This window comes from Candidatus Formimonas warabiya, from assembly GCF_002777255.1.
Classification (GTDB): Bacteria; Bacillota; Dehalobacteriia; order Dehalobacteriales; family Dehalobacteriaceae; genus Formimonas; species Formimonas warabiya.
Genome location: NZ_CP017634.1, coordinates 3,229,181 through 3,286,851 on the forward strand (window position 1 = coordinate 3,229,181; position 57,671 = coordinate 3,286,851).

52 protein-coding genes (2 of these 52 running past the window's edge) are annotated in these 57,671 nt (G+C 49.1%); 3 read left to right on the forward strand and 49 right to left on the reverse strand.

Annotation, left to right across the window (positions count from 1 at the left end):
- From DCMF_RS14835 to DCMF_RS15000, 35 genes are all read right to left on the reverse strand, one after another.
- Window positions 1-6: the start of a glycine cleavage system protein H gene (locus DCMF_RS14835; RefSeq protein ID WP_148135136.1), read on the reverse strand. It extends 414 nt beyond the left edge of the window; the window shows 6 of its 420 coding nt (coding positions 1-6); the start codon lies at window positions 4-6; the stop codon falls past the left edge of the window.
- Window positions 7-10: 4 nt separating this feature from the next.
- Window positions 11-1,189 (reverse strand): (Fe-S)-binding protein, encoded by a 1,179-nt coding sequence (locus tag DCMF_RS14840; protein WP_148135137.1) that lies wholly within the window; start codon window positions 1,187-1,189, stop codon window positions 11-13.
- Between the two features lie 2 nt (window positions 1,190-1,191).
- Window positions 1,192-2,631, reverse strand: coding sequence for an FAD-binding oxidoreductase (locus tag DCMF_RS14845; protein ID WP_148135138.1), 1,440 nt, complete (start codon window positions 2,629-2,631; stop codon window positions 1,192-1,194).
- Window positions 2,628-3,545: a dihydropteroate synthase gene (locus tag DCMF_RS14850; protein WP_148135139.1), complete on the reverse strand. Its 918-nt coding sequence runs from the start codon at window positions 3,543-3,545 to the stop codon at window positions 2,628-2,630. Before DCMF_RS14850 ends, DCMF_RS14845 begins: the two co-directional genes overlap by 4 nt.
- Window positions 3,546-3,564: 19 nt before the next feature.
- Entirely contained in the window at window positions 3,565-4,536 is a 972-nt protein-coding gene (locus DCMF_RS14855; protein WP_214658625.1) for an aldo/keto reductase, read from the reverse strand.
- On the reverse strand, window positions 4,518-5,432 hold the full coding sequence (locus DCMF_RS14860) for an energy-coupling factor ABC transporter ATP-binding protein (RefSeq protein WP_148135140.1): 915 nt from the start codon (window positions 5,430-5,432) through the stop codon (window positions 4,518-4,520). The genes DCMF_RS14855 and DCMF_RS14860 overlap by 19 nt, the downstream gene beginning before the upstream one ends.
- Before the next feature lie 19 nt (window positions 5,433-5,451).
- A complete protein-coding gene (locus DCMF_RS14865) occupies window positions 5,452-6,294 on the reverse strand; it encodes an energy-coupling factor ABC transporter ATP-binding protein (RefSeq protein WP_148135141.1) in 843 nt (280 codons plus the stop codon).
- A 35-nt stretch (window positions 6,295-6,329) separates the two neighbouring features.
- Complete coding sequence (locus tag DCMF_RS14870) at window positions 6,330-7,229, reverse strand: energy-coupling factor transporter transmembrane component T family protein (RefSeq protein ID WP_214658626.1); 900 nt, start codon at window positions 7,227-7,229, stop codon at window positions 6,330-6,332.
- A 219-nt stretch (window positions 7,230-7,448) separates the two neighbouring features.
- Window positions 7,449-7,577, reverse strand: a complete 129-nt coding sequence (locus tag DCMF_RS30110) for a hypothetical protein (protein WP_257790911.1) — start codon at window positions 7,575-7,577, stop codon at window positions 7,449-7,451.
- 136 nt (window positions 7,578-7,713) lie between these two features.
- Window positions 7,714-8,328 (reverse strand): hypothetical protein, encoded by a 615-nt coding sequence (locus DCMF_RS14875; protein ID WP_148135143.1) that lies wholly within the window; start codon window positions 8,326-8,328, stop codon window positions 7,714-7,716.
- Between the two features lie 176 nt (window positions 8,329-8,504).
- Entirely contained in the window at window positions 8,505-9,374 is an 870-nt protein-coding gene (locus tag DCMF_RS14880; RefSeq protein WP_148135144.1) for a hypothetical protein, read from the reverse strand.
- Window positions 9,375-9,409: 35 nt separating this feature from the next.
- A complete protein-coding gene (locus DCMF_RS14885) occupies window positions 9,410-10,432 on the reverse strand; it encodes a zinc-dependent alcohol dehydrogenase (RefSeq protein ID WP_148135145.1) in 1,023 nt (340 codons plus the stop codon).
- A 24-nt stretch (window positions 10,433-10,456) separates the two neighbouring features.
- Window positions 10,457-11,860, reverse strand: coding sequence for an amidohydrolase family protein (locus DCMF_RS14890; protein WP_148135146.1), 1,404 nt, complete (start codon window positions 11,858-11,860; stop codon window positions 10,457-10,459).
- Entirely contained in the window at window positions 11,853-12,992 is a 1,140-nt protein-coding gene (locus tag DCMF_RS14895; protein WP_148135147.1) for a (Fe-S)-binding protein, read from the reverse strand. Before DCMF_RS14895 ends, DCMF_RS14890 begins: the two co-directional genes overlap by 8 nt.
- A 13-nt stretch (window positions 12,993-13,005) precedes the next feature.
- On the reverse strand, window positions 13,006-14,349 hold the full coding sequence (locus DCMF_RS14900; protein WP_148135148.1) for an FAD-binding oxidoreductase: 1,344 nt from the start codon (window positions 14,347-14,349) through the stop codon (window positions 13,006-13,008).
- Between the two features lie 26 nt (window positions 14,350-14,375).
- On the reverse strand, window positions 14,376-15,134 hold the full coding sequence (locus tag DCMF_RS14905) for a class I fructose-bisphosphate aldolase (protein ID WP_148135149.1): 759 nt from the start codon (window positions 15,132-15,134) through the stop codon (window positions 14,376-14,378).
- Between the two features lie 33 nt (window positions 15,135-15,167).
- Entirely contained in the window at window positions 15,168-16,646 is a 1,479-nt protein-coding gene (locus tag DCMF_RS14910; RefSeq protein ID WP_148135150.1) for a xylulokinase, read from the reverse strand.
- Entirely contained in the window at window positions 16,643-17,677 is a 1,035-nt protein-coding gene (locus tag DCMF_RS14915) for a zinc-dependent alcohol dehydrogenase (protein ID WP_148135151.1), read from the reverse strand. Before DCMF_RS14915 ends, DCMF_RS14910 begins: the two co-directional genes overlap by 4 nt.
- A gap of 28 nt (window positions 17,678-17,705) precedes the next feature.
- Complete coding sequence (locus DCMF_RS14920; RefSeq protein ID WP_236860337.1) at window positions 17,706-18,455, reverse strand: GntR family transcriptional regulator; 750 nt, start codon at window positions 18,453-18,455, stop codon at window positions 17,706-17,708.
- Window positions 18,456-18,696: 241 nt separating this feature from the next.
- The gene (locus tag DCMF_RS14925) at window positions 18,697-20,322 is read right to left on the reverse strand and encodes a response regulator transcription factor (RefSeq protein ID WP_148135153.1); all 1,626 of its coding nucleotides are present in this window, start codon (window positions 20,320-20,322) and stop codon (window positions 18,697-18,699) included.
- Window positions 20,316-22,151, reverse strand: coding sequence for a cobalamin-dependent protein (locus tag DCMF_RS14930; RefSeq protein ID WP_148135154.1), 1,836 nt, complete (start codon window positions 22,149-22,151; stop codon window positions 20,316-20,318). The genes DCMF_RS14925 and DCMF_RS14930 overlap by 7 nt, the downstream gene beginning before the upstream one ends.
- Window positions 22,152-22,404: 253 nt before the next feature.
- On the reverse strand, window positions 22,405-23,778 hold the full coding sequence (gene rpoN, locus DCMF_RS14935) for an RNA polymerase factor sigma-54 (RefSeq protein WP_148135155.1): 1,374 nt from the start codon (window positions 23,776-23,778) through the stop codon (window positions 22,405-22,407).
- Between the two features lie 111 nt (window positions 23,779-23,889).
- Window positions 23,890-24,852, reverse strand: a complete 963-nt coding sequence (gene whiA / locus DCMF_RS14940) for a DNA-binding protein WhiA (protein WP_148135156.1) — start codon at window positions 24,850-24,852, stop codon at window positions 23,890-23,892.
- A gap of 132 nt (window positions 24,853-24,984) precedes the next feature.
- Window positions 24,985-26,277: a gluconeogenesis factor YvcK family protein gene (locus DCMF_RS14945; RefSeq protein WP_148135157.1), complete on the reverse strand. Its 1,293-nt coding sequence runs from the start codon at window positions 26,275-26,277 to the stop codon at window positions 24,985-24,987.
- On the reverse strand, window positions 26,274-27,167 hold the full coding sequence (gene rapZ / locus DCMF_RS14950; RefSeq protein ID WP_148135158.1) for an RNase adapter RapZ: 894 nt from the start codon (window positions 27,165-27,167) through the stop codon (window positions 26,274-26,276). Before rapZ ends, DCMF_RS14945 begins: the two co-directional genes overlap by 4 nt.
- A 295-nt stretch (window positions 27,168-27,462) precedes the next feature.
- A complete protein-coding gene (locus tag DCMF_RS14955) occupies window positions 27,463-28,197 on the reverse strand; it encodes a PHP domain-containing protein (RefSeq protein WP_148135159.1) in 735 nt (244 codons plus the stop codon).
- Between the two features lie 35 nt (window positions 28,198-28,232).
- Window positions 28,233-28,607, reverse strand: a complete 375-nt coding sequence (locus DCMF_RS14960; protein ID WP_148135160.1) for a NusG domain II-containing protein — start codon at window positions 28,605-28,607, stop codon at window positions 28,233-28,235.
- Window positions 28,591-29,667 (reverse strand): FAD:protein FMN transferase, encoded by a 1,077-nt coding sequence (locus tag DCMF_RS14965; protein WP_214658627.1) that lies wholly within the window; start codon window positions 29,665-29,667, stop codon window positions 28,591-28,593. The genes DCMF_RS14960 and DCMF_RS14965 overlap by 17 nt, the downstream gene beginning before the upstream one ends.
- A 106-nt stretch (window positions 29,668-29,773) precedes the next feature.
- Window positions 29,774-30,676, reverse strand: a complete 903-nt coding sequence (rnfB, locus tag DCMF_RS14970) for an RnfABCDGE type electron transport complex subunit B (RefSeq protein WP_148135161.1) — start codon at window positions 30,674-30,676, stop codon at window positions 29,774-29,776.
- A 25-nt stretch (window positions 30,677-30,701) separates the two neighbouring features.
- Window positions 30,702-31,283: an electron transport complex protein RnfA gene (locus tag DCMF_RS14975; RefSeq protein ID WP_148135162.1), complete on the reverse strand. Its 582-nt coding sequence runs from the start codon at window positions 31,281-31,283 to the stop codon at window positions 30,702-30,704.
- On the reverse strand, window positions 31,283-31,915 hold the full coding sequence (gene rsxE / locus DCMF_RS14980; protein ID WP_148135163.1) for an electron transport complex subunit RsxE: 633 nt from the start codon (window positions 31,913-31,915) through the stop codon (window positions 31,283-31,285). Before rsxE ends, DCMF_RS14975 begins: the two co-directional genes overlap by 1 nt.
- A gap of 3 nt (window positions 31,916-31,918) precedes the next feature.
- Window positions 31,919-32,494 (reverse strand): RnfABCDGE type electron transport complex subunit G, encoded by a 576-nt coding sequence (locus DCMF_RS14985; RefSeq protein WP_148135164.1) that lies wholly within the window; start codon window positions 32,492-32,494, stop codon window positions 31,919-31,921.
- 4 nt (window positions 32,495-32,498) lie between these two features.
- Window positions 32,499-33,491, reverse strand: coding sequence for an RnfABCDGE type electron transport complex subunit D (locus DCMF_RS14990; protein ID WP_148135165.1), 993 nt, complete (start codon window positions 33,489-33,491; stop codon window positions 32,499-32,501).
- Window positions 33,492-33,504: 13 nt separating this feature from the next.
- The gene (rsxC, locus tag DCMF_RS14995; protein ID WP_148135166.1) at window positions 33,505-34,821 is read right to left on the reverse strand and encodes an electron transport complex subunit RsxC; all 1,317 of its coding nucleotides are present in this window, start codon (window positions 34,819-34,821) and stop codon (window positions 33,505-33,507) included.
- Between the two features lie 62 nt (window positions 34,822-34,883).
- On the reverse strand, window positions 34,884-35,300 hold the full coding sequence (locus DCMF_RS15000) for a SoxR reducing system RseC family protein (RefSeq protein WP_148135167.1): 417 nt from the start codon (window positions 35,298-35,300) through the stop codon (window positions 34,884-34,886).
- 381 nt (window positions 35,301-35,681) lie between these two features.
- On the opposite strand from DCMF_RS15000, the gene DCMF_RS15005 reads away from it, so the two are divergent.
- Window positions 35,682-36,554: a glycine betaine ABC transporter substrate-binding protein gene (locus tag DCMF_RS15005; RefSeq protein WP_214658628.1), complete on the forward strand. Its 873-nt coding sequence runs from the start codon at window positions 35,682-35,684 to the stop codon at window positions 36,552-36,554.
- A gap of 17 nt (window positions 36,555-36,571) precedes the next feature.
- Window positions 36,572-38,041 (forward strand): sensor domain-containing diguanylate cyclase, encoded by a 1,470-nt coding sequence (locus DCMF_RS15010; protein ID WP_214658629.1) that lies wholly within the window; start codon window positions 36,572-36,574, stop codon window positions 38,039-38,041.
- Here the strand turns inward: DCMF_RS15010 and DCMF_RS15015 are convergent.
- The 10 genes from DCMF_RS15015 to DCMF_RS15060 form a co-directional block, all read right to left on the reverse strand.
- Window positions 38,038-38,919: a cell division protein FtsX gene (locus DCMF_RS15015; RefSeq protein ID WP_148135170.1), complete on the reverse strand. Its 882-nt coding sequence runs from the start codon at window positions 38,917-38,919 to the stop codon at window positions 38,038-38,040. The two genes, DCMF_RS15010 and DCMF_RS15015, sit on opposite strands and share 4 nt — an antisense overlap.
- 5 nt (window positions 38,920-38,924) lie before the next feature.
- Window positions 38,925-39,593, reverse strand: a complete 669-nt coding sequence (locus tag DCMF_RS15020; RefSeq protein WP_148135171.1) for a cell division ATP-binding protein FtsE — start codon at window positions 39,591-39,593, stop codon at window positions 38,925-38,927.
- 21 nt (window positions 39,594-39,614) lie between these two features.
- A complete protein-coding gene (locus DCMF_RS15025; protein WP_148135172.1) occupies window positions 39,615-40,742 on the reverse strand; it encodes a coiled-coil domain-containing protein in 1,128 nt (375 codons plus the stop codon).
- Between the two features lie 153 nt (window positions 40,743-40,895).
- Window positions 40,896-41,969, reverse strand: coding sequence for a bifunctional phosphoglucose/phosphomannose isomerase (locus tag DCMF_RS15030; protein WP_148135173.1), 1,074 nt, complete (start codon window positions 41,967-41,969; stop codon window positions 40,896-40,898).
- Between the two features lie 184 nt (window positions 41,970-42,153).
- Window positions 42,154-42,954 carry a Cof-type HAD-IIB family hydrolase gene (locus tag DCMF_RS15035; protein WP_148135174.1) on the reverse strand — a complete coding sequence of 267 codons (801 nt, stop codon included), beginning with the start codon at window positions 42,952-42,954 and terminating at the stop codon, window positions 42,154-42,156.
- 19 nt (window positions 42,955-42,973) lie between these two features.
- Window positions 42,974-43,783, reverse strand: coding sequence for a Cof-type HAD-IIB family hydrolase (locus tag DCMF_RS15040; protein WP_148135175.1), 810 nt, complete (start codon window positions 43,781-43,783; stop codon window positions 42,974-42,976).
- A gap of 12 nt (window positions 43,784-43,795) precedes the next feature.
- Entirely contained in the window at window positions 43,796-45,649 is a 1,854-nt protein-coding gene (gene uvrC, locus DCMF_RS15045) for an excinuclease ABC subunit UvrC (RefSeq protein WP_148137923.1), read from the reverse strand.
- Window positions 45,612-48,476, reverse strand: coding sequence for an excinuclease ABC subunit UvrA (uvrA, locus tag DCMF_RS15050; RefSeq protein ID WP_148135176.1), 2,865 nt, complete (start codon window positions 48,474-48,476; stop codon window positions 45,612-45,614). The genes uvrC and uvrA overlap by 38 nt, the downstream gene beginning before the upstream one ends.
- Before the next feature lie 105 nt (window positions 48,477-48,581).
- Window positions 48,582-50,561: an excinuclease ABC subunit UvrB gene (gene uvrB / locus DCMF_RS15055; protein WP_148135177.1), complete on the reverse strand. Its 1,980-nt coding sequence runs from the start codon at window positions 50,559-50,561 to the stop codon at window positions 48,582-48,584.
- Between the two features lie 356 nt (window positions 50,562-50,917).
- Window positions 50,918-51,925, reverse strand: a complete 1,008-nt coding sequence (locus DCMF_RS15060; RefSeq protein ID WP_236860030.1) for a PRK06851 family protein — start codon at window positions 51,923-51,925, stop codon at window positions 50,918-50,920.
- 249 nt (window positions 51,926-52,174) lie between these two features.
- Between DCMF_RS15060 and DCMF_RS15065 the strand changes: the two genes are divergently transcribed.
- On the forward strand, window positions 52,175-53,257 hold the full coding sequence (locus DCMF_RS15065; RefSeq protein ID WP_148135179.1) for a DUF362 domain-containing protein: 1,083 nt from the start codon (window positions 52,175-52,177) through the stop codon (window positions 53,255-53,257).
- A gap of 10 nt (window positions 53,258-53,267) precedes the next feature.
- Here DCMF_RS15065 and DCMF_RS15070 read toward each other — a convergent pair whose 3' ends face one another.
- From DCMF_RS15070 to ftsX, 4 genes are all read right to left on the reverse strand, one after another.
- The gene (locus DCMF_RS15070) at window positions 53,268-54,518 is read right to left on the reverse strand and encodes a PDZ domain-containing protein (protein ID WP_148135180.1); all 1,251 of its coding nucleotides are present in this window, start codon (window positions 54,516-54,518) and stop codon (window positions 53,268-53,270) included.
- Window positions 54,519-54,567: 49 nt separating this feature from the next.
- Window positions 54,568-55,743, reverse strand: coding sequence for a S41 family peptidase (locus DCMF_RS15075; RefSeq protein ID WP_148135181.1), 1,176 nt, complete (start codon window positions 55,741-55,743; stop codon window positions 54,568-54,570).
- Between the two features lie 219 nt (window positions 55,744-55,962).
- The gene (locus tag DCMF_RS15080; RefSeq protein WP_148135182.1) at window positions 55,963-57,117 is read right to left on the reverse strand and encodes a murein hydrolase activator EnvC family protein; all 1,155 of its coding nucleotides are present in this window, start codon (window positions 57,115-57,117) and stop codon (window positions 55,963-55,965) included.
- Between the two features lie 41 nt (window positions 57,118-57,158).
- Window positions 57,159-57,671, reverse strand: the 3' portion of a protein-coding gene (gene ftsX / locus DCMF_RS15085) for a permease-like cell division protein FtsX (RefSeq protein ID WP_236860031.1). The gene runs 378 nt beyond the window's last position; the window shows 513 of its 891 coding nt (coding positions 379-891); its start codon lies beyond the right edge, outside the window; the stop codon is at window positions 57,159-57,161.

Consider the following 57,671-nt stretch of genomic DNA (forward strand, 5'->3'; position numbering starts at 1 on the left):
GTGCATGGCCCTACACCTCTTTTCCCTTCTTTTTCAACGCTTTCCGTACTAATTCTGTAAGATCCCAGATCCGGATCTTCATTTTGTTTTTTCTGGCGGCATTGGATAAGGTGCGCTTGCATTGCTGACAGCAGGAAACCAGGGTCTTTACCCCAAGGGCATTGACCTCTTCCAACCGGTTGAGGGCGATCTGTTCCGCTAAGCCCGGATTGGTTGCTTCTAAATTCCCCCCACCCCCGCAGCAGTTTGCCTCTTCCCGGTTCTTTTTCAACTCTTTCAATTGAATCCCCGGAATGGCTTTGATCACCTTTCTCGGGGCTTCAAAAACCCCTCCGTTTCGGCCTAAATCGCAGGGGTCGTGATAAGCAACCTCTTCCACCAGTTCATTGCATTCAATTTTGCGCTCTTCAATCAACTCCGCTAATAACTGGCTGGCATGCATCACCCGGAAGGGCAGGGCGGCACCTTCCAGCACCTGGGGCCAGAATTCGGTCATGGTCCGGTAACAAGAAGGACAGGTCGTTACTACTGTTTTTATGCCCAGGCTGCCTATATTTTTCACATTGGTTAAAATCATTTCTTTCCCTTTGTGATACTCGCCGCACCCCATCAAAGGAAAGCCGCAGCATTGTTCTTGCTCTCCCAGGAGGGAAAAATCGATTCCGCATGTTCTGAGAATTTCTACAAAGGACTGGGGAATGGTGGCTGCCGCCGGATAAAGGGAACCGGTACAACCAGGGAAATATAAAAGCTCAGACTTTTTACCGATATAGGACCGGTATTCCTGATCCAAAGCATTGAGCCAGATGGTCCGGGTCTCTTGGGCATCTCCTGTCACATTGCCCTGCTTTTGAATCGTGGCACTCATTTTTTGTACATGGGCCGGAAGCAGATTGCTCCGGGCAATTCCTTTTCTGGTTTCTCTCCAGACCTCCAGGGTATCGATATCCGTTGTGCAATCGGTCCGGCATTTCCCGCAAAAGGTACATTCAAAAATCCGCTGGATACCCTTTTTCTCCTCCCTGTTTTGGTTCACGAGAAGATCCCGGGCTATCTTGATCCGGGCCCGGGGCGCGGACGATTCCCAGCCCATGACCTGATAGACCGGGCAGTCGATGCGGCAATAGCCGCAGCGGGCGCAGACCAAAGTTTCTTTATCCAAGCCTTCAAAAAACTTTTTATGCTCCATTTCTATCTCCCCCTGCCGATGCCAAGAACACCGCTTATTAAGTTTGCGCTTCCCGTTCCCAGGCCAAAAAGCCGGGGATTTAACACTTTGGGCGGGTCGAGAACCTTCCCCGGATTCACAATACCCAGAGGATCCAGCATTTTCTTATGTTCTTTCATGCTCTGGATCCGGTCCTGGTCATAAGCTCTTGTTAAGTAGAGGGAATTCCATGCCCCGAAGCCATAGGGCCTTCCGCCCAGGCCCAGGGCAGCGTCATAGATTTTTTTCGTCTTGGCCATCAAAAACAAATACTCCAGTACTTTGGTCTCATCGGCATGATACATGACCAGGATGTTGATCCTCCCCCGGTCCAGAAGATGGCCGTAAACGGCGGCCCTTTGCCCCAAGGCGGCCAGTTGGGCACAGAAGTGGGCCAGTCTGGCACTGGGCAGGAGCACTTCCGCCGCCAGCAAAGTAGGCCCTCCCCGCTTGATTCTCATAGCCCGGAACCGGTCCGCCCACTCTGCATCGGCCGTCTCTTCGTCTACCCATTTGCCCTGGGTTTTCCCCATAAGATCCTTGACCATTTGCTCTCCCCGGTGCACCTGGGCTTGATTCCCTTGGTAGGTGACCAATAAGAGATTATTTTTTATGGGCGCATGATAACCCAATTGATCTAAAAACTCATGGAAATCCCCGTTGGACCAGTGCACATGATAGGGTGCATCTGGTCCGTCCCATTTATGCGTCATTTCCAGGGCCTCCTGGACCTGGGAGACCGTATCATACTCCAGGGCATAATTTTTCGTATATTCCGGAGCTTCCCGCACCTGAAACTCCAGTTCGCTGACAATGCCCAGCGTGCCTTCCGAGCCGGCAAACCAGGAGAGAGGATATTCCCCCTCTTTCTCCGACCGGATGATCCTGCCCCCGGCCAGCACGAGTTGGGCAGATTGTACCTGATCATGGAATCCGCCGTATTTGACGCTGCCAATGCCATATCCCTCCATATTGAACCAGCCCCCTGCCGTAGAAGCCTCGGCACTGCTGGGTAGGGAACAGGCCGTCAGTCCATATTCCATTAGCTCTTCATCGATTTTTTTCCATGACGTGCCGGGTAAGGCTTTTACCCATCGATTTTTCTCATCGATGTCCAGGATTCCTTTTAATCCTGTGGTGTCGAGAACAATTCCCCCTTTGACCGGCACGGCATTTAAGAAAGCTGTTGTAGCCCCTGCCCGTGCTGTCACAGGAATCTTCTCCTCTAAAGCAATCTTCATCACGGCTACAATGTCATCCTGGGAAGTTGGCCGTACCACGATCTCCGGCGTATTTTGAAAAATCGTCCGGCTTAAAAAACCGGGGACCGGCGCTAAATCCCTGGCGTAAAAAGACCTTTCAAAGGCATCCGTGGTCACTTTATCTCCTAACAGCTCAGATAGTCTTTCTGCTGCTTTGGTCACTCGTTCCCCTCCCTCCCACTCCCGTGCGCAAATGAATGACCGGTCATTTTGCTTCTAACATGCCGATAGTGGTCAAAAAATTCCTTGCCGTAAGGATCAAACCCCATTAAGAATTTGAGAATTTTATTAAAATAATTAAATTGAGGGATGCCGGGATCAATCATGGCTACATCCAATCCCACGGCTACTGTAGCAATATAATAAATCAAATTAACCGCCTCCATGTCGGGAAGCATATATCCTGCATTGCTGGAGCCCAGTAAGGTGGCTACCCCCAGCTCTTCATGGATTACTTGAATGGTTTCGAGGGTTGGCCGCAAACTGTCCGGCTTAACCCCAATGGGCAGGCAGACGCAGTCCATCATGATATCTTCCGGTGGAATCCCATATTTCCCCGCCTCATTGACAATCCGTCTGGCCACATAAAGCCTCTCCGCCACCGTTTCCGGAACCCCTTTTTCATACACGCAGGCCGTTCCTACCGCCGCACCATGCTTGGCGATAATGGGCAAAAAAGTCTCTAAATTTTCCCATTCGCCGTTGATCACATTGCACATGGCCTTATAGGGATAGGCCGCCAAAGCAGCATCAACTAATTTGGGGTCTCGGCAATCCACAGAAATGCAGCATCCTGTTTCACCGACAAGGGTTTCTACTGTTTTCACAAATAATTTTTCTTCGTCCAGGCACGGCTCCATCAACTGGATATTGACCACATAATGTCCTAACGACACGCTTTCTCGGGCAAGCTTAACCAAATGAGTAAGGTCCTCTTTTTGCAATTGAGCAATCACTTCCGGATTTTGAATCAGATAGCCCATTTGATCATTGACACAGAGGGTGGGACTCCCTTTTCCGAAAGGGATGATCCCGCCCGCGTATGACAACGCACCCGGCCGACAATTTTTATCCATGGATGATCACCCTACTTTTTTATAACCACCAGTTATGATCAAAAGCGTGCATCTTTAACCTTTCTATGGCCTCTTTAGGCAGAGGGCCTTGATCGGAGACAGCCGTATTTACCGGCACCCATTTGGGATTTCTCATGCCCACAATCACCGTGGAAACAGCTTCGTGACTTAAACAAAAGCGTAAAGCTCCTTCCGCAATGGAACCGGCATACCCTTCATCCACCAGCCATTTCAAAGCCTGGCATTTTTCATAAGCCACTTTTTTGCGCTCGTCTTTAAAATAAGTTTCTAAAAAGCTGCCCTCAGGAAATACCGTATCCGGGCCGATTTTACCGGTTAAAGCCCCTTCATCCAAAGGACACCGGGCAATGATCCCGACATGATGCTTCTGTGCGGCGGGTAAAATATCCTGATTCGGCTCTTGCTGGAAAATATTATAGACCACCTCACATACTTCAAAATCACCGGACTCCATGGCGGAGATGCCGTCATCCTGACTGTTGTAGGGGAAATTGATGGAAGCGCCGAAGGCCTTGATTTTCCCTTGTTCTTTGAGCAGGCGGGCCGCTTCTCTCCATTCGTCACTCTCGGCCCAGCTGTTCACATAAACATGCATCAATTGCACATCCAGGCACTCCAGGCCCAATTGCTTCAGACTCTTTTCCGTACAGGCGATAATCCATTCTTTGGGATAGGCTTCTTGGATGTCGCTGCCCAGTACGGCGGGAAACACATAATTTTTCGGCGGCACCTTGCTGGACACATAAATCTTTTCCGGGCGGCTCCGGATCACCTTTCCTACCAAATTCTCGCTGTTTTCATAGCCCAGGGCGGTATCGATAAAATTAACGCCCTGGTCAATGGCTAAGTTTAAGGATTGGATGGCGGCTTCATCGTCCGCCCCTTTCCACCAGCCGCCCCCAATGCCCCAGGCGCCAAATCCGATCTCGGATACCTCAAAACCGGTTTTCCCTAATTTGCGGTATTGCACTCTGATTCCCCCTCTTTCAATTTTTTCCCCAAAATCTTGGTCAGGCACGCGATTCCTTCTTCAATGGTTACCGGTATTTCATCCTTGGGCAGCTGAATCTCCCGGTCCAGATGCAGCAAATAGCCTAATTGGGCCACCTGGGGAGGATAAACCCCTTTCGCCAACAATAAATCCACTTTTTGGAAAAATTGCCGGGGCGGCTCATCTAATAAAATGCAGCCGTCATCAATTAAGATCACCCGGTCCGCAAATTTCATGATTTCGTCTGCCCGGTGTTCCGCCAGCACCACGGCCATATTCTGGGATTGACGCAGCTTTTCAATCACTTCGAACACTTCCAGCTTGCCCATGGGATCCACCTGAGATGTGGGTTCATCCAAAACCAGAATATCCGGCTTGGAAATGAGCGAGGCGGCAATCGCCACTCTTTGTTTTTGTCCTCCCGATAAGTCAGTGGGGGGCTTTTTTAAAAATTCTGGAGACAGATTCACTTCTTTTAAGGTCCATTCCAGCCGGTTTTTGATCTCATCGATGGAGAGGCCCATATTTTCCGCACCAAAAACGATTTCTTCTTCTACCGTGCCCCGAATAAATTGGGAATCGGGGTCCTGAAAAACCATGCCTACTTTGCGGGCACATTCGTGGATCTTTTTCTCAAAAGTATCCAGGCTGCCTGCCACAATTACCTTCCCTTTCATGCGTCCATTGAACCGATTGGGAATCAAACTATTGAAACACCGGCATAAGGTGGTCTTTCCCGCACCATTTTGGCCCATAATGCCAATAAACTCGCCCTTTTTCAGTTTTAAATTGATGTTTTTCAGGGACCAGATTTCCTTCTCTTGATTATCCTTATACATCCAGGATAAATTCTCAATTTCCACGGCATATTCCAAGACAGCCCACCTCCTCTGCTCAACCTACTTTTAAGTCTTGATACTCTTTCTTAATTTCTGCATAAAGTTCGTTTACTTTCAGGATATCGGGCCTGATTCCCAAAGAGCCTAACTGCAAAGCCAGCTGGGTGATCTGGGGAGGCGTGACAAAAGCCTCCTGCAACTTTTCCACTTGGGTGAATACCTGGGTGGACAGGCCGTCCAGCAGTACTTTGCCGTCATTGACGACAACGGTGCGCTGGGCAAATTCCGTCGTAAAACGCATTTCGTGGGTAATAAAAATAATGGTTTTATTTTCTTCTTTATTTAAGCGTTCAAAAATCTCCATAAATTGATAGGCCCTTTTGAAATCCTGACCCGTGGTAGGTTCATCGACAATCAAGACACTGGGGTTTAGGGACAGGACGGCGGCAATGGCCACCCGTTGTTTTTCCCCGGTGGTGAGAAAAAAGGGATATTCCTCAATCTTATCCAGCAGGCCTACCGTGTCCAGCACTTCCTCCACCCTTTTTTTGATCACGTCCGGCGGCACCTTGGCCAGTTTTAGGCCAAAAGAGACCTCATCACGTACGCTGCGGCAGAAGAGCTGCAAGCTGGGATTCTGATAGACATAGCCCACTTTCTGGGCCAGCTGTCCCAAAGGCTGTTTCTTCACACTGATTCCTTCCACCAGCACATCGCCTACCGTCGGTTTCAGCAGGCCGTTGAAATGTTTGACCAATGTGGTCTTGCCGGAGCCGTTTTGCCCGACAATGGCCATCATTTCTCCCTCATAAATGTCTAAACTGGCCCCAAAGAGCGCTTTCGTACCGTCCGGATAGGTAAAATGTACATCTTGCACACTGATCAGGGGCTGCTTCATTTTATTTCGCCCACCTTTCTTCAATCAGAATGTCTCTACAGCAAGTTCGTCCAAAAGCTGGGATCGGCAGGAATAAAGCGGATCACGTCTCCTAGTCCCGGAAGTCCTCTGGCAATGATCACAAAGACTAATAAGCCCACGGAAAATACCATCAAGGCCTGGTCGTGGATCTTTACTTTGACCTCATGGCCGATGTACTCCGTCCGTTTATAGTCCGATGCTTTAAAGGTGGCCACATAGCCCCGGGAATCTGCCGCATCAGCCATTTCATCCGCCTTTTTCAGCTCAATCATAATCAGGGGGATCATCACCGCCACATAATACTTCACCTTTTTAAAGACCCCCATACTGTCCAGATCCAGGCCCCGGGCTTTCTGGGCTTCAATGATCTGCATGGCGTCATAATAAAATGTGAAAAAGCACCTCAAGGCGGTAGAGATGGCCAGCCTGAGAAAATAGGGGATGCGCAGGCTCTTGAGGGCGATATTGATGTCCCGTTCGTCAATCACGGAAAAAACAAAGAGGACCCCAAAAATAGCTGACATCCAGCGGCACCACATGGTTACAGAGGCGATCAAATTTTCATAATGGTAGGTAAACCCGGAAAGCTTAAAAATTATATGTTCATAGGGTGGCGTAATCCATACAGAGGGGAAAAAGGCAAAACTTAAAAAGAGAAAAAAGGTTAAGGTGACCAGAAAAGGGACAAATTTGACGGTATAGCTTCTCGGTACCTTTGCTACTTTGAAACAAATCAGGGCCGCAATAAAGAACCAAATATTGATAAAGGGATTGATGATAAAAAAAGGGACATTAAAAATCAAAATAATAAATAGTCTGGTCAAGGGATGAAATACAGAAAACGCAGTCCATTTCGGGGTATATCCAAAGATTGTTTTCCGATATTCGCTGGAACCGGCCATTGATGCTTCCACAAGCTTCCCTCCCAACTCATTCATTTCACATCATTTGGAGAAAATGATTCGTCATTAGAAAACTTGGCTTGCGCCTTCGCCAGAGGCTTGGCGCAAGCCCTAGTTGCACTTATACTTTCAACCTTTTGAAACTTATAAATTTTGAAAGTAGAACATAAACCTTAGCGGTATCTGTATCTGACTAATCATTTCTCTACTGGGCTGATGGATCCAGGTTGATCATCCCGCTGCCTTGGGAATAATGACGGTAAAGACATAGGTGACCAGTCCTGTAGCTACTAAAGTAAACAAGGCACAAAAGATGATCGCTGCCATTGTCCAGGTGTTCAAACCTTTTGTATCTACCATGTGATCCCTCTCCTTAAAAATTATTTATTTAACTTATTAATTTAGTAAAGGGCCAATGATGAGAATACTCTTCAGAAAATCGTTTTTTGCCGAAATCTATGATTCTTATTAATCCGTAACCAGCAGAAGAGTCATCTTACGCGACCCAACGATCAAAGGTATTGGGAACATATCCCCGAAAACGCATGATAAACGGGGACAGGACCCATAAGGCCAGCAGGCCCAGAATGGCTCTGCCAATAAATTCTCCCCCAAACCAGCCCGGGAACACGGCAACCAGCCAGAATTTCGGGGCCGCTTGACCTAAGAGAACATACCAGGAGCTCCAGAAGGATCCAATTAAACTATTGAGCAGGGCGCCAAAAATCAAAAACACGGCGATGCTCTTCAGATCCCGGGCCCGGGGATCACACTTGAAAAAGCGGAAGGCCAGCATCGGCAAAGCGATTTCAAAAATTGTACAAATTTGGAACAGCAGTACAATGGTAATGGGCAATCCGCCAATCACGTTGCCGATAATCATGCCAATGCAGGCACCCAGAATGCCCCAGACGCCGAACCAAAGCCCGGAAACCACATAAAGGCTCACAGCGATATTGAGACTAACAATAACGGCAGAAACCGAAAATCCCAGCATGGACAAAACCTGTAAAACCGCAATAATCCCCGCCCAAATGGCACAAGTGATAATGTTGATCGTACTTGGAGTCGGAACTGTTTCCCGGGTTCTTTCCACGATTACTTCACTCATTCACGGCACCTCCTAATAATTTTTCATAATTAGCAAGTTTACATGAAGTTTACCAGCCCCTGAACAGAGTATCCATCCCATGATTTTTTCCTTCGCCCATCCCCCCCTTAATCGTATTTTCCCTGCATCCCCCTTTCTTTTCTAAAATGAGACCGACCCCGTTGCCGGTCCTTATTTCAAGATTTCAAGATTTGGTGCAGGAAGAACCGGTAAGGACCAAATTCCCCGCCAAAATTCATCGCCCCGATCTGTTTCACGCCAGGCACTTTACAGGCAGCACCTATGGATTCTTTTAAGGCGCGCATCATCAGGGCCTCCTCCACACCAAACATCAATAGATTCAAAATGGAGCCCACCTGGTCCGGAACCTTTGACCCGGCCACCTTTTCTCTTATTTTCGGGCAATATTCCTCCAGCCGGTATACCTGTTCCAAACCAAATCCCATGGGGGATACGCCATCAATTCCCTCAAGGGCCTTTTTCCCGGCGCTCACAGCCAGGACGGCAGCCGATTCATTTTCCGCATAACAGACAAAATGTCCGTCAGTTCCCTGCAAGGAAACAGTCAGTTCCTCTTCAAAAACAAACTCACCCGTCGTAGTGGGTACCACACATACCCTGCGGCCGCCGATTTGCCCATGGTCTTCCTTTTCGTTAAAATGAGGACGAAGCAGCTCATATACGTTCATTTTTGACGTGCCGGTAATCTGGGGAAGCATACCATTAAAAATGGCACAGGTGGGAATTAAAGTGGCCAGATGCACTCTTAAAGCCAGCTCTTGGATAAAATCACTGTGCCGGTTGGGAGGCATGGTCACAGCGCAAATAATTCCCGGTCGTCCATCCGGGGTCTCTTGGGGCAGGGCCCGTCGCTCAATGCCCCCATTGATTCTGGATCCCAGTTCGCTGGAGCCGGCGGCACCCACAAACTGATGGGCGGCACCAAGGGCTACCTCCTCAGAAATGGCCGTAATCACCAGGCGCACGACTTCCAATGCCCAGGCTTCGGCAAAAGTGTCTTGGATCACCACTCCGTTCAGTTCCATCGCTGACCCTCCTTACCCATGAATTCGAAAGCATGTCAGAGAACATGCCTATTTTGGATCAAAATCTTCAAGCCTTCTCTTTTCCTTGCCAGTTCAAAGGCCTTTTGAATATCCTCTAAAGCAAACCGGTGGGAAATGAGAGGCTCCACCACCACGGCACCGGAAGCCATCGCCTGAAGGGCGTCTTCGTAGTGGCAAATCATAGAATCATAGCTCCCCATCAACTTAAGTTCCTGATAATGAACCAGATCCAGGGGCAAGGCCAGTTTTTCCTTTAAGGCCGCAGCAAAATATAAAATCTGTCCCCCTCTGCCGGCCAGGTAGAGGGCCTGCTCCAAAACCTTTTCATGCCCCACGGCCACAACGACGATATCGGCACCCCGGCCTCCGGTGAGGCGTCTCACTTCGGCCACCGGATCCCGTCTTTGGGCGTGAATGGTCTCATCGATACCCGTTTGTTCGGCAATCTTGAGCTTGTGATCGGCCACCCCCACCAGGATCGTCCTTGCCCCCCGTTTTTTCAACAGCTGGCCATGGATGATGCCGATGGGCCCATCCCCGAAAACCACCGCCGTATCCCCTATGCCTACCTCCAGTTTGCTGTTGCCATAGATGCAGCAGGAGACGGGTTCTGCCCAGGCGCCCTGATCCCAGGACAGTCCGTCCGGGAGTCTGACTAAATTTCGGGAAGGGTAAACAGTATATTCCATAAAGCCGCCGGAGATATACCCCGCGTTCAGGCAAGCACTGAATTTTCTCCTCCGGCACTGGTAACAATGCCCGCAGGTTAACCGGCCGTCAGGAACCACCCGGTCCCCCACCCGGACGGTAGTGACATGGGCACCCACCTGATCCACCGTTCCCGCCAGCTCATGCCCCATTCTAAAAGGGTAGCTGATGTGCCATCCCCTGGGGACATTTCCCAAAAAAGCTTCGATATCTGTGCCGCAGATTCCCGCACTGGCCACCCGAATGCGCACCTGATCCGGTCCCGGCTCCGGTTTTTCTTCCTCCACAAGGTTGAATTTCAAGGGCTCGGTCAATAAGGCAACTTTCATCTTTTTCCTCTCCCTTTCCTGCGCTTAAGGTGTAAAATAGGCGGGAAGTTTCAGTCCTGCGGCCTCAAAACGCCTTTGGGCAAATTTCTCCGCCTGGGAAACCGCCTTTTCCTCATCAAGATTGAGGAGGAGCTGCTTTTCTACCACGACCTTGCCGTCTACAATCACGGTATCCACATTATTCGTGTTGGCACAGTAAACCAAATTGTTAATCACATTGTTCACGGGACGCATATTGATGGAGGTGAGATCTACTAAAATCAGATCGGCCAGTTTACCCGGCTCCAGGGAACCCAGTTTGTCACCCAGGCCGATGGCCCTGGCTCCGCCCAGGGTCGCCATTTCTAGGGCCTGGTAGCTGGAAAGGCAGGCGGAATCCAACTGATGCACCCGTTGGAGCAGAACCGTGGTACGCATGGTTTCGAAGAGATCGGTATTATCATTGACCGCGCAACTGTCCGTGCCTAAAGAAATATTGATGCCGGCCCGGGCCATTTTAGCAATGGGCGCCACGCCGGAGGCGATTTTCATGTTGCATTCAGGATTATGGACCACGGAAGTGCCCGTCTCCTTGAGAATCTGAATGTCCTCGTCCGTAAGCCAGATACCGTGGGCGACAAAAACGTCCGGTCCCAGGATGCCTAATTGATGCAAATAACCGGTGGGCGTTTTGTGATATTTTTTCGAGATGTTCTGAAATTCGAAGTTCGTTTCCGCCAAATGAAGATGCACCAGAACCTTGTTTTTATCCGCTTCTTCCCGCACCTTGGAAATCAATGCCGGGGAGCAGGAATTGGGGCAGGCAATGCCGTAGCAAAAGGCCACCCGGCGGTCTTTGGAGCGGGCGCACCTTTCTATCAACCGGTCCGCCAATCCAAATATCTCCCCGTCACTTAAAATCGCCTCCGGGGGCGTCCATTGATCATTATCCGTAAAGGTGAGGGTGTGCACCCCTCTGATTCCCGTGTGCTCATAGACATCGATGGTTTCCAGGGGCGTGGCCCATTCCATGTTCACGGCCGTGGTAATGCCGCATTTTAGGGCCTCGATACAGCCATGCAGCGTGGCATAATACTGAAGCTCAGGACGGTGAGCCAAATAATCCTGGACCGCCAGTCTGATCCGGGGAAAGCTCACCTCTTCGATCCACTTGATTAAAGGCAGGTCGTCCTTGGCGCCCTTGAGAAAATTTTGCAGGAAATGGCAATGGGCATTGATTAAACCGGGCAGCACGGCTTTATGACGGGCATCGATGGTTTTTCGGCCGGAATATCTTTCGCCCAATTCTTCTTGGGGGCCGACAGCGATGATTTTACCCCCGTCTATCGCCACTGCCCCATCACCCATGATCTGATCGGGACCGGTGACAGGGACGATTAGCCCGTGTTCAATCAAAATGTCTACCTGGCGTTTGCATGAATTATTCATGATTCAGCACCTCATTCACAATCTCCGAAAGGAATTTCACGGTGACTTTTGACTGGGAAAAACCGGCGGCTCTTTTCAGGTTGATATAGCAGGCCGGACAGGAGGTCACCAGTACGTCGGCCCCTGCTTCTCCCGCCTCCTGGATCCTGTCTATGGCCACCTGCATGGACAACTCATTCATTTTTTCCACTTCCGCCAAACTGGCCCCGCAGCATTTAGACTTTTCATGATGTTGCTTCATTTCCACAAGGCGGAGACCCGGTATAGACTGGAGCAACTGCCTCGGTTCTTCATAGATCCCCAATTGTCTTCCCAATACGCAAGGATCATGCCATGTAACGACCTGATCATAATGAGAAAAGGATACATTATTTTTAATTTCAGAAAATAAAAACTGCGATATATCCATCACCGGGTAAGGCTGCGTCAACCCTAACAGGTGGGGATAGATATTTTTTAAAGCATGAAAGCAGCCGGGACAACTGGTAAGGATCAGGTTAGGATGATACTGCCCGATGATATCTAGATTTCTTGCCCCTGCTTTTTTCATTTCCTCGATCTGTCCGCTTTCATAGAGCGGATAGCCACAGCAGGCGTCTTCATCCATGATATGAAAATCCCATCCCAGCTTGGTGAAGATCTCCTTATTGGCCCGGATGATTTTGGGCGCGTTATAATTGGCATTACAGCCGGGATAATAGAGGATGTTTACTTTCCCCTCCTCTTTGGACCGGTCCGCATACTTATGTCTTCTTCTTGCTCCAAAGGGGTGCCCAACTTTTTCGATGTTTTCCGCCATCACCCGGTGTTCCGGAACTGTGCGGCCCTGTTCGGCAATTTCCCTGCGCAGGGCCTGAAATATTTCATGTAAGGGCATCTCCACCGGGCAGGCTACTTCACAACGGCCGCATAAGGTACACTGATAAATATGTTCCACCATCTGCGGGGTCAGGTCTAATTCTCCTTCACTGAGGTCTTTCGCTAATTTTACCCTGCCCCGGGCATACTGGGTTTCCCAACCGGGCGTATATTTATAGACAGGACAAACCGTTTCCAGGTCGGCCCACCCCCAGATCCGGCAGAAGCCGCATCGGGTGCAATGATTAATTTTATCCAGATAGTCTTTCAGCACGGTGATCCCCCTCCTAGAGGCCTGCGACGCCAGGATTCATGATGTGATTCGGGTCCACAGCCGTCTTGATCGCTTGGGCCAGCTTCCCATAACCGGTGTCTGCCAGATATTTTTTCAGATAGGGGGCCCATTGCCTCCCTTTGGAATAAGGCGCCCCGCCCATTTCCAGGGCTTTATCCATCATTTCATCTAAGGCGGCCCGTATTTTATGGTACTCCTCTTCATCTCCGGGAAAGTGGAATAATAAGGCGACTACTTCCGAGGCCGACGGTCCGGGAAAAACTTGCTGCACATAATTCTTAATCTGATGACGGTCTATGATTTCCCGCATCACGCGCAGACCGCCGTCCAATTGATCAAAAGGCAGGAAAAAGTTTACCACCCCGGCGATGCCCTCTTTAAATTCCATACCCGTATTATACCAGCGGTAACTCCAGAACTTGTTCGGTTCCTCGGCACCTCTTAACTCAACCCCCGGGTATTTCAAAATCAGATCACGGACTCTCTCTTTGCGCAGGGCCACTTCGTCGTGATACCCTTCAATATTAATATCGAACAGCACATAATCCGGGTTGACCAGAGGGGCAGAAATATAACAGGTAAGATTGTGTATTGCTATTTCCTGAAATATTTTGATCGCCACACCGCGGTCTCTCACAATAAATCGCTCTAAATATATTTCCTCCGGATAAGGATACAGCCGTAAAGTGGCCTCTGTGACAATGCCGTACGCGCCTTCCGCGCCTAAAAACAGCCCCGTTAAATCCGGACCTAAGGCATAGCGAAAGAAAGTATCGGCTTGGGGGTTGGCCCCTGTTCCCGTATTGACCACGTCACCCGTAGGCAGTACCGCTTTCACGCCTAAAATCTGATCCCCCTGGCTGACGTATTTGATGTTGCCCCAGCCCACACCCGGGCGGGACAAATGGGCCCCCACCGTTCCGGCTAAGGCTCCGGAAGGCGCCACGCCGATTTTCCATCCTTTTTCTTCTAAGGAGTTCATTAATTTCCCGAAGGTCACCCCTGCTTGCACCGTTACCGTGGCATTTTCCTCATCAATATGGAGAATCTGGTTCAAGCGCAGGGTCTCCAAGACTATGCCGCCCTCGACGGCCTGGCAGCCGCCTTCCTGGGCGGACCCGCCCCCCCGGGGAGAAACGGGAACTTTATTTTTATGGGCGAATTTCATAATTTCCCCAATTTCGTCTGTGGATCCGGGCCGCACCACGGCCACCGGCCGCCGGGGCAGAGACACGCCAAAATCATTGGTATAGGTACGTAAAATAAATTCCTCTACCGTGACATATTTGGGACCAACAATCTGGGAGAGCTCATGCACCATCTTTTCCCCATTCACTCCGGTCAACCTCCTTAGACCCAGGATTATTCCAAAAACAAAGCCTCTTTCATTTTTCGCACTAAAGCTTCCGGATCATCATCCTGCCAGACCTTGCGGCCAATGGCCACGCCGGATGCGCCTCCGGCCACGATTTCCTTGATTAGGTTGATCGTCCCTTCCACCTTATCCTCGCCCTTTTTATTTTCTCCTCCGGCAATAATGATGGGCAAGCGGACGGCATCCACCACTTGTCTAAAAGCAACAGGGTCCCCGCAGTAATTGGTTTTAATAATATCTGCGCCCAACTCCATGCCTAAACGGGCCACATGGGCAATGGCGTCGGCCTGATAGAATTTGTCCGCGGCAGGCATCATTTCTGCCAAAACGGGCATATCATACTTGTACGCCGACTCAATCAGCTCGCTCATCCAGCGCATGATGCCACTTTCGCCGCCCCGGCCGAAAAAGATGGAAACAGCTACCGCGTCCACATCCATCCTCAGTGCGGTTTCCAGAGTAGCGGCAGGCGTTTCCTGGATCGCTTCTGCACTGGGACCCGCCACAATACTGACTCTTAATACGGTGCCAATCTCGGGTGAAACCAGGGAAGCCACTTGCTTCAAAAAACCGGGCGTCACTAAAAGGGCATTGGTTCCTCCGGCCAAAACCTTTTGGACAATTTCTTTCGGTTGATGGATCCCTTGTAATGGCCCTAACCAGGGGGCATGATCCAGGGGGGTCATCAAACATCTCCGCTGGGGTCCGATAAAAATTCGTTGCATTCTTCTTTCTTTCCCTGACATGATCCAACACTCCTTCCTATTTTTGAGGTGCCATTATTTTGATGCGTTGGCCGCCGCAAACCTGGAAAACTGACGATATTTCTGATAATTCTCCTCATAAACCCCGCTTAACTCCGGCCGGCAGCAAATGACCCGGGGTTGATCAAAGGAAGCAGTCAATATCTCTTCAAAATCTGCTTGCTCCAAATAATCCATACAGGCGGCAAAGAGCACCCGGGTTACGGTTTCCTGGCCCGTATAAATGAAGACGTCCATTTGACACACATCCGCCATGATTTGGGCCCAACCGGGCGTTCTTACTCCCCCTGCCGCCAGGGCCAATTCCGTAACCGGGACCCCGGATTCTCGAAAAAGATCTAAGATATGCCTCAGGCTGAAGGCCACTCCTTCCAGGACCGCCCGGGTCAGATGACGCATATCATGGGAAATCTTTAACCCGGTAAAACCGCCTGTAATTTGATCACTCCAATAGGGACTTCTCTCTCCCGCCAAATAAGGCAAAAAGACGAGGCCTTCGGCACCGGGTTTTACGTCCAGGGCCGCATGAATAAAGCTTTCAAAAGGTATGTGACGTTCCCGGCCTCCATAAACTTGCTCATAGAGCCAATCCAGGGCCGCCCCGGTGATGGAAGAAACGCCGCCAAAAAGATGAAAGGAACCCATGCGGAGAGAATATAGAGAATGGTCAGGGGCCGATACGTTACGGTGATCAAAGAGTCGGGTAAAAATCATGGAAGAACTGCCTAAGGAGCAAACTACGCGCCCCTCTTTCAGGGGAGCCCCTCCCAGCAAGGCTGCCATATCTCCCATGCCAATCACCACTTTGAGATTTGGGTTCAGCCCTAATTCTTCCGCCACAGAGGACAGGACCGTGCCACCGTCGGCATTTGAAGGTCTGATGGGCGGCAAGACCTCCGGCGCCCAGCCCAGCATTTTCACACGCTCCGGGTCCCAGCATTTCCCTTCCCAATCATATAAACCGGACCCGATGGCGTCTGTTTCGTCGGTACAGATTTCCCCCGTAAAACGCCAGCGCAGGTAATCTTTCGGCCATAAGATGCGCTTTGCTTTCTCCATTAATTCCGGCCGGTGCCGATGCATCCAGAGCAATTTCGGTAATGTGTATGTACTGTTTAATTGATAAGGGGGCAGATTTAATTTTTGTCTTAATTCCTCCGTTTCCCCTGCGGCACGCCGGTCCAGCCACAGAATGGCCGGGGATATCGGAACGTTTTCCTGATCCAGCAGTACCCCCGTATGCATTTGCCCTGTAAAAGAAACGGCTGATAGTTTTTTCAGCTGGATGTCTTGGCTTTCCAGATCAAGGAGGGCCTTTTTCAAGGCCAGCCACCAAGTTTCCGGATCAATTTCCGCCCAACCGGACTGGGGGATGGCATAGGTATAAGCTACTCGGGAAAGGGCCTGGATCTCTCCTGTGCCATTAAATGCCACTGCTTTTAATGACGAAGTCCCCACATCAATCCCTAAAATCCCCAGCCCGTCATGCTTCACTGATTTTCTCCCCCTACCTCCATCATCACCTTCATCCCCTGATAGGCGGCGACAATATCCAGCCCCTCCTGGAGTTTTTCCAGGGGCAGCAGATGAGAAATCAATTTTTCTACCTTCACCCGGCCTGTTTCAATAAAATTCAAGGCTTGATGAAACTCGTTGCCCGTACTGTCCGCCGAGCCCAGAATCGTTAATTCTTGATAATGAATCAGGTTGGGGTCAATGATTAAGGGGTCTACCGGATAAATCCCGGCAAAAATATTTAAGCGTCCCCCTACAGCTAAAGCTTTTGCCGTTTCCACCACCAGCGGAGCCGATTGTACCGCCACCACAGCGGCATCCGCCCCTTTTCCCTGATTTACTTCTTTGACGGCTTTTGCCAGATCTAAGCCGGAACTGCTCCGGATCACCGCATCTGCCCCTAATTCTAAGGCCAGATCCAGGCGTTCCTGAAGTAAATCAGCCACAATCACCTTTGCTCCAAAATAGCGGGCAACCTGGGCATGCATCTGGCCGATGGGTCCTGCTCCCACCACCAGCTCTGTTTCACCGGGTTTTAGATGAAGTTTGCACTGTCCCCGGTAAACGGTGGCTAAAGGTTCGGTAAAAGCAGCCGCCTTCATACTGGTCCCTTGGGACCGGATGAGATGAATATTCTTTCGGGGACACTTGGCATATTCCGCGAATCCCCCGGGAAGATAGGTAGGATTTGTGCACAAATTGCTTCTATCTTCTCGACAGTTGTCACAATAGCCGCACTTGACGATAAAGTCCCCTACCACCCGCTGGCCGATGGCCAGATCACGTACTTTTTGACCTACTTCCACGACCGTCCCGGCAATTTCGTGACCCAGTATTCTGGGCAGGGGCACCTTTTTTTTACCTAGATAGGCCCGCAGGTCCCAAGGGCAAATACCGCAATAGGCCACCTTGATTAACACTTCATCAGGCTCCAGGTCATAAATCGGCACCTCTTTGGATTCAATCGCATTAGGGGCCACAAGCCACATGGACTGCATTGTTTTGACCATGATCCTACCTCCTTCGCACTGCTTTGCTTTATTGATGGGCCTTTTTAACAAAATATTTAAACCGGTCCGCCCGGTTCACATTATGGGAATATTCAATCGGTACCCCCTGCTCCGAATAAGTAACGCCTTCAATGACAAGAAGAGGATCCCCCACATTCACTTTGAGCAGTTCGGCCTGGCGCCGGCTGGCCACAATGGCCTGTACCGTTTCCTCCACATCCGTCAGGTGAATTCCCTTACGGGCCAGCAAGGCCCACAAGGATACTTCCTGCTTCAGCTCTTCAATGGTCAAAGAGGTTCCTTCCGGTAATTTTAAAAAGGACTGGTTGTAAGAAAGGGGTTCGCCATTATCTACGGTACGCAAACGCTCTACCACCCACACCATTTCTCCTTCCCCTATTTTTAAAGCCTGACAAACTTGGCCGACGGCATGTTCAAATCTTAAGTCCAGAAGTGTGGACCCCGGTTTACGCCCGCTAAAACTCATATCCTCCGAAAAACTTCTCAATTCCCCTATGACACGCCGGATTTTCGGTTGGGCGACAAAGGTTCCTTTTCCTTGTTGTCTGACCAGATAGCCTTCTTGGACCAGTTCTTGGATGGCAAGCCTCACGGTCATGCGACTTACCTGATGGATTTCGATCAATTCTCTTTCTGCGGGAATCAGGTCTCCGGGTTTGACAATTCCCTGGCTAATTTGATTCAGAATGATTTGTTTGAGCTGATAATATAATGGTTCCGGAGCATTGCGATCAATTCCCAACGGTACAATTTTCATCAATTCATTTCCCTTCTTTAACTTCAAATTACGTTCTATCAAAAGAACCGGACAACCCAAGCAAAGAATATGTAATTGTTACTCCTATTCTATGAATAGTTTATAACGTTATGACAAATTTGTTATAACATTATAAACTTATCTTACTATGTAAAAATAAAAAACTCAAGTTCTTTTTGTCAAATGAACTTGAGTTTTTCTTATTAATTTATTGCCTTATTCTTGCGATTTAGATAAGCCATTAATTATATTTAACGGCATCCCGGCGGTAGCTGATGGGGGTACACCCTTCATTCCGCTTAAAAACCTGGCTGAAATAACGGGCATCCCGGTAACCGACCCGGGCCGCGATCTCGGAAATTTGACAATCCGTATTCAGCAACAACCGGCGCGCCTCTTCCATGCGCACCTGGGTGAGATACTCGGAAAAACTCCATCCCTTCACCTGCTTGAATAAGCGGCTAAAATAACAGGGGCTGAGATAGACTTGGTGGGCTACGTCCTCCAGGCTTAATTCCTGATGATAGTTCTCTTCCACAAAACGCACGGCTTTTTCCACCAGACTGGCATTGCGGAATTCCCGAGACGCCCGCACTCTTCCCACCAGCTCGCCCAGCCAGGATAGGGCATGCTCCTGAATCAAGGCTACGGAATTCATGGAATTAATTTCTTTATCGGAAGGAATGTTCAAGGAGGTCACTTCCTCCGGTTTTACCCCGCCTTCCACGGCGGCCCGGGAAGCCATGGCGGAAATCTCCAGCAGCTTCATGCGCACATCTGCCCCATTCAGTTTCTGCTCCAGGGGAAAATCCGTCCAGAGAGCCAGGAAGTGCTGTTTCGTCCTCTCCCAGTCTCCCATGCGAATGGCCATGGCCATGCCTTTTTCATTTCCCTGTTCAAAGAGAATGCCGGAATCATGGGGGGTGGTGACGTCATCGGCGTGGATCGCCTGGTCTCCCCCATATAAAAGGCGGAATTCCCCGGCGGCCAAAGCCTCGGCATGAGACCGGGCCAGCCCGCTGGGTCCTTTGGCCGGCCGGCCCATGCCCACGGTAACGGTAGCTGTGGTGCCGGAGCGCACAGCGCAACAGATTTCCTCTCCCAGCTTTTGACTGGCCTCGCGCAGGGCTTGTTCCTCCTCGGCGTCTTCGGCAGGAAGGAGGACGACAAATTGTCCGCTTCCCACCGGAACCATGAGCGCCCCCGGCCATTGATTGATCGCGGCTTGGATGGCATCTCCCACCTGTTTCTGGAGGATTTGATGCTCCAATTCCGACCGGTAGGTTTTATGCCCGCTTAAATTATCGATCCAGACATGGAGGGCTAAACGTAAGGTTTGATGAATATTGAGAAATTTCGCCCTGTTGGTTACTTCCTCCGCATTGGTCAGGCTGCCATTGACCAGGTCCATCACAAAGCCGACCCGGATCAGCGGCATCACATCCTGGAGGGTGGCGCGCAGTCTTTCCATTTCCTCTTTCGATTCCCGTTCCGAAGCCACCTGGGCATCCAAGCGGTCTAAAAGCTTGATCATTTCCTGGGTATCGACCGGTTTGAGCAGGTAATCCGAAATACCCAAACCCACTGCCTTTTTGGCATAATTAAATTCTCCGTAAGCACTGACCACCACCAGCCGGGTATCCGGCAGCGCCGGTCTTAACAACCGGGCCACTTCCATGCCGTCCAACCCAGGCATGCGAATATCCAGCAAAACCACGTCCGGTTTCACCGCCGTAGCAATGCGCACGGCTTCTTCCCCATCTCCCGCTTCCCCCACAATGCGGTCGCCGGGCCGGTATGTCTCCAAAATTAAGCGGATGCCCTGACGTTCTAAGGGTTCATCATCAACAATGAGAATATTCAACACTCCTGATCCCTCCCTTCACGTTCCTGAAAAGGAAACGACAAGTGGAGCCTGGTTCCTTTCCCGGGGGAACTGTCGATATCCAAAGCACACCTGCTGCCGAATTGATATTGCAGTCGCCTTAAGACGTTGGGCAGTCCTAAGCCGCCCACCTGGGTCCGGCTGTCGGATCTCACCCGCATCTGAAAGATGTCCTTTTTCACCTGGTCCGGCATCCCCACCCCGTTATCTTCAATTTCAAAGCAGATTTGATCGTCTTCCAGCCAGCCCCGGACAGAGACAATGCCGCCTTTTTTCAGGGGCTCTAGGCCGTGCAGGCAGGCATTTTCCACCAAAGGCTGCAAAATCATGCAGGGCATCTGGCCACTCATGATGTCCTCATCAATTTCCACCCGGCTGGTAATCCGTCCTTGAAAACGGGCCTCCTGAATGAGCAAAAAGTCTTGGACCGCCCGCACCTCTTCCCGCACACTGACCATAGACTTAACCTGGTATAAGCTGTACCGCATGAGACGGGCCAGGGCTCCTACCACCCGTTCGGTAAGAGAGTCTCCCTGCAGCAAAGCTAAACGGGAAATGGTATTTAAGGCATTAAAAAGAAAATGGGGATTTACTTGTAACTGTAAAGCATTTAGTTCTGCATCCTTTAAAGCTTCTTCCAGCCGGTGCTGGCGTTTCATAAAATGGATAAAGCTGGCCCGCTGCTCTTCCAACTGACGGTTGGCCGCCAGGGCCTGGCTCAAGTCGATAATCCGCCCGCCCAGAAAGGAGAGAAGCTGACACACATTCTCCAGTTTTTCTCTGGACAGCACGGGAATTCCTTCCGGACAATGGCCGGGAAGACAGTCCTCCTCCATCAAAAAGTGTCCCACCATGATCGCCCCTACCTTTCCCACGCTGCCAATCAAAGGATAGGTAATTTCAATTAAACCGGCCCGGCAGCGATAGGCAAAGGCATCCTTTAATCCTTCCCACAAAGGTACGGTTTGATAGCCGATGTTGCCTAAAGCAGTCTTCACCTCGTGACAATATTTGGAACAACCCAGAAAGGATCCTGGCGCGGAAATGGGATGGCCCCAGGAATCCACCACCATCAGGTCAAGGCCCACCAGAGCGGAAAAGGCCTTTTGCAGTTCCTCCAAAGAAGTGCCGGAAAAAATATTTTCCAGAATAAAAGGGGCCGCCGGATCATCCGGGGAACTCACTAATTCTTTAATCACCTGAACTCCTGAGACGGCATCGGCAGCGTAGGCATCCGCCCTGATTTTCGCAGCCAGTTCGGCACTTAGAGCCGCCCCCCCTACAATCACTTTGACGTGGTCCCGGAGCCCGGCTTCCTGCAAAGCATCGACTGTCTCATTCATGGCTTTTACCGTGGTACTAAGGAGGGCGGACAGGCACAGGACCTGGGGTTTATGCTTGGCCACCGCCTCGACAAATCTTCCCGCCGAAACATCCACCCCTAAATCAAAAACCTCAAAGCCGGATGCCTCCAACATCAGCTTTAAGAGATTCTTGCCGATATCATGGAGGTCTCCCGCCACGGTGCCGATGACAGCTCTTCCGGCGATTGCCGCATTATGGGCCGCCATATGAGGCCGTATTTCATTGAGCCCGGCATGCATGGCCCGGGCCGTGACAATCAGCTCGGTGACATAAATTTCATTGCGCTCAAACTTATTTCCTACGATATCCATAGCAGCCACCAGACCGGAGGAAATAATTTTCACCGGGTCCTCTCCCATGGCTAATGCTTTTTTTACCTGGTCCCGGACAGCCGCCGTATTTCCGCTGAGAATTGCCTCCACAATCTTATCAAATTGACCCGACATCGCTATCTCGTCCTTTCAGCAGAGTGCAAAATCATCATGTGATAAATTACACTTATCATTTTATGCAAAAACCGAAAAAAATATATAAAGGCCGCAGAGAGAAAGCCTCTTACGGCCGGATATGATCAATTAAAGACTATTTTCCTTGAATGGAGTACCTCATTAAAGCTCCCCTCAAATAAAATTTTATTATTTATATAAGGATACCACAAGATTAAATTATTGCGAAATGTTAGCTTTGTTGCGAATTGAATTAATATCTTTTTCTTTTGCTGGAGCTGGGGATACTTAAATCTTCCCGGTATTTTGCCACCGTACGGCGGGAAATATTGATTCCTTTTCCCTGCAAGAGATCCGTTAATTTTTGATCACTGAGGGGCTGGTTGGGATTCTCCGCACTAATAAAGTCCTGAATCATTTTTTTAATCCAGTTGGCTGAGGCCGCATCCCCTTCCGAAGTGACGATGCCGCTGGCAAAAAAGAACTTCCAGGAAAAGGTCCCTCGGGGTGTTTGCACATATTTACTGCTGATGGCCCGGCTCACTGTTGATTCGTGGACCCCCACCTTTTCCGCTATTTCTTTTAAGGTGAGAGGAACCAGAAAAGCAATTCCCTTATCCAAAAATTCCCGCTGGTATTCCACCACGGCGGAAGCCACCTTATATAAGGTAATGCGGCGCTGTTCAATGCTTCGGATCAGCCATACGGCCGAATTGAGCTTTCCTTCCACAAACTTGCGCACACTGTCGTCCACCTTTAAATCATTGCGCACCAGATTGCGGTAATAGGAATTAATATTGAGCCGGGGAACAGTGGTATCATTGACTAAAACCACATATTCATTTCCTACCCGCTCAATGACGACGTCGGGGAGAATATATTCCACCGATTTTTCTTCCGCATACTGCAGCCCCGGCTTGGGATCCAGAGTTTTGATGGCGGATACCAGGTCCTGGGTTTCCTTCAAGGAAATCTTAAGACTTTTGGCCACCAGGACCAATCTGTTCGCCGCAATATCATCCAGGTGGTTTTCAATCAATTCCACGAGCAATTCATATCTGGGATCACTGGGATCCAGCTGAAGTTCCAGGCATTCCCCCAGATTAGACGCACCCACGCCCGAAGGATCAAAGGTCTTGATGATCGTTAAAAGATCCGTAATATCCGAGGTATTCACTTTGATAGCCTCGGCAATCTCGGGAATGGTGGTGGTCAAATAACCTTCATGATTAATGTTGTCGATAATATACTCGCCGATGCGGCTTTGCTGGGGGGTTAATTTAATAATATGGAGTTGAAACTTCAGGTAATCCTGGAGGGATGAATGCTGTACCGCCACGGGTTCAAAAACCGTCTCTTTTCTTTCCCGGGAAATACCCGGCCCCAGTCCCAAATCACTGGAATCGGCAAACAATTCCTTCAAGTCCGGGCTCCCATCCTCATTTCCCGGCAGATCAGATTCCCCGGCCAAACCTTCCGGCAATTCCAGCACCGGGTTTTCTTCCAATTGCTGCTGAATATAATTGGTCAGTTCCAAGGCAGGCAAAGTCAAGACCGTAATGGCCTGTTTCAGTTCCGGGGTCATAATCAGTTTTTGGCTTTGTTCCAGGATGAGTTTTGGTTCCATACCATTTCACCTTATATTCATTCATTATTCTTTATATATTTATAGTATTCTTTTTTTTGGCCGGAATTCCTGTTATTTCAACAATAAAAGCCTTAAAACTTATTCACCTTTTTAAATTTTATTTTTTTGCCCTTGGATTTTTTCTGCAATCATCTCTAATTTTCGCATTCTGTGACTGATCCCTGATTTGCCTAACCTGGGTGTGGCCGCCTCACCTAATTCTTTCAAACTGATGTCCGGATAAGCCAGGCGCAGTTCCGCCACCTGCCTTAAAGCGGTGGGCAGCTTATCCAGCCCCATGACGGACTGAATGATCTTAATGGACTCGATCTGCCGCACCGCCGCATTTACCGTTTTGTTTAAATTGGCGGTCTCACAGTTAACCAGGCGATTGACCTGATTTCTCATGTCCTTCATAATCCGGGTATTTTCAAAGTCCAGCAAGGCATGATGGGCCCCCATGATGTTGAGGCAATTGACAATTTGTTCACTTTCTTTGAGATAAACCACGTACCAGTTTTTCCGTCTGCTGATCTTAGCGGTGAGGTCAAAGTCCTGAAGCAGCGCGGCAATCGCTTCTGCATGGGCGCTATCATTGGTGATAATCTCCAGATGATAGGTCCCTTCCGGATTATTCACCGACCCTCCCCCTAAAAAGGCCCCGCGCAAGTAAGCCCGTTTACAGCACTGATTTTTCACCAGGCTCCGGGGAAAGGTATCCCGAAAATCCGGAATCCAATGATTATTCTGATCTGTTAGTCCTAAAATATGTAATACTTGCCCGACCTGAGGCTGGGGGGGAATACGGATAGAATAGACATTGTTCTTTTTTAGCCTGCTTTTTCTGTGCACCAGGATCTCTGTCTGGATATCAAATAATTCTTTCGCCAGTTTAAATATCTTGCGCGCTACGGCAGCGTTTTCCGTAATCACGGAAATGGACACTTTTTGATAGGAGCTGATTTGTATGGTACCGTCCATCCTGATCAAGGCTACAAATTCAGCCAACTGGCAGCACCGTTTATAGGAAATAATGTGGGCCAATTCATCCTTTGTTTTGACCGAAAAAGACACCCCAACCACCTCTGATATATTATAACATAAAAACAGCACCCTTAACCAAGGGCCATTTTCCATTTGTCAGAAGCGTCCGGGGGAAGGGCTTTTTGACGGCGGGAAGGTGTCAGGAGACCCCCCTGACAGGGGCTATTTAAATAAAGAAGCGAGGTTTCCGGGAATTTCTTCCAGAAGCACCTGGACAATTTTTTGGGGATCATGCCGGGCCAGATCATTCTGGGCACTGAGAGGATGCTGGATCACGTCCACTTTCAGTTCTTTGAGATGGGCAAAATCTGCCTGCACCGGCTCCGCTCCCTGAGCAAGGTATTTTGCCTTCAGTTTGGGAGAAATCTCCTCATTATTGACAATCACTTTATCAATTAAACCCGGTCCGCAGTGATCCAAAATCGCCTGCACATGGTGAGATGCGTAAAAGCCGTCGGTCTCCCCGGGCTGGGTCATAATATTGCAGATATAATAAACCTTTGCTTTTGATGCCCGGATCGCTTGCCCAATCCCCGGCACCAATAAATTGGGAATCACACTGGTATAAAGGCTGCCTGGTCCCAGAATCACCGCATCCGCAGCCAAGATGGCCTCAATTGCTTCCGTGAGAGGGGTGCAATGGGCAGGGTCTAAAAAAACCCGCTTAATCCGGCAGGAATCGGCCACCATACTTGTTTCCCCGGTGACAATCCTGCCGTCTTCCATTTCCCCTTTTAAGACCGTATCCTCCAAAGTGACAGGAAGTACTTGACCTTTCACCGCCAGGATCCGGCTCACCTCCTGGACGGCAGCGGAAAAATCACCGGTAACCTGGGTTAAGCCCGCCAGAAGGAGATTGCCCAGACTATGACCGGCCAGCTCCGATCCCTGAGAAAAGCGATAATTAAACAGCCTTTCGATGGCACTTTCCCGGTCAGCCAATGCCACTAAACAGTTCCGGATATCACCCGGAGGAAGTACCCCCAGATCGCCTCTTAACCGGCCCGAGCTTCCTCCATCATCCGTCACGGCGACAATCGCCACAATATTGCTGGTCACCTCTTTCAACCCACGCAGCAAAGCGGATAATCCGGTGCCGCCGCCGATGGCGACTATTTTAGGCCCTTTCTTCAACTGATGCTGGAGGAGCAGCTTTTCCCCCCACCGGGAACCGGTGCCCGGGAATAGACCGGTTAACACATTGCGCATCAACTGCCGAAAACCCAGGCCCATCACCGCCACACCTGCAATCACAATGCTGGTGCCGGCCGCGATGCGAAAAGTGTCTCCCGTTAACCCCAATACAATTTTTAGTAAGGGCCGTTCCAGAAGGCTGATCAGTTCGGAACCTTGCGCCACGGCCAAGCCTTCGGCAGCACAAAAAAGGCCAAAAATAATGACCAGAATCCATCTTTTTAAGCCTAATCCCGGATATAACCAGCGCAAAAAATTCATTCTTGTTTCACACCCGCTTTTAAAATATCCCTGTGTGAGATGGAAACATGGTACCCTCTGCGCACAAGGCTTTTGGCGATGCGATTGGCCAAAGTAACAGACCGGTGCTGACCTCCGGTGCAGCCAATGGCAATGACCAGATGGGTTTTCCCTTCCGCGGCATAATGAGGAATTAAAAAATTGAGCAAACCAATGTACTTGCGCAAAAAGGTTTTCGCCACAGGATGGGTTAAAACAAAATTTTTCACTTGCTCGTGCTCCCCGGTAAAGGGCCGCAGGGTTTCGTTGTAGAAAGGGTTGGGAAGAAAACGCACGTCGATGATGAGATCCGCATCCAGGGGCAGCCCGTATTTATACCCGAAAGACATGATGGTAATGGACAGTTGACCCTGCTTGTTTTCGGAAAACAATTCCAGCACCTGGTCCTTGAGCTGCCGGTTCGTTAAATCGGAAGTGTCGATGATCTTATCCGCCATGCCCCGCAGCTCTTGAAGCATGATTCTCTCCTGGGTGATGCCCTCTAAAATTCTGCCCTGAGGAGCCAGGGGATGGCGCCGCCGGGTTTCTTTAAAGCGCCGGACCAAAGTTTCATTAGAGGCTTCCAGGAAAATGATTTCGTAATTGATCTCTTTTGACCTTAATTGAGAAAGGGCTTCAAACAAGGCGGGAAAAAACTCGCCGCCCCGGATATCCATCACTAAAGCGACTTTATTCATCTTTCCCCGGGACTGGGAGATCAGTTCCGTAAACTTGGGAATCAGGGTAGGCGGTAGATTGTCCACACAATAAAACCCCAGGTCCTCCAAAGAATGGATCACCTGCGACTTCCCGGCGCCGGACATCCCGGTAATGATCTCGATCTGAAATTCCCGGTGTTTTGATTCCTGCATGTGTGCGCACCCCCTTCTCGCTGCACCTTCAAGTCCCTGCGCAATAAACCTTATTCCAATCCGATAGTTTTATTTTTCGGGATCCGGGAACCGGTTTCCGGGAGCCGGGTATGAAAAACAAAACCCGCCCGAGAAGACCAAACCCCTAATTCAATTGTCAACGGTCCCATGATAATTGTCAATGAATTTTTCTGAACAGGAAATGTTTCTTTAACTTTATTAACAGGCTGCTTCCAGTTAATCCAGACCGGCTCCCATCACTTCTGGTTTTCCCGGAAACCGGTACTCGATCTTTTCACATCTCCACATTGATGATTTGCTCCGGCGGGACATTGGCATGGGCCAGCAAAGCCAGGCCCGTCTCCAAATTGCCCACGCTTTTGGTAAAATGGGCATCGCTATTGACGATAAAGCTTACGCCTTTTTCACTCACCCGTTTAATGTCCTCCACCTTCTGGAAATTGTGGCCGGTGTTAATCTCAAAAGCGGTATTGGTGGACAAACAGGCTCTGGCCACTTCGTCCAAATCCAGGGGCATGCCCAGCCCTGGATGGGTAATAGCCAGCACATCATGTTTATGCATCGCTTCTACCAGTGCTTTGGTATTGATACTTTTCATCCGATTCTGTAAGGGAGGAACCAGTTTGGCGATCTGGTTCCCCAGCACAAAAGTGAATCCGTCTTTCCACCCCTTGGGTTTTACATAGGGATGCAGGCCCACTAACAGGAGATCCAGCTGCTTCACCACATCCTGAGGCACATCAATATCACCTGCACAGCTAACCACGTCCGCTTCCGCTCCGGTCAGAATCCGGATATCAGGACGATTTTCCTGAAGCTTGCTGATTTCATCCTTGATCACCAGGTAAGTCTGGGCTGCCCGCACACCCGTACCGATGTTGGAGGGTCCGTGGTCTGTAAGGGCAATGGTCCCCAATCCTTTCGCCCGTGCGGCGTCAACCATTTCCACAATGGTATGCCGCCCGTCGCTGTATTTAGAATGAGTATGAAAATCCCCTGTGATTTTCATCGTTTACCTCCGTTTTTGCCTTCACATGATCTTTGCTATCGGGTAATATCATCCAGGTTGGCCCGCTTTCCTTTCATTTCGATGACAACCTGATTCGGTACACAGACAATTGCTTCTCCATGGTTTTTAATCCAGCCCCGGTGCACACAAATCTTATCCCGGCAGGGTGCGGTCACAATACTGATCTGATGGTCTTTTATTTTTACCGTGGTGGGACCGATCACACCTTGCACAATAAATTGTCTTTCTCCTTGCTCCTTGATCAGATTAACTTCCTCAATCGCTTTGCCGCCCACTTTAATGACGGCCGTGCCGGAACTATCCTGTTTAAATAAACCGGAAGTAAAAAGAAAACTGAGCAAAGCGATCAGGGCAATTCCCCCCACCAAACCTTTATCTCTTTTCGTCATAAAGATATTTTTCCCCCGCTTCAACCGTAACCTGATCTTTTAATCCGGGGGAAACCCGGATTTTTTTGTCTGCCCCCACATAAAAAGCTTCTACCCCGGGAAAATTCTTGAGAAATTTCAACCCCTCATCCGGTCCTAAGACGAACAATGTGGTTGTTAATCCATCTGAAATGCCGGGATTCTTGGTCACAACGGTAACGCTCCAGGTATCTCGCGCCGGTTTTCCTGTTTTGGGCGAAAGAATATGGTGATAGAGTACCCCATTTTCCGTAAAATTGCGCTGGTAATCTCCTGAAGTGGCTGAAGTCTCATCAACTAAGGATAACACGCCGACGATATTTTCCGGGTCTCTGGGATCTTGAATGCCAATCTTCCAGGGCTCTTGATCATCCTTTTTGCCGATGACGACGATATTCCCCCCGGCATTGATTAAAGCCTGTTTGACGCCCATTTGTTTTAAGACTTCGCCCGCATTTCTCGCGGCATAACCCTTGGCAATTCCCCCCAGATCCAGGGACATTTGGGGTTTGGCTAAATAAACTGTGTGCTGTTCTTGATTTAAAATCACCTGACTGCTGTCCACCAGGGGCAGCTTTTCTTTGATTTGGGCATCGGAGGGCACGTGGGGCTGGCTGCTTTTGCCAAAACCCCATAAATCCATGAGCGGCCCAATGGTAATATCAAAAACACCGCCGCTCATTTTGTAATATTTTAAGGAAAGTTCAATCATGTTATAAACATCATCGCTGACACGCACAGGCTTTTTCCCGGCTTCTTCATTGATCCTGCAGATCTCACTGGCTTCATAAGCAGGTGTATCAGGCTTGGCAAAGCGGTCTGTGCGCAGGGCGATCCGGTTCATTTCCTCATAGGCGCTGTCGACAGCTTTTTTTAGCTGCGCTTCATTTTCCCCGTAAGCCGTGATACTGATCACGGTATCCATAAGGAACTCCTGTCTGGCGTATTCTTTTGTCTGCTTCAGCAGACTGCAGCCGGACAAGGTCAAACTGCTTACCAGCAATAAAGCAATCATGATCATAAATCTGTTTTGTCTACCCATCCTGCACCTCATCTTTAGCTTATCAAAATCATTCTCATATTATTAATATAGCACACCTGAAAGAAAAAAATAAAGCACCCGGGACGGGTGCTTTATTCCGTAAGTATTACATGGCCGGCGGCGGTGTTGTTTTTGCCTCAGGCGCACATACTTTGCAGATGGCATCAATGCTCTCCTGTCCTTCCGTACCGGGTACAATCCCGAATACGGCAGGTTTAATCGCCCCCGTGGGACATTTGGCAAGGCAGGTGGCATTATCACATTTTTCCAGGCAAACGTGGGTATCGACCACAGCCAGGTTATTTTCAATCTTGATGGCCCCATACTGGCAATCTTTGGCACAGCGGGAGCAACCAATGCATGCCACGGTGCACGCTTTTTTCGCCACCGGACCCTTATCTTTGGAATTACAATTCACCCGGACATGGGCTTTGAGATTGAGCATGGAAATCACGTGGCGCGGACAAACCGTTTCACACTTGCCGCAGCCGGTACACTTATTGGGATCGATCACAGGCAGCCCGTCCGGACTCATGGTCATGGCATCAAAAGGACAATTCTTCACGCAGGTAGCCAAGCCCAGGCAGCCATACTTACAGGACTTGGGCCCGCCCAATAAAAGATTGGCCGCCACACAATCCTGAACACCGTCGTAGTTGTAATTGATCACTGCCTTGGCATGAGAACCGGCACATTTCACCTGTGCAATCCTTGGTTCAACGGCCTCCGCGGTTTTTCCGGTCAGTTCGGCAACAATTTTTGCTACCTTTTCTTTGCCCGGAATACACATGTTGGGGGGTACATCCGGATCAAGGACCACCGCTTCCGCATAAGCCAGACAGCCGGCATACCCGCAGGCCCCGCACTGGCCCTTGGGCAGGGCATCTTCCACAATGTGAATCAACGGGTTCATTTCAATGGCCAGCTTTTTATTCCCAAAAGCCAGGATTAACCCAAAGCACAATCCAATGGCCGTCATCACGATTAAAATCAGAATTGAAGTATTCATATTTTATCTCCTCCCCTCCTTTAGATTATTGCGGAATCATGCCGGAGAACCCAAGGAAGGACAACGCCAGCATTCCTGCCAGAATAAAGGCAATGCCAAGCCCTTGTAACGGTTTCGGTACATCTGCGTACTGCAGCTTTTCCCGTAAGCTGGCCATCAAAATAATCGCTACGGCAAAACCGACACCGGAACCAATGGCGTAAATGACACTCTTGATAAAATTAAAGTTGGATTCCGCATTGATTAAAGGTACCCCTAAAACGATACAGTTGGTGGCAATGAGCAAAAGGTAAATCCCCCACATGCCGTACAGAGTAGGGGCATGCTTTTTAATAATCATTTCCAGCAGCTGCACGAAGCTGGCGATCAAAACCACGAATACCACCGTCGTTAAAAAGGTCAGGTTGTAGGGGGCCAGCACATAGTTGTAAACGACCCAGGCCAAAATGGAGCTTAAGGTCATTACGGAAGTAACGGCCATCCCCATGCCGACGGAAGCGCTGAAGTTTTTGGATATGCCAAAGAAGATACAGAGCCCTAAAAATCTGGTTAATACAAAGTTATTGACAATTACCGCACCCATAAACAGGGTAAAATATTCCGCCATTATGCCTCACCCCTTTGACTACGAAGTTTCGCCCGGTGCTGCTTAATTAAATTAAACAAGGCAATTAATAAGCCAATGGTGATAAAGCCACCGGGAGGCAAAATCATCACTAAGGCCGGATTGTACCAGGACCCGAAGATCTGGATCCCTGCTAAAGTTCCGTTGCCAAACAATTCACGAATTGCCGCAATTAACAGCATCGCCCCGGTAAAGCCCACTCCCATGCCAAAACCATCCAGGAAAGAGGGGAATACCGTGTTTTTGGACGCGAACACTTCCGCCCGGGCCAGAATAATGGCGAACACCACAATCAGCGCTAGATAAATACTTAACTCTTGATACAAGGTGGGAAAGAAGGCCTGCAAAATGAGCTGCACTAAAGTAACAATGGTGGCAATGGAAGTAATATACACGGGAACCCGTACTTTAGGATTTACCCATTTCCGCACAATGGAGATTACCACGTTATTGGCCGTGATGACAAACATCACGGAAAAGCCCATCCCTAAAGCACTGATAATATTGGAGGTCACAGCCAATGCCGGGCAAAGACTTAAAGCAAGAACGAAAATAGGATTGGCCTCAAAGACACCATATTTAAAAGTTGCCCACACGGATTGTTTTTCACTCATTGCTTATTTCACCCCCGTAAATTCCGTAACTTCTTCCACAGCGTCCCGCACACCTTTGGTAACCGCCCGGGAGGTAATGGTGGCACCGGTCAAGGCCTGAATATTCTCTTGATTGGACGGATCTTTGGTCACTTCCAATTGTTCCGCTGCTTTACCGGCAAATTGGGTTTTAAAAGGTTCTTTCGCCCCTTTATCTCCCAGGCCGGGTGTCTCATTCATTTTAATAATGTTATAATCGATCACCTTGCCGTCCGGGGTCACGGCCACCAGCATTTCAATTTTTCCCCCGTAGCCTTTACTTTCCCCTGGTACCACATAGGCAATTTCTTCACCGCCTTTGACGGCTACATACCAGTTATCTTTCCCCTCCACAGGTTGAAAGGTTTCCGCATCTTTCACCAAATCTTTCATAGCATCTTCTTTTAACTGCACCATTTTCTTCTCGGCAATGGGATTGGTGAAAGCATAGGTTCCGGCAATAATGGCCCCGGAAATAAAACAAGCTAATGTTAAGTTGAGCGCAATCTTAAAAAGGCTGTCATTTTGCCCTTCATGAGCGTGCACATGTGCGTCAGACATTTCTCTACCTCCTTGCCCCAAATCTAACAGGCCGAACATAACGGTCGATGAGAGGCGTCACACAGTTCATCAGCAGGATGGAGTAACAAACCCCCTCCGGATAACCGCCTTTTAACCTGATAAGAGTTGTAATAAAACCGGCACCCACGGCAAAAATAATTTGTCCTTTGGTGGTAATGGGTACGGTCACCATGTCTGTGGCCATAAAGAAAGCACCGATGAATAAGCCGCCGGCCATCATGTTGAAAAGAGGATCACCGGTAAATAATCCGGCACTGCCGCCGAAGATCCAGGTCAAAAGTCCCACCGTGCCAATCATGCACACGGGAACCTGCCATTTGATGTAGCCCTTATAGATGAGATACAAACCGCCCAACAGCAGCAAAATAGTGGAGGTTTCCCCCAAACTGCCGTTTCTGGTGCCTAAGAATAAAGCCTTATATAATTCCGACTGGCTGCCGAATACCTGGATTAATTGGTCATATCCGTGTTGTTTTAAAATATTCAACGGGGTAGCCGTGGTCAAGGCATCCACTTTGCTTAAGGAATTTGCGCTCCAGGTGGTCATGGCCACGGGCCAGGATGCCATCAAGATCGCCCGTCCGATATGGGCCGGATTAAAAATGTTAAAGCCTAAACCACCCATGGTGTGCTTGGAAATGGCAATGGCCACAAAAGCACCGATAGCCGTCATATAAAAAGGGATTTGAGGGGGTAAGCACATGGCCAGCAGCAAACCGGTGACACAGGCGCTACCGTCGTTAATGGTGACGGGCTTTTTCTGCCATTTTTGAATCAGATATTCTGTCCCTACTGCCGAGATGATACTCACGGCAATGGTGATCAAGGCGGGAAGCCCAAAATAGAAAATCCCGAATAATGCCGCAGGGGCTACCGCTAAATTAACATTCCACATAATTTTCGGAATTGACTCTTCTGTCCGAATATGGGGAGAAGGAGATACGGTTAACATATTCGTTTCCAAATTCACACTCATCTGTTCTCACCTCCTATTTATTTGCTGCCTTCGCATTTTGTGCCTTACACAAGCGAACATAATGAGGGATATTCCGTTTCGCCGGGCAAACATAAGCGCAGCTTCCGCATTCACAACAGTCCAGTACATGGTACTCTTCTTTCGCTTCCACAAAACGTCCCTGTTGTCCCAGGATACTAAACATACTGGGTATCACACCCATAGGACAGGCTTCCACGCATCGTCCGCACCGGATACAGGGTCCTTCTTTCCCCTCATTTACTTCTTTTTTGGCCAGCAGCAAGATGCCGGAAACACCTTTGATCACGGGGACTTCCAAAGTATGCTGGGCCATCCCCATCATCGGTCCGCCCATGACAATTTTTTCCGGTTTTTCTTTTAAGCCGCCGCATAACTCTACGACATCGGCAAAGGTGGTGCCCACTCTGAGCAAAAGATTTTTCGGTTGGGCCACAGCCAAACCGGAAACCGTCGTAACTCTTTCAATCAGGGGAATTCCCCTGGTTACGGCATCACAAATGGCTACCACCGTACCCACATTTTGCACGACGACACCTACATCCATGGGCAATCCGCCCGAGGGTACTTCACGGTCCACCAGCATTTTAATGAGCATTTTTTCCGCACCTTGGGGGTACCGGGTGGGCAAGACCACCACATCCACATTGGTGCCGGAAAAGGCCTTTTTCAACACCTGCACCGCATCCTGCTTATTATCCTCAATACCAATGAAACCTTTGGAAACACCTAATATTTTCATGGTAATTTGGACACCGGTCACCATCCGGTCCGTCCATTCCAGCATCACCCGATAATCCGATGTCAAATAAGGCTCACATTCTGCCCCGTTGATGATTAAATAGTCGATTTTTTTCTCTTTCGGCGGTGCCAGCTTCACGTGGGTGGGAAAGGTTGCGCCGCCCATACCGACGATTCCTGCCTCACGAACTATCTTCAGCATCTCTTCAGGGCTTAATTTCTGCCAATCCCGTTCCAAAGGAAGGCCTTCCACCCATTCATCCAATCCGTCGTTCTCAATGACGATGGCCTGGGCCCTGCCGGATACCGGGTGGGGATATTCTGCTACATCTACCACTGTCCCGGAAAGGGAAGCATGGACAGGGCTGGAGACAAAAGCGTCACTCTTGGCAATCAGCTGCCCTTTTTTCACCGCATCTCCTTTCTTGACCAAAGGAGTACACGGTGCGCCGATGTGTTGGCTTACCGGGATAACAACCTTCTTTGGCAGTGGTGCAAGCTCGATCGGTATATCAGCGGAATAGTTCTTCCGATCATTGGGGTGCACGCCGCCGCGGAAACTTTTGTGCATTTTTTCACACCTCTCCTTAACAAAAAATATGTGGTAACGCCTGAGGAAAAATTATGCCGTGCCTAGGATAAAATGCGGGTGATGACAGGCTGCATTTGGCTGTTGCCATGGGCGGCGCTGTCAAAAAATTTAATATAGATAACTGACAAAATAAAAGCCAGTAATCCCCCGGTGATTTGAAGCAGTAACACAGGAAGCCCAAAGTGATGGCTCACCCAATTTCCCCCCCAGGCCCCTAAAAAAATGGCGACCAGCGGGAGCATATAAACAATAAAGGCTGCTTTGAGCATGTTTACTTCCTTCACCTCAAAGGCCACACGCTGTCCCGGTTTAGCCCCAACAGGATTCCGTGCTTCAAGAACCATGGCCTGGTTACCCGGACACGCACCACAATTTTCACAATCGCTATGCCTGGTCGCTTTCACTTTCGCCATACTTCCGGATACCTCAAGTACTACGCCTACTTGTTCTTGCATCATTTCCATCCCAGCTTTCTAGACACTATGGCTATAATACATCGTTGTGATTATAGCAAATAATGATTGTGTTTAAAAGTGCAAATCACAATTTCGTCTTTTTATTTAACAAACATGACAAATTTTTAAAGGTTGGGACAAGTCCTGCTATCTGAAAATTTGTCAAATCAGACAAAACCTGTTTGGTATTTCCCTTTCTAGTTCCATATTACTCTAACAAGATACCTAAGGGTAGATGTAATCTCTTCCATCTTCTACAGGAAACAATTCTATTTGGCAGGAAAAAGATCTAAGTTGTAGAATTTTGTATAAGTAGGAAAGTTATCGAAATAGTAATAAAATATGGAATGCCCGAGATATTCATTTCTTTTTCTTTTGCTGGAGGTGAGTAGGATTAAGCGTAAAAACACCTTGATCATGATGCTGGTAACTACCCTCTTAGCATTTTATCTTTCCGGATGCAGCCAGCATACCCAGGGTAAGATCAAAATAGCCGTGGTAGATTGGCCGGAAAGTCTTTGTATGACAGAACTGATCAAAGTAATCCTGGAAAACGAAATGAATTATCAGGTAGAAGTAAAGCCGCTCAAGGTTGATGATGTTTTTCAATCATTGGCAGAGGGAAGATGCGATATTTTTCTGGACTGCTGGCTGCCCATTACCCACGAAAAATTCATTTATCAGTATGGCAGCCAGATTGAAAATTTAGGAGATAATTTTGCCGGAGCCAGAACCGGTTTGGTCGTGCCCGCCTATGTCACCATCAATAGTATTACGCAGCTAAACGATGAGAAAGATGCCTTTCACCGTACCATCATCGGCATCGAACCTGAGGCCGGTATTATTAAAAGTACCCAAAAGGCCATTAAAGAATATGGCCTGGACTTTAGACTGATTACCTCCAGCAGCCCGGAAATGGTGGAAAAATTAAAAAATGCCATTGACCGCAAGGAATGGATTGTGGTTACCGGCTGGTCTCCCCACTGGAAATTTGCCAAATGGGATTTAAAATTTCTTGACGACCCTCTGTTTATTTATGGGGGGGCAGAAAGTCTCCATACCGTTACCCGTAAAGGTTTTGCCGATGATTTTCCCCAAGTGGCGCAATTTTTATATAATTTTCAACTCGATCAGCAACAGCTGGATGAGCTTCTCCTCATTCAAAACGATTCTTCCCAAAACCGTGAGGAATCCATGACCATGTGGGCGGAAAAAAATAAAAAGTTGGTTGATGCTTGGCTGTCAAACATTCAGTAGCCGCATCCGGAGGCGTTATGAAAGTAGGGCCCATCTCCAAGAACAAAATATTGATCAGAAGCCTGATCATCATTGTCTTATTATTTACCTGCACCTTTATCTTGATTGAAAAAATAGTCTATGAAAAAATGAAAGCAGATGCCATCAAACAAATTCTCTTATTGAAAGAAATTACCAATATCAGGATATCGGATGTTTTTGTCCAGACAAAGCTGATTGCAGAGCAGTTGGAAACCAATAACGAAATCCACGAGTATTTAAGAGAGGTCAGAACCAGAAAAGACATTTGGAGCCATCCTTTGTATCCCCGGGTATTGAAAACGCTAAGGAATATCCAGGCAGCCAATCCCACCATTTATTTAGCCTGGGTCTCCAATGAGGCGGCCAACTTCTGCCTGGATAGTTCCGAAATCATCACCGACACATCATTTGCCGCCAACATCCGGCCCTGGTATCAGCCTGCTGTAGCCTCACGGGAAGCCGCCTTTTCCCAGCCCTATTATGAATATACCACCAATACGCTGGCCATTTCCTGTGTGAAAGCGCTTCGGGAGGAAGGCACTATCAAGGGATTTGTTTCTGTGGATATTTCGTTGGATTCCCTTCCCCCCCTCATGCAGAATTTTGTCATAGGCAAAAACGGCAAAAATTATTTATTAACAAGCACCGGCACCACTGTGTTCACCAGTGAAAACCCCAAAAACAAAGAATTAATCAGTTTGACCAATTTGCTCCCCTACCTGGGGCCTTTGAAAGCAAAAGAAAAAGAGTATGAAGAGATTGAGTTAAATCACCGGGAATACTATTTAACCTATCAGGTGCTGGACATCAACCACTGGGGCATTATTCAACTAATTGACAAAAAGGAAGTATTGGAACCTTTTTACAAAACCATGCGGGTAATTCTCTACATTTTTTTGATCAGCTGTCTCCTCTCCATTGCCATCTTGCTGATGAATATTTATGAACTGAGAATCGTCCAGCAGAAATTAAAAAAAGAAGCCGTCACCGATTATCTTACCGGTATCCATAATCGGAAATTTTTCTTTGAAAGTTCCCAGAACGCCTTTGAGAGCGCCAGAGAACAGCAGAGAAGTTTATCCCTTTTTATGATCGATATTGATAAATTCAAAGAAATCAACGACACCAAAGGACATGCCGTAGGCGACATGATTTTAAAAAAAGTGGCCGAAGAATTTAATCAGGCTATTCGCAAAGATGATATTCTTTGCCGCCTGGGGGGAGATGAATTTGCCGTGCTTCTGATGGACATCCAGGAAGAAATGGCTCTTGTGATCGCCCACCGGATTCTGGAAAGCGTTTCCCAACTGCAGATTGATGCCGAAAAGGGCCCCTTTCGCTTTTCCGTCAGTATCGGTATCGCCTTTCTGGCCCGTACCGATAAAAACTTTGAAGCTCTTCTGAACAGGGCTGATGCCGCTTTATACCGGGCAAAAAATGCCGGACGCAACACGGTGTCCTTTTAGCTCCTTGCGGACAACAATCCGAATAGGCTGCCGGCAATCCCCAAAAGTACGCCCAAAGAGATCACCAGAATTACCAGGCCCGTAACCAGCAAGTCCAGGGGGGGCAGGGGAATAAAGGGAAGGGGTCCCGCCATCTGGGCATAAACAAATTTTAAGGCCAGCCCGGACATGGCCGCGGCCAGGATGCTGCCTCCCAGGGTTAAGAATAATCCTTCCAGCACAAAGGGAAAGGCAATGAAAATTTCGGGCGCCCCCAGCAGTCTCAAGGTATTTATTTGCTCCCTGTTGTTGTATATGCCCAGCCTGATGATATGGGAGACGATCACCAGTACGGATATGCCTACAGCAGCAACAATCAGGCACCCCAAATACCGCAAAACTCCCGCCATACTGCGCAGGCGGTCCAATACTTCCCTGTTATCCCGGACGGATTCAATCCCCGGCATCGACGCTAACCCTTTCAGGATGGGGTCCATTTCCGCCAGGTCGATTTTCACCTCCAGGAAAGGGCTGAAAGGATTCTCATCGAATAAGGACAAGACCCGGGCTTCTTTGCCCAGAATCTCCACCATCCGCTCATAGGCTTCCTCTTGATCGACCAGCCGTACCTCCCTCACACCCGGGATCCCCTTCATCCGTTCCATCAACTGGCCAACAGCGCCAGGAGCCATGTTTTCATCAAAATAGGCGTTGATTTCCGCCTCTCCCTGGATGGCTGCCACCACTTGACTGCTCACCCACCAGCCGGAAATGACCATGGCCAGGATAAAAACAATCAGTCCCGTACTCAAAAGGGAAAAAATATGGGAAAGCAAATTCAATTGGACGATGATTTTGGTTTCTTTTAAAAAGTAACCTGTATTAGAAAGAATCCTCATAGCGGTCAGCCTAGCCTTTCCCAGTGCATGTTTCCCCGGTCCAGCCGGATCAACGTGCCGCCGTTTTGGTGCCCAATCAAATGAGTGGCATGGGTGGTAATAATCACCGCGGTTTTCCGGTCTTGGAAAGAAGTGAGAAGTTCCAGGATCTTCAACGCATTGTCCTGGTCCAGATTGCCCGTCGGTTCATCCGCCAGGATTACGGCCGGCTTCCGGGCCACCGCCCTGGCGATGGCCACCCGCTGACACTCCCCCCAGGACAGGTTTTCCACCCGGGAAAGGACCTTATGCGCCAAACCCACCTTCACCAGTGCGGTGCCGGCGTTCTCTTTTATTTGAGCAGGAGGGAGGTCCAGAAACCGCATGCCCAGCATCACATTTTCCAGGGCCGTTCTCCCTCTGATCAGCCTGAATTCCTGGAACACGGGTCCCATCACCCTCCTCAGGCGCCTGATATTCCCTGCCTGATCTTTCGTCACCGGCTGATCCAGCACCTTTAATGTGCCGGATGTGGGATACTCCATGCCCATAAAAAGTTTTAAGAGGCTGGTTTTCCCCGAACCGCTGGGCCCCGTAAGATAGACCAGGTCACCGGGCCCGATTTCCAGGTCAATCTGATGTAAGGCCTCGGTGCCGTCAGGATACCGCAAACAAACCCCTTTTGCTTCAATCATTTTTCCCTCGCCTCCCGGTATCTACTTGAATAATGTAGGGATGATAATCTCTAATTCCAGGGAGCCTTCCTGAATATGGATCCCTTGCAGGATGCTGCCCCCCATTACCGTATGAAAATTAAAGACCAGAGCATCGTCCCGGAACAAATCTTCAATGGCCGCGGCTTCCAGGGGCAGCCCGTAAAAACTGCCTTCTTGGGCCTGAAATTTTAGAATATCCCCCTCCTGAATCACAAAAGTCCCTGTCAGGACCAGATTTTGCTGGGGCAAGCTCATTTCCGCCTTACCCGGGTGAAAGCGAAACACTATTTCCGGAAGGCCGGCATGCCCTTTTAGAATCCCATTAAAGGTTTCCTCACCCAGGGACCCCTTCAGGACGGGAAAGGTAAAGGTTGTTTTCAAGGCATCGGGGGGAAAGCTGCCCGCGGCGATGATACGGGAAATTTCCTTTGTTGTCTCTTGGAATAAAGGCTTCAGTTGACCCCACACCTGCCGGATCTCCCCCAGATATTCCCGGTAATCGGCACTCTCTTTCTCCAGAGAGGCCAGATACTTCTCCTGATCCTCTTTTAACTGTAATTTCTTCCTTAAGGATGCTCTTAATTGCTCCTGTTTCTCTTGCAACAGAGCAAGCTTTTCCCCTAACTTCGCTTTTTCAGCCGACAGCCTCTCTCTGCTTTCCTCCAGCGTGTCCAAAAGCTCTCCCGTGTTGCGGGTAAGGTCCCGCAAAGTATTGATCCTTCTGAGAAGCATGGTCAGGTTTTCCGCATCCAGAATAATTTCTATGTAAGACCCCGGTCCCAAGCGCTGATAGGTTCGGAGGACCTGCTTCAAGGTATCCCGCTTTTGATCATAGGCTGCTTCCCCGTCGGCAATCCTTTTCTCCAACCCTGCTATTTCCCCGTGCATGGTTTCCATCTCCCGGGACATGGCCTCTTCCGCTCTCTCCGCTTCTTCTATCTCCTGCTCCATGGCAAATAGGTTTTCCAGGACCTCCCTTTTTTGATCAGAAAGTCCGGTCAGCCTTTCTTCCATGGCCGAAAAAGGTTCTGTTTGTCCCGCCACCGTGCCGGAAGAGAAAAGCATCAAAAGAAAAACCAGGGCCATGCTGGAAACCAAACCTAATTTTATCTTTCCTGCATTGAGCATGTAGTTTGCCCCCCACTTAGCTTACACCTAAATGCTCTTTTTTTCGACTGTACTCTCATTTTACCAGAGTGTTTTCCATTCTGACATCTTTTTTTCAGAAAACGTTCCTTTACCCCCTTAATGGGCAAAAAAAATGCGGGTATGTAACCCGCATTAGGATGATTCCGCCAATTTATTTTTGAGCAGTGTAATTAATTCTACCGGGCTGGGATTGATTCCGTACAAAATAGCCAGGTAAACGCTGGTGTAGTCTCCCAAATAGGTCAGGGTGAACATCCGGGACAGGAGGCAATTTCCTTCTCCCCAGATTTCCGTGATGCCGCTGACCCGCTCGCCGATAATTTCTTTGGTAATCTCAAATCTTTTCTCGACCCGGGGGTGATCATCAAGAGAGTGGAGAAAAACCAGTTCTATCTTTTTTAACAATTCTGCCGGTGCTTCCGTGCCCACAATTTCGTTATGGTTTAGTTCCGGCAGCACGTTAAAGTATGCGGGCGCTTTGCTGTTTTCATTGATCTGGCCCTTCCAGCGCATGGCCACCGTTTCTGTGGTACCTGAGACACCCCAAATCACCGGGATTTTTTGATAAAACAGTTTCGCCAATTGTTTCGCCGGGTTATTGGTTTCTTCTACTTCAGGGGCCAGCCTCCGGCCCATATCTTCCAAAGCCCTGCCTAAGTCCTCCAGATCATCGGTTAGGACGGAAATAAGGTGCAGTTTTTCCATCACGATTAACAGGGGCAAAAAGAGATAGCCGGTGGCCGCCCGGGGCTGCAGACCGCCGGGAATGGCCAGAAAAGGGATGCCGTCTTTTTGGGCTAAATCAGCCAATTTACCTCCGCTGGTAACAGCAACAACAGCAGCCCCCTTTGCCTTGGCCTCTTCATAGGCGCTTAAGGTTTCTTCCGTGTTTCCGGAGTAGCTGACGGCAAAAACCAGGGTATGTTCATTAACATAGCCCGGCAGATGATAGTCCCGGTTCACCGTCACCGGCACGGGAGACTTGTCGGCACAGAAAACTCTTAGAAAATCTCCGCCGATGGCAGAGCCCCCCAAGCCCGTAACAACAACGTTTTGAAAGCTTCGGGAATAATTAATTTCCTGGTTCCGGGCCAGCGCAACCGCTCCCCGGCACTGGTCCGGCAAGCCGGCCAAAGCCCCCAGCATCTGACCCCCGTCAATGGTTTTTAATGCTTCCCTGTCATCCAGGTTAACCTGATATTGCATGCAGCGGTATCCCCCTTTAGATTTAGGTATGGAATATGGATCTTTCCTCAACAATAATACCAAATCATTTAGCACTTTCCTGTCGAAACAGATCGTCCTTGCTATTTTTCTCTTGCTCTGCCCTTGCCACCTTGAAAACGGTTTTACATTTTGACTTCCTTAGTCTATTACAAAAAAGAGGTATTTATGAACAGAGCACAAACTTTTCTATCGCCCTGGCCACGCCCTCTTCATTGTTGGAACCAGTCACGTAATGGGCTTCTTTTTTGATTTCATCCCGGGCGTTTGCCATGGCAACAGCAAAACCGGCATTCCGGAATAATTCCAAGTCATTAAAACTATCGCCGAAAGCGATAATTTCCTCTTTTTGCACCCCTAAATGCCGGGCGACTGCACTCAGTCCATGCCCTTTGGTCCCCTGGGGATGGGTAAATTCCAGATATTGCGGTTTTGATTTAGTAATATAAAGCCGGTCGCCAAATATTTTTTTCACCTTGATCCAAAGATGATCCAACTTTTCCGCCGCGCCGATAAACAGCAGCTTGGTAGGGTCCCGGTCCAAAATAGAGGACAGATTTCCTACTTCTTGATAGGGTACCCGGGCCAGCCGGCAATAGGTCCTGACTTCGGAAGTTATTTTATGTACGTATAGATCATCATCCAGATAGACATTGATGCTCAGGTCTTCTCTTTCTCCCAGAGCAACTACCTCTTTGGCCAGTTCTGCCGGCACAGTCCTGTGGTACAATATTTCTTTTGTCACGGATGTTTTTACCAAAGAGCCCTGGTAGGTAATGAGGGGAACATCGATATGCAAATCCAGGGCAAAGGGCAGGGCGGACCGGTACATCCGGCCGGTGGCCAGGGTTACCTGGACTCCTTTTGCTTGGGCTTGTTGAATTACGTCTTTGGACCGGGGAGAAATCCGGCACCGGTCATCCAGTAAAGTATCATCCAGGTCCACGGCAATCAGTTTATAGTTCATTTTTTCGCTGCTCCTTCAGTTATTCATGGGGGGATCGTAAAACAAGATTTTCTATGGCCTCGGCCACGCCGTCTTCATCATTGGAACAAGTTACATAATCAGCCGCTTTCTTTACCTCATCCCAGGCATTTCCCATAGCCACGGCAAAGCCGGCCTGTCGAAACAGGTCCAAGTCATTGTAACTGTCGCCGAAAACGATAATTTCCTCTTTCTTCACGCCCAAATAATCCGCTACTGCCCGCAACCCGTTTCCCTTGCTTGTTTCAGGATGGGTAAATTCCACATAGCAGGGTGCCGATTTGGTCATGTAAAGGCGGCGGCCAAATAAATCCGTCATTCTGTTCCATAGAGCCGAAAGGTCTCCCTCCGGCCATAAATATAATATTTTTGTAGGTTCCTGGTTTAAAAAGTGCCCTAGGTCTCCTACCGCAGTTGCCTGAACCCGGATCATTTTTTCATAGGCCGCCACTTCCGGTGTGATGACGGACACATAAAGCCGGTCATCCAAGTAAATGTATGTTTGAAGCCCTACTTTTTCCCCTTCTTGAATCACTTCTCTTGCCAAGTCCAAAGGAATGGTCTTGTGCAGCAATACCTCCCCGGTTGCAGAGGTTTTTACCAAAGCTCCCTGGTAAGTGATGAGTGGAAGATCAATGCCCAGCTCCTGCGCATAAAGAACGGCAGAGGCATACATGCGGCCGGTGGCAAATGTGACAAAGACCCCTTGGGAGCGTGCCTTCTTCATGGCCTCTTTAACGCGGGGAGAAATGCAGCACTTACTGTCCAGCAAAGTGTCATCCAAATCTACGGCAATTAGTTTAAAGCTCATTTTGGGACTCCTTTATTTATTTCGCTTAAAGTATTCATATACCTGCCGAGCGGCGGCCCGGTTCATCCCCTCCACCAAAGCCAGTTCTTCCTGGCTGGCCCGGGAGATTTTCTCTACCGAACCGTAAGCCCGCAGCAAGGCCTTTCTCCGGGCCGGACCGATTCCGGGAATCTCATCCAGGACAGATTTCACCTGTTCTTTGGCCCGTAATTGACGATGATAGGTAATGGCAAAGCGGTGGGCTTCGTCCCGAATGCGCTGAATCAAATAAAAAGCCGGGCTGTGTCCTTCCAGAATAATCGGGGTGCCGTCATCCGGGCGGAAAAGATGCTCAAATTCTTTGGCAAGTCCGAACACAGGAAGAGAGAGCTGGAACTGGTCCAAAACTTCTTTCACGGCAGACAGCTGGCCTTTTCCCCCATCGATCATCATCAGGTCCGGAAAATCCGCAAACTTGGCATCCTTTACCGCCAAACGGGCTTCCCTGATTTCCTCCCGCTCCTGCTGTCCCCGCCGGATCCTGCGGCCAACAACCTCCTGGAGCGAAGCAAAATCGTTGGGCCCCTCCACGGTTTTAATCTTAAACCTTCTGTACAGGGAGGGGGCGGGTTCTCCGCCCAGAAAGACCACCATGGAGCCTACGGAGTTAGTTCCCTGTATATTGGAAATATCATAACATTCGATCCGATAGGGACTCTGAGGCAGGTTCAACTCGCAGCGCAACTGCTCCAGAGCAGCGCCGGCTTCCTCTTTGCGCCGGTCCTTCAGGGACTGGTGCTGGGCCAGGACAATTTGGGCATTTTTTACCACCAAATCCAGCAATCGTTTTTTGTCCCCCCGCTGGGGAACATGAATATGGACCCGGGAACCCCTCTTCATGGACAGCCATTGCGCGAGCAGTTCTTCCTCGGCAACCTGACCGGGGACCACAATCTCTCGGGGAATGTACTCCGCATTACCATAATATTGCTGCAAAAATACGGAGGAAAGCACCTCCGCCCCATCCTGGTCCACATTGGTGAGGAAAAAATGCTCCCGACCCATCACCTTGCCGCTGCGCACAAAAAATACCTGTACCACAGCCAGGTCTTGATCTGTCGCTAAGCCTACCACATCCCTGTCCTCAAAACTGTCATTTTCAATTTTTTGTTTTTCTACTACCTGCTGCACGGCACGGATTTGATCTCTGAGACGGGCCGCTTCTTCAAAGCGCAGGTTTTCCGCCGCCTCCTGCATTTTTCTTTCTAAATGTCTGATGATTTCCTGCTGGCGGCCTTCTAAAAAAAGCACCACCTGCCGCACCAGATCCCGGTATTCTTCCGGAGAAATTTGCCCGGTACAGGGAGCGGCGCATTTGCCAATGTGGGCATTTAAACAGGCCCTGGTTTTTGGATCCACCCTCTCTTGCCGGCAGGAGCGAAGAGGAAAGATATCTTTAATAATTTTTAAAGTCTGATTCATAGCCGTCGAACTGGTATAAGGGCCGAAATATTTCGCCCCATCCGGTTTCATGGAGCGGACGACTAAGACCCGGGGAAAATCATCCTCCAGGGTGATTTTCAAATAGGGATAATGCTTGTCATCTCTTAAGCGGATATTGTATTTCGGCCGGTGCTGCTTAATCAGGTTACACTCCAGAATCAACGCTTCCACGGCAGAGTCCACCACAATGGTATCCAGGTCCTGAATTTTTTCGATTAAAGACCGCTCTTTCGGGGTATGGTGCTTACTGGTTTGAAAATAGGACCTGACCCGCTGTTTTAAGGAAGTAGCCTTCCCTACGTAGATAATAGCCCCTTGGGCATCCTTCATGAGATAAACGCCAGGTTTATCCGGTAATACGCGCAATTTTTCCGTCACGTCCATGGCCTTCACGCTCCAATACTCTGCGGACAAATTGACCGGTATAGGATTCTTTTATCTGTGCCACCTCTTCCGGTGTTCCCGCGGCCACGATCCGTCCGCCCCGGTCTCCCCCGTCCGGCCCCAAATCAATCAGATAGTCCGCCGTTTTAATCACATCCAGATTATGCTCGATCACTAAAACCGTGTCCCCCGCTTCTACCAGCCGGTCCAATACTTCCAGGAGCCGGTGAATATCCGCCGTATGCAGACCGGTGGTGGGCTCATCCAAAATATAGAGGGTGCGCCCGTTGCTTCGCCGGCTGAGTTCCGCGGCCAGCTTAACTCTTTGGGCTTCGCCCCCGGACAGGGTCGTTGCCTGCTGTCCCAACCGAATATACCCTAATCCGACATCCTGGAGCGTCTTCAGCTTGCGATGTATTTTAGGGATATTCTGAAAAAATTCCGTCGCTTCATCCACGGTCATATTCAGCACATCGGCAATATTTTTCCCCTTATAGCGCACATCCAAAGTTTCCCGATTATATCGCTTTCCTTTACATACTTCGCAAGGGACATAGACATCGGGCAAAAAATGCATTTCAATCTTGATAATACCGTCCCCCTGGCAAGCCTCACACCTTCCCCCTTTGACATTAAAGCTGAACCGTCCCGGCTGATATCCCCGCATTTTTGCTTCCGGGGTAAGGGAAAACAGCTCCCTGATGGCGTCAAAAACCCCTGTGTACGTAGCCGGGTTAGAACGAGGCGTGCGGCCGATGGGAGACTGGTCGATATTGATTACTTTTTCCAGATAATCCAAGCCTTTGATTTCCCGGTGGGCACCCGGCAAATCCCTGGCCCCGTGCAATCGCTGAGCCAGGCCGGTATACAAAATTTCATTGATCAGGGTACTCTTACCCGAACCGGATACCCCGGTGACACAAACAAACATGCCCAAAGGAATGGCGACATCAATATCCTTCAGGTTATGCTCCCGGGCGCCCAGTACTTCCAGCCATTTTCCGTTGGGAGAACGGCGCATGACCGGCAGGGGAATTCTTTTTCTGCCGCTTAAATACTGCCCGGTAATGGAATTCTCCGAATTTAAAATTTCCTGTAAGGTGCCGGCTGCCACCACTTCTCCCCCGTGGGCCCCGGCCCCCGGTCCGATATCAATAATATAATCCGCCTCATACATGGTATCTTCGTCATGTTCCACCACCAGCACGGTATTGCCCAAATCACGCAGCTTCTTCAAGGTGGCCAGCAGCCGGGCGTTATCCCGCTGGTGCAAGCCGATACTGGGTTCATCCAGAATATAGAGCACCCCCACCAGGCTGGATCCGATTTGGGTGGCCAGCCGGATGCGCTGGGCTTCCCCGCCGGACAGGGTACCGGCCGTTCTGCTTAAGGTCAGGTAATCCAGACCTACGTTGACCAAAAAGCTCAACCGTTCCTGGATCTCTTTCAAAATCTGCCGGGCAATCATGGTTTCCCGGGGGGTGAGGGATAACGTGCGGAAAAACTCCCTGGCCTCCAAAATGGAGTAATTGGTGACGCCAAAAATATTCTTTTCCCCCACCAGAACGGAAAGGCTTTCCGGGCGCAAACGGGCTCCCTGACACTGGGGACAAGGTTTCATGGACATATAGCGTTCAATCTCTTCCCGGATATAGCTGGAATTGGTTTCCTTATAGCGCCGTTCAAAATTATTGATAATCCCTTCCCAGGCCACCTGATACACGTGAACACCATGGTCAGGATGGTCATATTCTACCTTGATTTTGTTTCCCCCGGTCCCGTAAAGAATATAATTCATGGCTTCCTGAGACAGTTCCCTGAGAGGCACGTCCAGACGAAAATGATAATGCTGGGCCAGTGCTTCAATGAAGCGGTAATACCAGCCCTGGGTGTTGCTGTTCCAGCGGGCAATGGCTCCCTCCCGAATGGACAGGCTGCGGTCCGGGATAATCAAATCCGGATCAATATTCATGGTATGTCCCAGGCCTCCGCAGGTGGGACAAGCCCCATAGGGATTATTGAAAGAAAACATGCGGGGAGTGATTTCCTCCATACTGATCCCGCAGTCTACACAGGCAAAATTCTGACTGAAGAGAACCTCTTCATGTCCCGCAATGTTTACCATCACCACGCCGTCCCCCATGCCCAAGGCCAGTTCCAAAGAATCCGCCAGTCTTTTCTCCATGCCCGGCTTGATGATGATGCGGTCCACCACCAGCTCAATGGTATGCTTTTTGTTCTTGTCCAGTTTCACTGGTTCCCCCAGATCAAGGATTTCTCCGTTGACCCGGACCCGTACATATCCTGCTTTGCGCGCCTCTTCAAAAACTTTGACATGCTCTCCTTTTCTCCCGCGCACCAGGGGGGCCAGAACCTGCAGCTTGGTACCTTCTCCATAGCTTAAAATGATATCCACCATCTGATCCACCGTCTGCTGGGCGATGGGTTTCCCGCATTTCGGGCAATGGGGCTTGCCAATACGGGCATAGAGCAGGCGGAGATAATCATAGATTTCCGTCACCGTACCCACGGTGGAGCGGGGATTGCGGCTGGTGGTCTTTTGATCAATGGAAATGGCGGGAGACAGCCCTTCAATATAATCCACATCCGGTTTGTCCATTTGGCCTAAAAACTGCCGGGCATAGGCCGACAAGGATTCCACGTATCTTCTTTGGCCTTCCGCATAGATGGTGTCAAAAGCCAGGGATGACTTCCCTGAACCGCTCAGCCCGGTAATAACCACCAACTGGTCCCGGGGAATCTGGACGTCAATATTTTTTAAATTATGCTCCCGTGCTCCTTTGACGATGATTTTATCTTTAGACATATTTTTCTCCTTATAGTGCAATTCTTTGGGGTCTCGGGTACCGGGATCCGGTTACCGGGGACCGGGTATCAATGGTTAACGCTATGATCGGCTTATTCTGTCCTCTTAACTTCTGATCTGGGCTCTTATCTCCATAATGGCATCCCGCAGCTGGGCCGCCCGTTCAAACTCCAGGTGCCGGGCCGCATCCCGCATTTCTTTTTCCAGGGAGCGGATCAATTTCTCTCCTTCTTTCTTGGACAGTTTTTCCTTTTTATCCCCTGCCGTGTACTTCTCTTGGGATTCCGCCACCAGGGCCGTGCCCAACACGTCCCGCACTGCCTTCTGCACCGTTTGCGGGGTAATATGGTTCACCTGATTATAATTCATTTGAAGCAGGCGGCGGCGGTTGGTCTCGTCGATCGCCTTCTGCATGGACTCCGTAACGGTATCGGCATACATAATCACCCGGCCTTCCACATTCCGGGCCGCCCGGCCAATGGTCTGGATCAGGGACCGTTCCGAACGCAAAAAGCCTTCTTTATCCGCATCAAGAATCGCCACCAAAGATACTTCCGGCAGGTCCAATCCTTCCCGGAGCAAATTGATCCCCACCAGGACATGAAAGGTGCCCAGACGCAGTTCCCGGATGATTTCCATGCGCTCCAGAGTCTTAATATCGGAGTGAAGGTAGCGGACTTTTATGTCCAGCTCCTTCAAATAGTCTGTTAAATCCTCCGCCATTCTTTTTGTCAAGGTGGTGACGAGAACTCTTTGGTCCTTCTCCACCCGGCTTCTGATTTCCGCTACCAAATTATCAATCTGTCCTTTCACCGGGCGCACGTCAATTTCCGGGTCCACCAGCCCGGTAGGGCGAATGATTTGTTCTACTATTTTCTTACTGTGCCCCAGTTCATAGGGACCCGGAGTAGCGGAAACATAGACCGCCTGGTTCACTTTCTTTTCAAATTCATGAAAAATCAAGGGCCGGTTATCCAAGGCAGAAGGAAGCCGGAAGCCGTATTCCACCAGGGCGGTCTTGCGCGATTTGTCTCCTTCGTACATGCCGCGCAACTGAGGAAGGGTCTGATGGGACTCATCTATGATGAGCAAAAAATCTTCGGGAAAATAATCCAAAAGGGTATAGGGGGGCTCTCCCGGGGCTCTTCCCGTCAGATGCCGGGAATAATTCTCAATCCCCTGGCAGTAGCCCATTTCCTGCATCATTTCCAGGTCAAAACGGGTGCGTTGCTCCAATCTTTGCGCTTCCAACAGCTTGTTCCGGGCGCGCAATTCTTTGAGACGTTCTTCCAGTTCTCTTTCAATATTGGTGATCGCTGCTTTCATTTTCTCTTCTTCCGTGACATAGTGGCTGGCCGGAAAGATGGACATATGCCTTCTCAGGCCTAAGATTTCCCCGGTCAAGGTGTCAATCTCGACAATTCTTTCGATCTCATCCCCGAACATTTCTACCCGGATCGCCTTTTCACTAAAGGATACGGGAAAGATCTCAATCACATCTCCCCGGACCCGGAAGGTCCCCCGGTGAAAGTCCATCTCATTGCGATAATATTGAATATCAACTAATTTACGGATGATCTTATCCCGGTCATGGGTCTGACCTACCCGGAGATTTAAGGTGAGCTGCTGGTAATCCTCAGGAGAGCCTAAACCATAAATGGCCGAAACACTGGCCACAATAATCACGTCTTTCCGCTCATAGAGAGCAGCGGTAGCGGAGTGTCTCATCTTTTCTATTTCATCATTAATGGAGGCATCCTTTTCAATATAGGTATCCGTTTGGGCAATATAGGCCTCAGGCTGGTAATAATCATAGTAGCTGACAAAATACTCCACGGCATTTTCCGGAAAAAATTCTTTAAACTCACCGCATAATTGCGCAGCCAGTGTTTTATTGTGGGCAATCACCAGGGTAGGCTTTTTTACCCGTTCAATCACATTGGCCACGGTAAAGGTTTTGCCGGATCCCGTCACCCCCAGCAGGACCTGGTGCCGTTCCCCTGCCAATAGGTTTTTCGTTAGAGCATCGATGGCCTTTGGTTGATCCCCTTTAGGCCGGTATTCGGATTTCAGACAATAATCCATGGTATTAATCTCCCAAATTTAATTCCTTCTTCATATTATACCATATTATTTTTTTCAGGGAACACCTGTTTGGTAAAATCTTTCGAACGAGCCCCCACTGCAGGGGACAGGATTCTTCCCTTTCTTATCTATCATATTTTTGCCATTCTAGCAACTGGGTAAACCTGGCAAAGGAGCCTAAAGGGCTTTTCCGGGTTCGGGTACCGGTTAGCCGGGAAAAGAGCAGAATCCATATTGCTTACTTGTAGATAACAAAAAGGGTAGGTTCAACCTACCCTTCATGATACCATTTGTTCTTTTTCAGGGAGAAAATTTTATCCAGTCTTTGTCATGGTTCATGGTTCATTGCTACTCTTTTACAGGATATCTCCTTTTTCCGCTGCGGCCAGGATTTTGTTCAATACCTGATTTCTCGTTTCATCAACGGCTTCAAAGTCCATAGCTTTAATATAAAATACCTCCAAAGCATCATGAAGATTTTTTGCCTGGGTAATTTTGCTGATCGCTTCCGTCATCAAACGATTGAATTCTGCTTGGATTTCTTCCAGCCGGGCGGACTTCTGTCCTACAGCATCCAAATCAAGACAGTCCAACATGTTGATCACCCGGTCTCCGGGGCGTTCCGGATCCTCCACATGGGGGACACTGCCGTCCAGCACCGCTACACCCAATTGGGGAATCACTGCCATATCTATACTATCCGGATCAAGGGTACAATGATAAACGTCCGCCTGATATCCCCGGTCTACCGCTCCTTCCACAATCTTTTTGATCAAGGAAGATTTCCCCGTTCCGGGCAGACCCTTCAAAATATATCTGGTTTTACAATCTTCCGTAATATTTTTGATAAAATTGACCATTCCCCCGGGGCTGATGGCCCCGGCGAACATATGCCGCACCAGAGGAGCATTGGTACGAAAGATCTCCTGCATCAATTTCTCCGTTTTTTGATTTGCTTTCTCAAAATCCATGGCCGCTACATTAATCTTTTTCCATTCATCATAGACAGTTTTCGCATTTTTCAAATACTGGTAGGCGGTAGAAAAAGAATTGCTGATTTCTCCGGTTAATTTTTTGATCTCGTTCTTATGCCCTCTTAGGTACTCCTCGTTCCAGTGATCCCCAAGATTGACGATTTGGTCAACGGCACCGGGATATTGGGGATCCACAACATGGGGAGCCGTTCCATCCACGACCGCAAGTTTTAAATCGGGAATCACCACGCCGTCCAGAGAATCATTATCAGAGGAACACTGCCAAAATTCCACGTTATACCCTCGCTCTGCCATTTCCAGGCCAATATTCCGCATCAAGGTGGATTTACCCGTTCCAGGCCCTCCTTTCAGGATAAATACCCGCTCCATATTTTGTAATCCCAAATTATAAAAGGAATAAAAGCCGCGTGGGGTATTTCCTCCCGGGAAACTATATTTTATTTTCCCTTTTTTCATGTAGACATCTCACTCTCCTCCTTGAAATCATATTGGGGTTACAAATCTATACTATGGTATGAGCAACAGCACTGCCTAGTGCTTGAACCAAAGGAAACAAATCATATATTGTGCTATAATATGAAATAATACGAAAAAATGAATCAGAGAAGGAGATGTATCATGGGATCCAAAGTCTTATTTTCATCGGTAAAATTTAAGAAATATGATGAAAGCGCTACCCTTCCGGCAAAATTTGCCCGGTTGATCGACCACATGGGCATGGAAGAAATCGTCAAAGGTAAATGGACAGCGGTCAAAATGCACCTGGGCAGGAAAATCGGCTATTCCACGATTCACCCTTTGTTTGTCAAGATCCTGGTCGATAAATTGCGAGATTACGGCGCCAAGGTATTTATTACGGACCAAATTGTATCCGGGGCGAAAAGCCGGGGTTATACCGAGGATTATCTGGGCGTTCCTCTCGTTCCTGCCTGCGGCATGATGGATCAATATTTTTACGAAAAGACGGTAGATTTCAAAACACTGAAAAACATTGATATTGCCGGCCATATTCAGGATGCGGAAGTGATGATCGATCTATCCCATGTGAAAGGTCACGGAGCGTGCGGGTACGGAGGGGCATGCAAAAACATTGCCATGGGGTGCGTCACGGATCGCACCAGGCAGCAGATTCATCACCTGGAGGGAGGAATTACCTGGAATGAAGAGGCCTGCACCAGGTGTGAAGCTTGTTTAAAGAACTGCAACTACCACGCCAATAAGTTCAACAAGAACGACAAATACGAAGTATTTTACCATCATTGCACCTACTGCCGGCATTGTGTCAAAGTTTGTCCTACCGGCGCTCTAACCATGGACAACCAGCAATATAAAGACTTCCAAACAGGGATGGCCATTTGCACGGAAGAGGTGCTGAAAACTTTCCCGGCGGATTGTGTTTTTTACATCAATTTCTTAATCAACATTACCGCCTTATGCGACTGCTGGGGCTTTACCACGCCATCCCTGGTACCGGATATCGGCATTATGGCGGCCCAGGACATTGTGGCCATTGAAAGAGCCTGTCTTGATGCCATTAAATATGAAGACTTGCTTGAATCAGGAGTGCCTCAGGGAATCAGTCTGGGCGAGCAAGGCCACCTTTTTGAGCGGCTGCACGGTAAAAATCCTTTTATTCAATTGGAGGAGCTGGCAAAGAGGGGATTAGGAACCCAGGAATACGGGATAGAGGAAGTGTTTTAGAAAACATATCTTATCTTTTCCGGATCCACCGGGCCAGCAGTCCACCGGTGTGAAACTCTACCATGGCATAATCCAAGGATCCGGGAGCCAAAATCGTGCCAAACTCTTGATGCAAAGGCTTTCTGATCTGATTTCTCCGGTACTTGCGCGTGGGATACTCCAACCATTCCACCTCTACCATCCCCCAGGACTCTTCTAAGGCGGCAGCAAGATCCCCTTTCCCATTGACCTCTGCCCCGTTAATATGAAGAATAATGTCCCCGGACGCCAAACCCAATTGGTGCGCCGGGGAATTTCGCAATACATCAAGGATCAGCACGCCCTTTTCCGGCTGGATATAGAGAGGATCTCCGCTCAATTCCTCCCTTTGCCCCAGCCAAATCACCAGTTCGTGGCCTAAAGGACTGAACAAAGCAGCGAGAAATGCCGTCCCGCCGGCATAGGAAGCGGCTACAGCCAGGCCCAGCAAAACAAAGCTGAACATAAAAAGGTAAACCGCTGATCTCCGGGTTTTTTCCTGGGGCCGGGAAGTCGCGGCCAGGTCTCCGTAGCCCAAGGCGGCCATCACCGGAAACATCACGTAGGTGAGCTGGTCCGGAAGGGCTGCTCCTGCCGGTTTAAGCAAAGGCCACCAATCCGGCATGTTGATCGAAGCTCCCGCCAATTGATCCGGGGGAAGGCTCACCGCTGCCAAAGCCACAATGGGTATGGGCCATAATTTCTGAAGATTAAAAGCGCCAATCACATGCCCTTTTCTGTTTTTCAGATAAACCGGCACTGCACCCACATGCCCCGAGATAAAAATCAAAATGGCTTCTACCAGATGGAGCAGTGCCACCAAAGCCATTAATTGAGGAACATTCACCTGGGGAAAGCCAAAAAGTAAATAGGATAAAGATATTAAGCCTCCGGCATAAGAAAAACATAAAAACCGGGGGTGCACCAGCATTAATACGATGGCCAAAGGCCAGAGCCAGGCAATCCCGATATCGGCCAGGTTGACGCCCACAAAAACCATCAAAAAGCTGCCTGCCAGTCCTCCCACCAACCCGCTCAGTACCGCGGCCCCAATGTGGGGCCAAACAGGTTCGCCGGAAATGCCGAACCAGGCTTCTTTGGACTGCTGCATTTTGCGATATTGAAAGGCCACCAGGAGCACAATCAGCCAAAAAAAGAGAGCATCCTGGGAAAAAAGAATCATGCGAAAAAAGGACTGCAGCACCATCATGACCAATTGAAAGAAGTCCTCTAACAAAAGCACATCAAAGCGCCCCTTTTATGAAAATAAACCACGGGGAAATCCCCGTGGTTTATTTCCCCATCTTAGACTGTAAAATTTCCACTGCCTTTTTCAGTTGCACATCTTCTTCCGGATTTCCGGAGTAGATTACCGTTGGGTCCGTCCCCTCGGGCAGGGCCACTTTCACATCAGGAACGATTCCTTTTTTGTGAATATCATTCTTATTCGTGGTCAGGTATTTCGCCGTGGTAATTTTCAAAGCAGCCCCGTCATCTAGGCCAAAAACACTCTGCACAATTCCTTTGCCAAAACTGGTTTCCCCCACCAGGGTGCCGGCCTTGACATCCTTGATCGCTCCGGCCAGGATCTCGGAGGCACTGGCACTGCCTTTATTGATCAAAACAACTAAGGGAAGACCGATCAAATTTCCTTCTGATGGGTAAGATTCCGTGTTATACCGATCGACGATCCAAACCACCGGTTTCCCTTTGGGGACAAAAAAGCCTCCTGCGGCCACAGCGGCATCTAAGGCTCCTCCCGGATTATTGCGTAAATCCAGGATCAGCCCCCGGCATTTGTTTTCGTTCTTCAGTTTTTCCACCGTCTCTTTTAATTCTTTGGCCGTGACATCGCTGAACATCGAGATATTCACATAGGCAATCTGGGGGTATTTTTCCAGTACCTTCCCTTCTACGGAAGGAATTTCAATAATCTCCCGGACTAGTTTCACCTGCCAAAGATTTTCCTGGTTAGGCCGTTTCACCCCTAAGGTAACTTCTGAACCGGACTCCCCTTTCATCAAGCTCACCGCAGTATCGATATCCATTTCTGTGGTGCTTTTTCCGTCAATCTCCCAAATTTCGTCCCCTGATTTAATCCCCGCTTTAGCTGCCGGGGTCCCTTTAATAGGCGCCATCACCGTCAGCTTTTTGGTATCCTTGGGAATACCCACATATATTCCCAGCCCGCCGTATGTACCTTTCATATGGGTTTGCAGCGTCTGGTAATCCTGGGGCTCCAAATAGGCGGAATAGGGATCCTTAAGTTCCTCCACCATCCCTTTCATGGCACCGTCGACCAGTTGGCTGGCTTTTAAAGGCTCCAAAGCCCGGCTTTTGATCAAGGCTGTTACTTTCAATCCATTTCCCAAATGCCAGGAATTGAGACTCACTACGAGCACCAAAAGCCCAAGGGCCAGGAGAAAACCTGCGGCTACTCCTATAAAAAAACTACGTCTTTTCGCCATTTATTTCATCCTCTCTCTGAAGCTGTAATATAATTCTTCACTTCATCCCCATACTTCAATATTTATATGTTCAATTGTACTTCAATATTAATGAAAACACAACAAAGGCAAGGATTTTAACCCCTGCCAGAGGAAAACCGGGGACGGTTCTTGAATTGAATGCATTCAATTCAAGAACCGTCCCCGGTTTTCCTGCTTTCTGATTTTGCTGATTTTCTTCTACTGTAAGTAGCCCAAGGGGCTTACAGGTTCGCCATTTTTCCGCACTTCAAAATGGAGATGCGGTCCTGTCGCCCAGCCGGTGCTTCCTACCTTGCCGATGACCTCTCCTCGCTTTACGTCTTGGTTTTCCGAAACCAGAATCTGGGATTGATGGGCATACATGGTCGAGATGCCGTCTCCGTGGTCAATCACGGTGGCATTTCCATATGCACCCAGGGATCCGGCAAAAATCACGGTTCCATCATCAGCAGCATGAATGCTCGTTCCGGCAGGTGCCCCGATATCAATCCCCGTATGCATGCGATTCGTCTTTAAAATGGGATGAATCCGGTACCCGAATGGGGACGTAATCCTGGTATACCCCGGCGTAGGCCAGGCAAATTGACCGCTGAAATGGTTTTTGGAATTCCGGCTGCGTTCCTCCTGAATCTTTCTAATTTTTTCCCCAAGCTGGTTGGACAGGCTCTCCAGTTCATCCAAAGCCTGTTCTATTTTCTTTTTATCCTGTTCCACATCGGTAAGCAATTGCTTCTTTTGTTCTTGCTTCTGCGCCAAGACCTTTTCCGTTCTTTCCGTGGAGGCTTTGACTTCGGCAATCCGGTTGCGCTCACCCTCCAGCTGGGCTTTCTTCTCTGCCACCAATTCCTTTTGGGTCTCAATTTCATCTAACAGGTCCACGTCCTGTTGCACCAACTTCTCCAGCAAATCAAAACGGGTTAAGAAATCACTGACGCTGGTCGCCTGAAAGGCCAATTCCAGGTAAGAAACCTGTCCGTTTAAATAGACTTCCTTCACCCTTTGTTTAAAAAATTCCATCCGTTGGTCTAATTTTTCTTCCGTACGATCCAGTTCTTTTTGCGTACGGGAAACCTGCGCTTCAGCATTCTTGAGCTGATTTCCCAGGGTGCCCAAGTCCTCTTGAACTTCTGTCATATCCTTTTCCAAGGCATCTAATTGGCCCAGAAAGGTCCGTTTCTGGGATTCTTTTTCCTTTAAAAGCTGTTTCCGCTGTTCCATTTCCTGCTGAACTTTTTTTTGCTGCGCTTTAAAGCTGTCCAATTGATCCCCGTAGGCCGGAATCAGGCCAACCATCAACAACAGGCCGAACAGGGCCAGCCCTAAAACTATTTTATAACTACGAAACCAGGACACAGTTATTTCCTCCCATTACACAGAATTTCTACGACCAATATCTACACTTTTAAAAACTTATGCAGCGAAATCATACTGCCCAGGGCGCCCAAAGCAGTTCCAGTCAGCATCAGTCCGGCATTAATATTCCACAGCAAGCCGGGTTCCCGGATTAATTGAATAAAGGACAGGGAAACACTGACATTCTTGACCAATGACGAATAGGACCAAAAAAGAATCATCACGGCCACAAAGGAACCGATCAGGCCTAAAAACACCCCTTCCAAGAGAAAAGGCCACCGGATGAACCAGTCCGTCGCACCCACGTATTTCATGATCGTAATTTCTTTTCTCCGGGCATACACCGTAAGGCGGATAGTGATGGCAATGAGGACCACCGCCGCAATGCCCAGAAGAGTCATAATTCCTACGCCCAGGAGACGGATCCAGTTAATTAAAGCAAAAAGTTTTTCCACTACGCCTTGCCCATAGCGGACTTTTTCAAACAGGTTTGTTTGTTCCATGGATTGCGCTACCGGGATCACATCCTCAGCCGTTTTCGTTTTTACCGTAAA

Coding starts and splice junctions, on each gene's coding strand:
- DCMF_RS14840 (WP_148135137.1), bottom strand. CDS start 1,189: ATGGAGCATAAAAAGTTTTTTGAAGGCTTGGATAAAGAAACTTTGGTC.
- DCMF_RS14850 (WP_148135139.1), bottom strand. CDS start 3,545: ATGGATAAAAATTGTCGGCCGGGTGCGTTGTCATACGCGGGCGGGATC.
- DCMF_RS14865 (WP_148135141.1), bottom strand. CDS start 6,294: ATGAAGCAGCCCCTGATCAGTGTGCAAGATGTACATTTTACCTATCCG.
- DCMF_RS30110 (WP_257790911.1), bottom strand. CDS start 7,577: ATGGTAGATACAAAAGGTTTGAACACCTGGACAATGGCAGCGATCATC.
- DCMF_RS14875 (WP_148135143.1), bottom strand. CDS start 8,328: ATGAGTGAAGTAATCGTGGAAAGAACCCGGGAAACAGTTCCGACTCCA.
- DCMF_RS14880 (WP_148135144.1), bottom strand. CDS start 9,374: ATGGAACTGAACGGAGTGGTGATCCAAGACACTTTTGCCGAAGCCTGG.
- DCMF_RS14885 (WP_148135145.1), bottom strand. CDS start 10,432: ATGAAAGTTGCCTTATTGACCGAGCCCTTGAAATTCAACCTTGTGGAG.
- DCMF_RS14890 (WP_148135146.1), bottom strand. CDS start 11,860: ATGAATAATTCATGCAAACGCCAGGTAGACATTTTGATTGAACACGGG.
- DCMF_RS14905 (WP_148135149.1), bottom strand. CDS start 15,134: ATGTCAGGGAAAGAAAGAAGAATGCAACGAATTTTTATCGGACCCCAG.
- DCMF_RS14915 (WP_148135151.1), bottom strand. CDS start 17,677: ATGGTCAAAACAATGCAGTCCATGTGGCTTGTGGCCCCTAATGCGATT.
- DCMF_RS14920 (WP_236860337.1), bottom strand. CDS start 18,455: ATGAAAATTGTACCGTTGGGAATTGATCGCAATGCTCCGGAACCATTA.
- DCMF_RS14930 (WP_148135154.1), bottom strand. CDS start 22,151: ATGTCGGGTCAATTTGATAAGATTGTGGAGGCAATTCTCAGCGGAAAT.
- rpoN (WP_148135155.1), bottom strand. CDS start 23,778: ATGGAACCAAAACTCATCCTGGAACAAAGCCAAAAACTGATTATGACC.
- DCMF_RS14945 (WP_148135157.1), bottom strand. CDS start 26,277: ATGAATTTTTTGCGCTGGTTATATCCGGGATTAGGCTTAAAAAGATGG.
- rapZ (WP_148135158.1), bottom strand. CDS start 27,167: ATGCAGGAATCAAAACACCGGGAATTTCAGATCGAGATCATTACCGGG.
- DCMF_RS14955 (WP_148135159.1), bottom strand. CDS start 28,197: ATGAAAATCACAGGGGATTTTCATACTCATTCTAAATACAGCGACGGG.
- DCMF_RS14960 (WP_148135160.1), bottom strand. CDS start 28,607: ATGACGAAAAGAGATAAAGGTTTGGTGGGGGGAATTGCCCTGATCGCT.
- DCMF_RS14965 (WP_214658627.1), bottom strand. CDS start 29,667: ATGGGTAGACAAAACAGATTTATGATCATGATTGCTTTATTGCTGGTA.
- rnfB (WP_148135161.1), bottom strand. CDS start 30,676: ATGAATACTTCAATTCTGATTTTAATCGTGATGACGGCCATTGGATTG.
- DCMF_RS14975 (WP_148135162.1), bottom strand. CDS start 31,283: ATGGCGGAATATTTTACCCTGTTTATGGGTGCGGTAATTGTCAATAAC.
- rsxE (WP_148135163.1), bottom strand. CDS start 31,915: ATGAGTGAAAAACAATCCGTGTGGGCAACTTTTAAATATGGTGTCTTT.
- DCMF_RS14985 (WP_148135164.1), bottom strand. CDS start 32,494: ATGTCTGACGCACATGTGCACGCTCATGAAGGGCAAAATGACAGCCTT.
- DCMF_RS14990 (WP_148135165.1), bottom strand. CDS start 33,491: ATGAGTGTGAATTTGGAAACGAATATGTTAACCGTATCTCCTTCTCCC.
- rsxC (WP_148135166.1), bottom strand. CDS start 34,821: ATGCACAAAAGTTTCCGCGGCGGCGTGCACCCCAATGATCGGAAGAAC.
- DCMF_RS15000 (WP_148135167.1), bottom strand. CDS start 35,300: ATGATGCAAGAACAAGTAGGCGTAGTACTTGAGGTATCCGGAAGTATG.
- DCMF_RS15010 (WP_214658629.1), top strand. CDS start 36,572: ATGAAAGTAGGGCCCATCTCCAAGAACAAAATATTGATCAGAAGCCTG.
- DCMF_RS15015 (WP_148135170.1), bottom strand. CDS start 38,919: ATGAGGATTCTTTCTAATACAGGTTACTTTTTAAAAGAAACCAAAATC.
- DCMF_RS15020 (WP_148135171.1), bottom strand. CDS start 39,593: ATGATTGAAGCAAAAGGGGTTTGTTTGCGGTATCCTGACGGCACCGAG.
- DCMF_RS15025 (WP_148135172.1), bottom strand. CDS start 40,742: ATGCTCAATGCAGGAAAGATAAAATTAGGTTTGGTTTCCAGCATGGCC.
- DCMF_RS15030 (WP_148135173.1), bottom strand. CDS start 41,969: ATGCAATATCAGGTTAACCTGGATGACAGGGAAGCATTAAAAACCATT.
- DCMF_RS15035 (WP_148135174.1), bottom strand. CDS start 42,954: ATGAACTATAAACTGATTGCCGTGGACCTGGATGATACTTTACTGGAT.
- DCMF_RS15040 (WP_148135175.1), bottom strand. CDS start 43,783: ATGAGCTTTAAACTAATTGCCGTAGATTTGGATGACACTTTGCTGGAC.
- uvrC (WP_148137923.1), bottom strand. CDS start 45,649: ATGGACGTGACGGAAAAATTGCGCGTATTACCGGATAAACCTGGCGTT.
- uvrA (WP_148135176.1), bottom strand. CDS start 48,476: ATGTCTAAAGATAAAATCATCGTCAAAGGAGCACGGGAGCATAATTTA.
- uvrB (WP_148135177.1), bottom strand. CDS start 50,561: ATGGATTATTGTCTGAAATCCGAATACCGGCCTAAAGGGGATCAACCA.
- DCMF_RS15060 (WP_236860030.1), bottom strand. CDS start 51,925: ATGGAGCGGGTATTTATCCTGAAAGGAGGGCCTGGAACGGGTAAATCC.
- DCMF_RS15065 (WP_148135179.1), top strand. CDS start 52,175: ATGGGATCCAAAGTCTTATTTTCATCGGTAAAATTTAAGAAATATGAT.
- DCMF_RS15075 (WP_148135181.1), bottom strand. CDS start 55,743: ATGGCGAAAAGACGTAGTTTTTTTATAGGAGTAGCCGCAGGTTTTCTC.